The organism is Paenibacillus sp. R-74696 (genome assembly GCF_055814915.1).
Window position 1 is genome coordinate 1 of the sequence record NZ_JBPULM010000018.1, and the last position, 57,671, is coordinate 57,671.

Sequence of the window (57,671 nt, forward strand, 5' to 3'; positions counted from 1 at the left end):
CGCGTAATCAGGGGGATTTCTTCTATATAGGCCAATTCCAAACCATTCATCAGCAAAAAAACGTTAGTGTGGGAAAATATCCTATTCCACCCAAACGATTGGCTGCTTCTCATGAGATTGTACGCTGCTTGGAGGGCTGCTAAAATACGACCCGGAATGTCGTACCCTCCTCGCTTGATTCAATCTCGATTTCGGCGCCATGATGCTCCGCAATGCTGCGGCACACCGCAAGACCAAGCCCGGTTCCCGTTTCCTTCGTCGTATAAAAAGGGGTGAAAATCGCCTCTATATGCTCCTTCGGAATGCCATGTCCTTGATCGGCTACTTCCAGTATGACATCGCCCTGATTCATTCTCGTCCGAATGGTCAGCTCGCCGCCGCTCTCCATCGCTTCGATTGCATTGCGTGTCAAATTCAGCAGCAGCTGGCGGATCTCCTTCTCCTCCACGGTAACGGGCTCCGTGGCATGCAGTTCAAGCACAATTAAAATGTTGGAGTAGGCCGCATCCGCTTCCAGCAGCGGCAGTATATTCGAAACGAGAACATCCAGCTGCTTCTGTTCTTTTTGCACAAAACGGGTATTCGCCAGTGATAAATATTCTGAAATAATGCCGTTCGCGCGATCGAGCTCGCTAATCATTAAATTTAACGTATCGCGGTAAGAGGCGAGCGTCGTATTTTTCTGCATCAGCTGTAAAAAGCCTTTAATCGTCGTCATCGGATTGCGTACCTCATGGGCGATACTTGCCGCCATGGAGCTGAGCAAATTCAGCTTGTCCATAAGCAGGAGATGCTTTTTGGCTTTGCGCAGCTCCGTAATATCGATGGCAAAGGCGAGAAAATAACGCTTGTTCTTCAGCTCAAGCACTTCGCCCGATATGACGCCATAGCCCGTATCCCCAGACTGCCGCAGAAAGGGAAGCTCGATATTTTCTAATAACCCCTGATCTGGAATCGCTTGCATAATACTATTTACAAAATGGGAATAATGTCCCCGCCGAATCGTCTGCGAAAACTTCTGATTCATCTCTATAATCGTCGCTGTTTCCAAATCTATTAAAAAGTTCATCGTCGCATTCGTATGAAAGGCGCTCGTAAATTTCAGGTTCAAAAGCTCCAAATGCTCCTGAGCTCGGCGGTATTCCGTTACATTGCGCCAGCTGCAGGCGAAGCCATCACCCATTTTATAATAGAGCACATCGTAGCTTTCTTCATCGGTCAGCCACTTATTATACACTCGTTCCTGCCGCAAAACGGGTTTGCCACTGCTCGTCACCTGCTTCAGCACCGCCCTGATCTCTTCTGTAAAATCAGGAAAAAGCTGCGACCACAGCCGGCCCACAGCTTCATCTTTCGAATAATTCATCATGCGGCAAAAGGTATCATTCATGTACTCCGACCGATAATCAATAATGTCTCCACCTTCGTCCCTGACTGTCTTATAATAACTGAAGCCATCCAGCAAATTGTCGAGGCAGGAACGGTACCATAGCTCCTGTGCCGCCAGGTGCTGCTCGAAGCTTTTCTGATGATGCACATCACGCCCTATGACATAAAAGTACATGTTGATCTGATCCAGAGAGACATTCCATTGCAGCCATTTATAAGAGCCGTCTAAGCAGCGGAATCGATTTAAGTACCCGCTTAGCTCCCTGCCTTGTATCAATTGTGGGACTAAAGTATCCATGGATGCTATGTCATCGGGATGCATATACGTGTAAAAATCTTTCATACTATTCAATAAGACAGGATAGCCCAGCATCTTCTGCAAGCCACTGTTATAGTGCACAACGCGGCCGTTGCAGTCCATGACCACAAGCATGTCAAAAGATAGCTCAAATAAATTTTTGAAGTGATCCACCGCCGCAATCTCCTTTTCGCAACAAACTGTTTTCCTGCCTGGCAGGCAACTAGCGCACACGCTTCAACCCGATATTTATCGATTATTGTTATATTATAGCTTATTTTCACCCGCTATGAGTTCCTTTATTTAGGCGAACCAAACACCCCTGTTCTACTAATAGAACAGGGGTGTTTATGAACTGTATCGTTATTCTACTTTAAATTCGCCAGCTGCTTGTGCCAGCTCATTGCTCAAGCTTTCGATCGTTTCAACCATCTCCGCAAGGTTCTGTACCATTGCCGATTGCTCCTGTACCGTTGCTGTTACTTCCTCCACGGAAGCGGATACCTGCTCGCCGGAAGCCGACAAGCTTTGCGCTGCACCAAGCACGCCGTCTTTATCCTGCTCTATCGCTTTAAGCTGGACAGCAATCGTCTTGACCTGCTCAATAATTTCGCGAATATTATCGGTAATGTAGCCAAAGGTTTGCTGCGTCTGCTGCACACTGCTGTTATGCTGCTCCGAAATGGACTCTATCGCCTTCACACTATGGTCGCTTCGCTCTACATATTCAATCGTCTGAGCGACGATTTTATTAATATCTTGGGATTGCAGTGACGTCTGCTCCGCTAGCTTGCGAATTTCCGAAGCGACGACCGCAAAGCCGCGGCCCTGCTCTCCTGCTCTTGCCGCTTCAATGGAAGCATTCAGTGCAAGCAGCTGCGTCTGATTAGCAATGTCGGAAATGGCTCCTGTAATTTGGCGGATGCCCGATGAGCTTTCCGCCAGCTGCGCGGTTACCTCAGAGATGTTGCGCACCTCCAGCTCGCTGCGATGGTTGATTTCCACCAAAGCTTCAATGACCTCATAATTGGCTTTGAATACTTGAGCTACGGAATCTGCTTTCGTTCTAATTTCCTGCGACTTGCTGCTTACGTCAGCAATTTTGTCTCCAACCTCCATGAACTTATCGACGATTGATTCCGTATCGTTAGCCTGTGATTCCATCGCCTTGGCGATTTCCTGGGTCGTAGTCGACGTCTCGGCGATCGAAAGATTCGTTCTATTTGACGTCTCTTCAAGCTCTGACATGCTGTTTTGCAAGACGGCAATCGAGCCGTTCATGCTCGTAATAAGCTGCTTGTTGCGTGAGACCATGACATCAAAGCTATCAGCAAGAACCTTGAACTCCCCACTGTATTTGCCAGTAGCCACCACGGTCAAATCGCCTGAGGCCAGCTTTTTGAATAAGGTTGTCAAGCGGCTGACTGGCTTCGTAATCAGTAGGGATATCCCGATACCAACGGCAATGGAAATAACAATGGCAAAAAGCAATACGATGAACATCTGCTCCATCATATGATTCAATGGTTTATTTACGTCGCTGGACGCGTCCTCAATAATAATGGACCAGTCCGCAATCGGCGTTTTGGAGTAGAAGGCGACCTTATCCGGAAATAATAGCTCATTTTTCATTATTTCATTGCTTGGCGGCAGCTCCAGCACCGCTTTATAATCTTCGGTTTCAAGCACCGTACCAACGAGCGCCTCATCCCCCGAATGATAGATTACCATACCAACGCGATCTAAAATAATGACTTTGCCCTCGTCATTAATTTTTACATTTTGCAATTTATTGACGAAGAAATCAGTAACGAGCGTAACGGCAACAACGCCTTGAACGGCACCCTGCTTGTCCATAACAGGAGCGGCAAGCACGGTTACCAAGTTACCGGTGGATTTGGACACCAGCGCATCGCTCACCGCTGCCTTCCCTTTAATCGCCTGCTGAAAATAATCACGATCCGAGCGGCTGTTATTCAATACAGATTCGTTGCTGCTGGCGACAATCAAGCCATTTTTGTCCAAAACCAAAATGGTCTCCGTTCCCTGCATGCCTTGAATACTCGTTGTTAATCGTTCATTTACGCTCGTTAAAGCCGTATTGTCAGCTGTGAAAAACTGCTCCTCCGCTACCGAGCTGCTATTGTGCAAATTCACAATATCAAGGATAGGGGCCTGAACCGACAGCAGAAATACGGATTGCTGCGCCAGCTCAATCGACGAATACAGCCCTTCTCCGATGCGATCGGAGGTAGAACGAATTTCATCCTTGCTCTTATCAATTGTAATTTCCGCTGCGATGCGATAGCTTAAAATGCCCGTTGCCGCAAGCACGATACATACGAGCAAGCAGATCATCACGGGAAGCTTAACGCGAAATGACAGATTAGTTAAAAATTTTAATGGACTAGATGCTTTCATTTCGTCACTCTCCTCTAGCTTAAAGTAAACCCTTTTACCTAGTTATATCGGTTAACTCAAGAAGGATAGTAAGTGCCAAGCCCATTAATTAAAACATTTTTTGTAGAATAGCCTTTCCATTTCATGGCATTAATCAACACGTCATTTCATAACAAAAAACACAGGGAACGCTTTCGTCCCTGTGCTTAGCCGCTTGCTTACATCGAGGAGCCGAATTGAATCCACGCTTGCTGGATTTCGGTAATCGTCTGCTCCTTCGTTTTTCCGCCACTAACGTAGCTCTGCATCAGCTCGCCAAATTTTTGATGGAACGTGTCGAGGGAATAGTTGACCGACAGATCGCCAGATTTCTCCGTCTTCAAAATCTCTTCCATCTGCTTAGGCATATCCAGATCCGGCAGCGCTGCATCTTTAATTGGCGGAATAACCTTCGCGACTTCCGAAAACCATTTTTTACCGTAGTCGGAGGTATACAGCCAGTTGAAAAATGCAATTGTTTCCGCCGCAACAGCGGAATCCTTGTTGATGCGCAGCGCCTGATCTGCTCCCGTTACAAGCAGCGCTTGCTCTGGCTTGTCGCTGACCGGATAGCCTGCGATGCCAATCTCGATGTCAGGTGTAATTTTTTTGATCGCTTCCTCGTCCCATGCGCCCTTGCCCGTCATGAAGGCCGCTTTGCCTGAAGCAAAGTCACTTACTTCGGCGTTGCTATCACGCTCCAGCGGCTTGTCTGTCCCGTGCTTCACGGTCAGATCGATGAACTGAAAGAAATTATCGCTGAGCACAGGATGGTCCTTAAATGTCGTTTCGCCTGCGATGAACTGACCCACCAGCTCTTTCGGCGTGGTGCCTGCATCCTCCGCAGCTGCGTTGACGAAGTTTTGGAAAATATGCTTCCATACCCACCACTCTTTGTAGGCGTTGGCAAATGGCGTAATGCCCTTCGCTTCCAGCTTGGCAACCGCATCCTCAAGCTCTGCTGTCGTCTTCGGGGCGGCAGTAATGCCCGCGTCCGCGAGCAGCTTTTTATTATAAATCATCATCATTAAATTGCCCTTGACCGGAAGCCCAAGCACCTTGCCGTCGCTCGATGTCATATTAACACGTACCGCATCCATCATAGCTGCCGCAAGCGGCTCATTCGTCAAATCTGCGCTGTATTCGGCAAAGGTGTCAATGTCGCCGCCCGCTGTCGTTTGGAATACATCCGGCGTGCTTCCCGCTGCGATTTTCGACTTCAGCACCGTATTGTAATCGGCTTGCATAATTTCCAGGTTGATCGTGACGTTCGGCTTTACTTTTTTGTATTCGGCAATGTAAGCATTAAACGCATCGGTATATTCGGGAGAAGCGGTGAACATGTTGATCGTAACCGGCTTAGCCTCATTCGCAGCGCCGCCAGCCTCGGCTGAGCTGCTCGCTTCCGGCGTATTGCCGCTGTTGCTCGTGGTGCTGCCATTGCCGCTGCCGCAAGCAGCCAGCATGACCGAAGCCAGGACGATACTGGTGGACATGGACATGATTTTTTTGAACATGGTAGGGCCCCCATTTCTTTTCGCTTGGAATACAAGTCTTCGCTGCTTATTCTAAAGAAAAGGATAGGAGATAAACATGCAGATAAGTGGTGTATTAAGGGTAAAAAAGTGGTATATGGCTGTGGGCTCCCCTAACCATTCCCCTTGCTGCTCCGATATTCCGAAGGCGAAAGGCTGTAATAATTGCGGAATGCCTTGCTGAAATAATTGTTGTCCTTGTAGCCGAGCAGCTCGGAAATATCTTGAATTTTGAGCGCCGAATCGTCCAGCAGCTCCCGCGCTTTATCCATCCGCACCTTCTGTACATATTCATGAATGCCGCAGCCAAACTGCTGCTTGAACAGCTTCATCAAATACTCGCGGCTGAGAAAATATTTATCGGTATATAGCGAGATTTTAATATCCTCAAAATAATAACGGTCGATATGGGCTTTAATATCGGCAATATCGAACGGCTTCTGCACGGCCTGCGCTGCCCTCAGCTGCTCATGGTAGAAGCTTAGCAGCCGCTGAAGCAGCGCGGCGAACTGCTCGAAGGTGGCAAAATCGAGCGAAAGCCCCCAGCTGCGCAAGCTTTCCTCGCTGCCGGCCGGCAGCCGCTCCTGCGGAACGCCAAGCGCAAGCGACAGGTCGCCAAGCAGCACGATGCCCTCGCGAATGATGCGATCGGCCTCGCCCAAGCTCAGCTTGTCCGCCTCCTGCCAGCTGCGGGCCAGCTCGCTGATGATGCTGCTCGCCTGCTGAAGATTGTCGCCCGCCAGCGCTTGGCGGATGACCGCCATACGCCCTGGCAGCGACAGCCCCTCCTTCGGCTGCCGCTTCTCTGTACCCATGGCAGCTGCTCCCGGCGTGCGGCTACCGCTGCCATTGCCGCTGCCGCTGCCGCGATGCTCAGCCGCGGCAGCTCTAACAGCTGCTGCTCCATTCATGCGCAGCAGGTCCATCTCACCCAGCGCTGTGCGCGCTTCTTCGAAGGAGGCGGCCATGTCCAGCGCCTCCGTTACCGGGCCGCCGATGCCTGCGGCGACCCTAATGCCGAATAGCCGCTGGAGCGTAGCGGCTATTGCATTCACCTGATGCAGCGCCCGATAGGCTGCATCGGCTGCACCACCGCCATTCATGGTCAGAATGGCGAACAGCTCGCGCTCCTGCTTCGGATTCGCGAAGCTGAACGCTTGAAAGTGCGCGCCCGCCACCTCATTGACGACGTTGCTGACGGCGAAATGCAGCAGCTCCGTATCGCCGTGGAAGCGGCTGCGCCTGACCTGGTCTAGATTCAAAATGCGCAACAGCACAACGACGAAGCGATTGGCCTTGTCGTCCGCGCCAATGAGCGGCAGAAACGCTTCATTCGCCTGCTGCTTAAAACTGCGTTCGAGAATGGACAAATACATCTTCTCCTTGAGCCCTGGCAGCGACAGGTTGAGGGTAATATTTTGCGCAATAAAATCGCTCTCCTGCCTGCGCTTCGCCTCCAGCACATCCATTGCCTTGCGCAGCGCCTGATTCAGCTCTGTCCGGTTTACGGGCTTGAGCAAATAATCGACGACTTTGGAGCGAATCGCCTGCCGCGTATATTCAAAGTCGTTGTAGCCGCTGACGACAATGGTCAGCAGCCCCGGGTACTGCTGCTCCACGGTTTGCAGCAGCTCCGCCCCATTCAGGCCAGGCATCTTCATATCGACGATAGCCAGTTCCACCTTATGCTCCGCAAGCATGCGCAGTCCGCTTAACCCATCTGCAGCCTCCAGCACCTGCTCCACGCCAAGTCCCTCCCAGTCGCCAAGCAGCCGAATGGCCTCGCGCAGCGGCTCTTCATCATCAATGATCAGCACCGTATAATTCATGAACCGTTCCCTCCTCGCCGGGGCAGCCGCATCGCCAGCTCCGTCCCCGCTTGATCGCTCTTAATGAGCAGCTCAGCCTCTTCCCCATACAGCAGCTTCAGCCTCGTGTAAAGGTTGACGAGCCCAATGTTGTCGCTCTCCCGCTGGCCCCATTCGCGCCGCAGCGAAGCCTCCACCTGGCCCAGCCTGCCTTGCGTAAAGCCCGGCCCGTCATCCTGAACAGCGATCAGCGCTGTTCCGTCCTCTTGAATGGACGCCTTAATGCCAATGGTGACGGTGCTTGTTACCTTCTCCAGCCCATGCTTGATCGCGTTCTCGACCAGCGTCTGCACCGAAAGCTTCGGAATCTCAAGCTCCATCAGCGCTTCCTCCCACTCATAGACGACCTGCAATCTGGCGCCGAACCGCGCCGTTTGCAGTGCCATATAACGCTCAATATGCTTCAGCTCCTCGCGCGCAAACACAATATCCTTCCCGCTGATGCAATAGCGGAACGTCAGCGCCAGCGCATCGATCATATCCGCGACGTCATACGTTTGATGCTTGAGCGCTTTCGTGGAGATTGCTTGCAGCGCATTGTACAGAAAATGCGGATTGATCTCCGCCTCCAGCGCCTTTAAAATCGCATGGTTTTCCGCCAGCTTCATCTTGTAGCGCTCATTAATCAGCTCATTCGTCCGCCTGACCATCAAATTGAAATGGCGCGATAAATAAGCAATTTCATCGCGGCCCTTCACCTCGGCCTCCGCGTCAAAGCTGCCTGCGCTGAATCGGCTCATTTGGCGGGATAATTTCTTGAGAGGCTTTGTGATAGCGCTCGACATCAAGCTGACGAGCACGACTGCGAGCAGCAAAAACAGCACGCCAATGGCATAGTTCAGATTGCGCGTCTTCGTCGCGGCCTCGTAAATTTGCGAATAAGGAATCGGCTTAATCAGCTTCCAGCCGCTTTTCTCCGCCACATTGTAAATAATTAAATATTTCTGCTCCCCCTGCACCCAAGTAAACGGCCCCGTTCCGCCATCCAGCTTTTGCAGCACACCTGCGTCCCGCAGCTCCGTGTAGAACGCTTCATCATCCAGCTCAAAAGGCTCATTATCCGGGCTGACATACAGCAAATGCTGGCCTTCGCTAAACGGTATATCCTTCACAATCGCGTCCTTGACTGAAGCGTTGTAATAAAAAGAAAGCACCGCCTGCGGCTTGCGCGTCTTAATCGAACGCATGACCCGGTGGTACGCCATAAAGCTGGCCTGCTGAATTTCGGCGGAATAGCCGAAATCCGCCTCCGCACCTGGTCCCGACAGCGATTGATACGCTTGATTGCTCGGATCTGCCATCGCCTTGGCATACCATGGCTGCTCCGCAATGACGGTGTTCGTTCCCGTCCGCACCGTTATATTGTAATTTTCTCTCGTTATCGCATAATACTTCTGCTTCTCTACGACATACAAGTAGATAGCCTCCAAGTCGCTGCGGGAATAAAACAGATTGCGCAAATAATTTTCAACATACATCTTGGAGGAATAGTCCTCTGACTCGTGCATAATGGCATAGGTAATTTCATCGTAGCCGATTTGCGGCAAGGAAATTTGCTCGATGCCCTTCAGATAATCCTCTAAATTGCGGCCAACGAGCAGCAGGTTGTTCGTTGTACTATCGATGCTGTTGCCGACCGATTCCTTCTCAAGCATCTGGTAGGAGATGAAGTTCAGCGAAGCCACAACCAGCACAATGACACCCGTAAACAGTAAAATCAGCTTATTGACCAGCCTTCTGGCAACCAGCTCCCGCCAAAAAGAAAGCAGCTCCCACACCTTGCCCGCAATCGCTTTCATCATCGTTTCACGCTCCGCATACAGTTCACCTTTTTACCCCTAACTGTTTTCTATAATCCATTTAGACGGGCAACCGTCTGCTCTATAATACACATTAAAGCTAGATTGGAAAATGCTTTTTCCAGCGTAAGCAGCTGTCGCCATCCTCTGGCTGCGAGGCTTGCAAGCGTGGATGAAATAGACGAATTGGGGTGCATCATATGTTCAAAGCATTAGGTAAAAAATGGGGCGGAAAGCTGGAATTCACCTTGTTCAGCCTGCCTGTACTGATTTGTATTGCCATTGCCTTTTATATTCCTTTTGCCATGACCATCCGTTATTCCTTAACCAAATGGAACGGTATTTCCAAGCATCCGAAATTTATTGGGCTCGATAACTTCAAGCAAATTTTTCTGAATGATGCGAATTTCACCAGCTCGGCGTGGTTTACGATTAAATACGCCGTACTGTACATCGTGCTTGTCAATGTACTGGCGATTGGGCTTGCGGTTCTGCTCGACATGAAGCTGCGCACGACCAATTGGCTGCGGGCCGCTTTCTTTATTCCGTACATTTTGAGCCTCGTGATCGTCGGCTTCATCTGGAAGTTTATTTTCATGCAGGGCTTTGAATCACTGGGAGAAAGTACAGGCTGGGGGATTTTTGATTTAAGCTGGCTTGGCACGCCGGGGCTTGCCTTTGTTTCGATTTTGCTCGTATCGATCTGGCAATCGATTGGCTTCTACCTCGTTATCTATATCGCGGGGCTGCAATCGGTGCCGGGAGATTTAAAGGAGGCCGCAACGGTAGACGGCGCGGGCCCGTTCCGCACCTTTTTCAACATTACGCTGCCCCTGCTCGCCCCTTCGATTACGATTGCCGTCTTTATGGCGCTGACAAATTCGATCAAGGTGTTTGATGTCATTTTGTCGCTGACGGGTGGCGGGCCGGGCGGCTCGACCTACAGCATCGCCTATGACATTTACCGCGATACGTTCCAGAACAATTTGTATGGCTACGGTACGGCGAAAGCGCTCATTCTGTTCGTTGCCGTGCTGTTCATTACGATCATTCAATTAACGCTGTTCAAGCGCCGGGAGGTAGAGGCCTAATGAGAAAAAATCGCCCAGTCGGACGCTACGCACTGGAAGCCGTCATGCTTCTGCTCTCGCTGCTGTTTCTATACCCGCTGTTTCTGGCCATTAATAACTCGTTCAAAAGCTTTGGAGAAGTGATGAGCGATGTTATCGCGCTGCCTGAGAAGATTATTTTTGAAAACTATGCTTATGTGTGGCAGTTTATCAATTACCCGAAGCTGTTCATGAACAATCTGGTCATTACGATTGTTGGCCTTGCAGGTATTATTCTCGTCTCATCTATTGCTGCCTACAAGCTGGCGCGTACAAAAACGCGGATGAGCGGCCTGATCTATCTGCTCTGCATTATGCCGATGCTCATTCCGTTCCAGTCGATTATGCTGACGGTGCTCCAATTCGCCAAACAGCTGCATTTGTCAGAGAGCACCTGGGGACTTGGCGTGCTGTATTGGGGCTTTGGCGCTCCGCTTGCTGTCTTTATTTATCACGGCTTCGTGAAAGGCATCCCGCAGGAAATCGACGAAAGCGCGACGATGGACGGCGCATCTGGCTTTCGGCTGTTTTTCCTCGTTATTTTCCCGCTGCTACAATCGGTCACGACGACCATCATTATTATTGATGTAATGTGGATCTGGAATGACTTCCTGCTGCCGCTGCTTATGGTGAACGGATCGCCGGATACGAAGACGCTGACGCTTGCGGCGTACACGTTCGTCGGCCAATATACATCCGACTGGCAATATGCAATGACCGCCATGGTCATGGCCGTGCTGCCTTCGATTATCGTCTTTATTTTTCTGCAAAAATACATCGTCAAAGGCGTCGTTGCCGGAGCGGTGAAAGGCTAAAACTAGCGAAATTTGAGCAAGGAAAAGGCCCGTCCTTTACGAAGGATGGGTCTTTTCCTTATTTTTCTGTTTAGCGGTTTAGTTTTGTCTTCCAGACGCAATCATGATAAAATGCTTGAACACTGCACGGGATGAAAGCGCTATAATTCACATTTACTTTCTAGCATGCATGAAAGGGTGGGCAAATTGGGACGCTGGAGAAACGCACGTTATCAGACAAAGCTGCTCATTTTATTTTTTCTGCTCAGCAGTATCCCTGCTTTCATTATAGGAGCTGTCGGCTCAACGAAGTCATCGGGTACGTTGGAGGCACAGACGACGCAGGACCTGAAGGTCATATTGGCACAGCTCAACGCCTCCATTGAACGGCAAATTAGCGACTTTGACCGTTTCAGCATGCTGCCTTATTTTATGCCAGAGGTGTTTTCCTTTCTGAACAAGCCTGCGATCTCGCCTGAACAGTGGGGTACAGAGGAGATTAACGCCCAAAAAACGATGGCACGGCTCATGAGTGCCTATCCGTCCATTAATTCCTCCATTAACGGCTTGATGGTTTATGGCATGAACGGGTCGATTAATGGCTACCGCATAGATGGGGACAGCACCATTAATGGGGCCTATGACGCCAAGAATGAGGACTGGTATCAAGAGGTGATGGCGGGGAAGGGCCATTTCGCCGTGACCGGCATTCAGAACATTCAGCAGTTTAAAAGCAATTCTTTTGAAGCCATCATTGGAGCTCGGCTGTTGATGGACGAGGACTACAAGCCGCTGGCTGTCACAGTGATGTTCATCTCCCCGCGCTTTATTTCGAATCTTGTACGCTCGCTAGAGCTGCCAAATGCGCAAGTAACTGTCATAGATAGAGACGGTCATTTAATTTATGCCTCGAATGCCATGCTTGCAGCTGAGCTTCAGAAACACGCAAGCCAAAATAATCAGCATGACGAGTGGGAAGTTTCCATTGATGAACAAGCTGGAGGCAAAACCTTTAGCGGTGTTTCCTTGAAAAGCGATTATCTGGAATGGCAGATTTATATGGGTGTGGACAAGGATGCTATGCTGCAAAGCAGTCGTTCCATTCAGAGCTTTACGATCCTGATTATTATTTGCGTTGCTGTACTGGCGGCCGTTTCCTCCCTCCTAATCGCGCGAGGGTTTTCCCAGCCGATCTCCAGACTTATAAGCTCCATGCGCAAAGTAGAAAAAGGGCAGTTTTTTACGCCCGAGGCGCATGGCCGCTCCGATGAAATCGGCCAGCTGGAAAGCAGCTATGGCCGAATGGTCATTCGACTGGAGGAGCTCATTCAATCCATTGAAGAGAAGGAACGGCAAAAGCGGCATGCCGAGCTTTACGCGCTGCGGGCCCGTATTCAGCCCCATTTTTTATACAATACGCTCAATTCTATTCGCATGCTGGCTGTGCTCCAGCAATCTGGGCAAATCGCCAAGCTGATTCAATCGCTGAATAAGCTGCTCCATGCCAATATGAAGCTCGACAGTGAGCTCGTTACGTTTGAGGAAGAGATTCGGCTGCTGCGCGACTATGCGACGTTAATGGATTTGCGCTATACGAATGTATTTGATATGGAGTGGCATATTCCGCCAGAGCTGAATCAGGCAGCCATACCGCCCATGCTGCTGCAGCCGCTGCTGGAAAATGCTATTTTTCACGGGGCCAAGGGGCTGGAGAGGAAGCTGCATATTTCGCTGGAAGCCCGCCTCGATCAGAAGGATAACCGCCTGCTGGTCATTGAGCTGCGGGATGATGGGAGCGGTTTCGACAGTCCAGCCTTAGAGCTGCTGAGGCGGCCGCAAAGCGATACCGGCACACAAAATATTGGGCTGCGCAATGTGCAGGATCGCATCCGGCTGCGTTTTGGCGATGAGTATGGCTTATGTTTTGAGCGCACAGAGACACTTACGATCGTGACGGTCAGAATGCCCTATCGGATATTAGAGAAGGAGGAGAATACGGATGTGGAATCTGCTCGTCGTTGAAGATGAATCCATCGCAAGACTAGGCCTGCGCCATATGGTAGATTGGGAAAAATACGGCGTTCATTGGAAGGCCGAAGCCTCGAATGGGGAAGAAGCACTGCTGGCTATGGAGTCCGCGCAGCCTATCCATATTATCCTTACGGATATTCGAATGCCCGGCATGGACGGTCTCACTTTTGCCAAGAAGGCGCTGGAGCGCTATCCCGACGTGCAAATTATTTTTATCAGCAGCTACGATAATTTCACCTATGCCAAAGAGGCCCTTCGCCTCGGTGCCGTCAACTATTTGCACAAGCCAACGATGGATGAGGAGGAGATTGGCGCTTCCCTGCTTAAAGCTTCGGCGAAGCTTGCGCATACCACAGCTCCCCAGCCAGCTTATACGGAAGAGGAGAAAAATCAATATCTGCTGTCGCTGCTCGATGAGCATACGTTCCCTGAACAGCCGCTGCTGGCAGAGCTTGCGCAGCCTGCCTTTGAGACAGGCTTTCGGCTGACCGTCTTCCGCAAACGCGACGATGCCGCCCCTATGCAGGACGCCGGGCATTTGCGCTTCCGCTCCCTCCAGCATCTCATTGCCGAATTTGTTACGAAGGAATGGGGCGGAATTGTTTTTCATCGCAATTACCGCGAAGTAATCTGGCTTTGCCCGCAATATGCGGGCTCAACGGGTGCGGCCCGGGCTCAGAGGCATGGTGTACACGGCGATACCGACAAAGAGGAAAAAAAGTGTCCCGCCGAATTAAACAAGCTGCTCGATATGGTACGGCAGAAAACGCTGGAGCTGCTGAATGTAGCAATCATCTGCTCCGTCAGCTCGCGCTACAGCTCCCTCCAAGAGCTGCCGAAGGCCTATATGGAAACGCTGCTGCAGCTGCCTTTAAACGAGCAAAGCGATAATTTTATCGTTCGAAAATCGAAGGCTTTTATCGACCAGCATTTGCTGGAGGACTTGACGCTCGTAAAAGTAGCGGCTTCCATCCATGTCAGCCCAAGCTATTTAAGCCGCATTTTTCAAAAGGAGATCGGGGAAAGCTTCAGCGAATATGTCATTCGGCACAAAATCGAGCATGCACAGCAGCTTCTGCGCACGACAAGCCATAAAGTATATGAAATTTCCGCGGCTATCGGTTATATGAATCCGCATTATTTTAGCAAGCTGTTCAAAGAACGCACGGGCGTTTCTCCACTCGAATATCGCAATCAATAAGCTTTTTCTAAAGCCTTGCGCCTTGTGCCTCCTGCTTCTTCCCTCCAAGAGAAGAACTCAGGGGGCTCTTTCGCTTGTCCGCCTTTCCCTATTGAAGCATATGGGCATAAAAGCATAGGAAAACGCATCGTTCGTCTACTTACAGGGGCGCATTGTCAGGCTTAGCACAAGCAAACAGTCATATTAATGCACAAAAAGATGCTTTGGACAGCTACGCATGAGCAGCAGCATCCTATAAAATGAAGCCATTCACCAAATACCATGTATTTTTATGAACAGAGAAGGAGGAACAGCATGACTCGCACATGGTCAGAGCCTTTCGAGGCTGAGCAGTGGAATCGTTTTGAGCTTCGCATAGAAGGGCCGCAGGAAGGAAATCCCTATAAGGGCGTTGTGCTCAGCGCCGAATTTCAATTCGGGCATCGGTCTGTTAAGGTTGACGGCTTCTATGATGGCAATGGACAATACATCATTCGCTTCATGCCGGATTGCATAGGCTCATGGTCCTTCACTACGAGCAGCAGCACGGCGCAACTGGATGGCCTGCAAGGAACACTCCTCTGCACCGCCCCCACGTCAGCTAAAAATCATGGGCCTGTGAAGGTTGATCACATTTTTCATTTCAGCTATGCCGACGGAACACCCTTCTATCCGGTTGGAACAACTGCTTATGTATGGAACCATCAAGGGGAGCAGCTTGAACAGCAAACGCTGCGCTCGCTGAGCAAAGCACCTTTCAACAAAATTAGGATGTGCGTGTTTCCCAAGCATTATGATTATAATGCCACCGAGCCGGAGCATTTTGCTTTCGCAGGGTCCTTGCAGGAGGGCTTTGATTGGGAGGCGTTCAATCCTGAATTTTGGCGCCGCCTGGAATCACAGCTGGAGCAATTACAGCTTCTCGGCATTGAAGCAGATTTAATTTTATTCCATCCCTATGACCGCTGGGGCTTCTCGCGCATGGCTGCTGAATCGGACGATTATTATTTGCGGTACGCGCTGGCAAGGCTAGCCTCCTTCCGCAACATATGGTGGTCGCTTGCGAATGAATATGACCTGCTGTTCGAGAAGAAGATGACGGACTGGGACCGGTTTTTCCGCATCATTCAGGAGCATGATCCTTATCAGCATCTTCGCTCCATTCATAACTGGCATAATCCCGAAATCCATTATAGAAGCAACCTGCACTGGTATGATCACGGGAAGCCTTGGGTCACACATGCCAGCATCCAGCATGCCGACTTGAATTTTGTAACAGAATGGCGCGAGCTGTACCGTAAGCCGATTGTCATCGATGAATGCCGCTATGAAGGCAATCTGAATCACGGCTGGGGCAATCTTACCGCAGAGCGAATGGTCGAATGCTTCTGGGAAGGAATGGCTCAAGGCGGTTATGTCACTCATGGAGAAACGTACGTTCATCCAGAAGATATCATTTGGTGGTCGCATGGAGGCGAATTGCATGGAAGCAGCGCGGAGCGGATTGCATTTCTGCGCAGCATCATGGAAGAAGGGCCAAGACTCGATACGAGCCGCATTAATTTCAAATGGGATGCTTCTGCTGGCGGCGTGGAGGGCGAATATTATTTGATTTATTTTGGCGCCAGCCGCCCCGCGTTCCGCAGCTTAACGCTTCCGGAAGGCGCAGCATTCCGAATTGATTTAATTGATACCTGGGCGATGTCGATATCGCCGCTGGAAGGGGAATTTGCGGGGGAATGCAAGGTTCCGCTTCCCGGCATTCCTTATCAAGCGCTGCGCATCAGCAAGATTTAAGTGTAACGGTTTTTTTGATGGATCACCATTTGATGAACCACACATTGATTAACGACTATTTGATTGACCACTAGAGGGGGATTCTCATGACAAAAAGATGGCAAGCATTTGTAGGCTTATTAATAATCGCACTTATTGCAGCCGGCTGCTCTTCCAGCGGCGGCACAAATTCAGAGGCTGGCAGTACGAGCGGTACAAGCAGTTCAGGCAGTGCAAAGAAAACCGTCGTATCCGTGTGGGCTTTGCAGGAGCACACCTGGATTGACGGAGCTGCTGCTGACTTTAATGCGGCTCATTCTGATATTCAAATCGAGGTTAGCAAATATGCCGTTGACCCGCTGAAAGAGGCGCTAAAGGTAGCTGCTAACTCAGGAACGCTCCCTAATATGTGGTTTACATGGGGCGGTTCTCTAGGTTCCTTTTATGCCGAAAATGGACTTACAGCTGATTTGACTCAGATTGCCAAGGATCATAATTGGCCTTCGCTTTACAATCAAGCTGCTATTGATATGGGAACCTACAACGGTAAAGTGTCCGGCATACCCTATCACTTAAATGCCGTGGATATGTGGTACTCCAAAACAGCCTTTGACAAGGTTAAGCTTACCGCTCCTACCTCCTTTGAGGAGTTTGAAGGGCATCTGCAAGCGTTGAAGGATGGCGGTATTATTCCACTCTCGCTTGGCGGGAAAAACGGCTGGCACGTCATGCGTCTGACAGAGCAGCTGCTGGAGCATTTTGCAGGCCCTGAGCTGCATGACAAGCTGAACAGCCTGACTGCCTCGTGGAACGATCCGGCCGTTGTTCAAACGTTCGCAAAGCTCAAGGAATATAACGATAAGGGCTATTTCCCTAAAGGTTACGTTGCCCTTGATCCAACAGAGGCTGTAAATCTCTTCTATCCGGGTACTACAGGAATCGACATTGAAGGCACATGGCTCGACGGCAATATTGCAGCAGCCGGGTTTAATGTCAATGATTTTGATGTATTCAAGTTCCCTACCGGCCGTTCATCCGTATTTGCCGAAATGTTCCAAGTCAGCGCCGACCTTGATCAAGCGACGCTTGAGGCTACCATTAAAGTAGGCGAATATTTGACTGGTGCTGAGGTAGTCAATAAATATATTGATACTTACGGCACCCCCGCTGCTCTTAATGTCACCTATTCGGAAAACACGCCTCACCTGAAGCCTCTGCTCGATATGGCGACGAAAGGCAGCTTCCTCATTACCGACCAAGCACTTCCTCAGGAAGTCGTACAGAAGCTGTTTGAAGCGCAGGACAAGGTCGCTCTAAAAGAATGGACGCCTGAGCAGGCTGCGGAAGGAATGGAAAAGGCCGCTGCGGACTATAAGGCTAAAAATAAAATAAGCTAGGCCGCATTAATGAAGCGCTGTAAATGAGAAAAGAGATGGAGCGCGGCTGCTTTGCCGTCTCCATCTTGATTCGCAAGGAGGAATGAAGCTTGAAAATCGGCGTATTAAAGCCCTGGCTGTTTGTGTTTCCCGCCCTTTTCATCTATATTGCCGTTATCTTTATCCCAACGCTCTACACGCTTTATCTCAGCTTCTTTAACTGGAACGGCGTTGCGCCTACGAAAACCTTTGTCGGCTTAAGCAATTATACGGAGCTGCTGCTGCACGATTCCGTCTTTCCAAGAGCAGTCGCCAACAATCTGTTATGGACGCTCGGCTCTTTGACAATCATTATGGGAATCGGCCTGATGCTGGCGATATTATTGAATCAAAAGCTGAAGGGCCGCATCATGTTTCGCGGTATTTTTTATTTCCCTTACGTATTATCCGGTGTCATCGTCGCGACGATCTGGACATGGATGTACAATCCCATGCAAGGATTTTTCAATAAAGCGCTGGAGCTGATTGGACTTGGCAGCTGGGCGCAGGCTTGGCTGGCGGAACCTAAATTCGCCCTCTATGCCGTGTTCGTTGCAGCTGTCTGGAATGGCGTTGGGCAGCCGATGGTGCTGTTTCTCGCTGGACTACAGACGATTCCACAGGACCCTTATGAAGCCGCAACGATTGATGGTGCCAAGCCCCGGCAAATGTTCTGGTTTATTACCGTCCCTCTGCTGCGGGAAACGTTTGTTATTGTGGTGGCCATCACGATGGTATCTTCCATGAAGGTATACGATTTAATCTATGCAATGACGGGCGGAGGCCCGGCGGAAAGCACCCATGTGCTGGCTTCATGGATGTATATTCAGACGTTCAAATTTGCCAATATTGGCACAGGTTCAGCCATTTCCATGTTTTTAGTTCTCATTACGCTGGTCATTATTATCCCTTATGTTTATTACACCACTAAAAAATCGCATTTGTAATATGGAGGAAGGATGGTGTCCATCCGATGGAACAGCGCGTTCATCCCGTCAGTAAGGCACTTAAATATGTTTTAGTCGTTGTATTAGCAGCCATCTTTCTGCTGCCCGTTTTATTCATTGCCTTTACAGCGCTAAAGTCGAGCAGCGACTTGCTGACACGTCCTTTTTATATGTTCCCCGAAAAGCTGCAATGGCACAATTTTGTGCAGGCTTGGGAGCAAGGGCGCATGAGCATGTATATGAAAAATACAGCGTTTATCGCCTTAATCAAGGTTCCCCTTGGCATTTTGATTGAAGCGCTCGCCGCCTTTGCCCTGACGCGGCTGGCTTTCAAGGGAAGCGAGTGGCTGTTCGCCTTGTTTCTCATCGGCATGATGGTTCCCATGCAGGCTACGCTCGTTCCGCTCAATATGATTCTCAACAAGCTTGGGCTTGTCGACACGTATCCCGGCATTATTCTCATTTATTTGGGCTTCGGCATCCCGTTCGGCATTCTGATCCTCCGTGGATTTTTCCGCACCATACCTAAGGAAATTGATGAGGCTGCACTAATTGACGGCTGTGGGGTCATGGGGAAGTTTTTCAAGATCATTATTCCATTATCGATGCCCGCCATTGCAACGCTGTTTATTTTTGATTTTATGGCCACCTGGAATGAATTTCTGCTGGCCCAAATTTTTATTACCAAGGATTCGATGCGTACCATTACGACAGGGCTGCTGGCATTCCGTGGCCAATATTCGGCGAACTACCCTCTGATGAACGCAGGCGTGCTCATTTCGGTCGTACCGGTGCTAATCGTCTATGTCGCGTTTCAGAAATACTTCGTATCCGGCCTCGCTGGTTCCGTGAAGGGCTAGGCTGGAAAAGAAACCGTCCCCTCGGCATACGGCAGCTTCACGCTGCCATTTTGCCGAGAAACGGTTTCTTTGCGGTTGTTTCTACTACTATCGTATACTGGGGAAAAGGAATAGGCTGGAAAAGAAAAAGGAGTGGGGAAGTTCAATGAATGTACATGAAGAAATAGAACAATTGAAATATCAAATGAAGCTCATGAGGACGATTATGGCGAAAGATGAGTTTCCATTCTACCTATTTTTATTGGATCATGATTTCACGGAGCAGCAGACAAGAGCGTTGCACGATGTGCTGTATATGTTAAATCATCGCATGAAGGGGACTGCCGCCGCTAGCGATGAGCATAGCATCCGCTTTTATAACGCAAAGGTTGCCGACATTCAGCAGCGTCACACGCTATTCTCCAGTCCAAACCATCCTTTGTTTGCCGATGCTCCCCCATCCTATCATGAGTTTGCTGCCTACGTTTCGGCTGTTGTGCCGGAGGATGTAAACCCCGATTACTTACTTATGGCTCTGAACAATCAGGAGGTTTATTCCGACCTATGCCGCCTGCTATTAAATCAAAAATAAAGCCTTTCTTAACGACTCCAGCCTGCTGCATGAGTCCGCGACAGCAGACCGATCCTATTATTATAAGCTTGGCAATCTACCGTTAGCTGAAAAACCGCACCTTGCCTTTAAAGGCGATGGCGCAGGCGGCTCTGTTATCAGCAAGCACGCTGGCATTTTGCAATATGGCTGTGGAATTGAGCCATTGGCAAGGGTCGAGCCTTTTTAGCTGCTCCAGCGTACTCAGCCTGCGGATTTCCAAGAGCGGGCCGGTTAGCACCCATAGCTCATCGTTTTGTTCATGAATAGCAAGCTTAGAAGCGACGGACCGCTCAATGACGGCCGTATGCAGCTGCTGTGCCCGCTCCACATCCCAAACGCTGAGCAATCCATGTTTCCAACGGCTATGATCCTCCGCCGAAATGAGCGTTGCTCCATCTTCGCTGAACGTTATCGCGCTGACTGTAACACCTTCCTCCAGTACAATCGCCCGCCGCTGAATCGTATAGACGCCGCCCCACTCACTCATGCTGATTATTTTAATCGTATGATCGCTTGCCGGATAAGCAAGCATGGAGCTGCCATGTGCAAAAGCAATCGTATTCGCAAGCGCCATGCGACCATGATCTTGCACCGTCACAAAATCATGATCGAAATATACGATACTGCCGCTATTCAGCTCCCATACAGCAACCTCCTGGCCAATAACGCCGACCGCCAGCATCCGCTCATCCTCGCTGAAGGCAACCGCACCGATTCGTCCTTCGCGAAACGCATGCTGCAGCACACACTGTCCACTGCTTGTTTCTATAACAAACACGGTGTGGAAACACGACATATCCACCTCATCTACAAATGGAAGCACATCGCCCTCGGCCACCGGAATAACGACGACATAACGGCCATTGCCGCTAAAGCTGACATGCGTATAAAAGCTCTGATTAGGCGCATCACGAAGCGGCTCCTGTATGTCAGCACAGAACCCCCAATGCTGCACCGGCTTCCCGCTATGTACATGAAAGAGATCTACAACGCCAATTCCACTGCCAATCGCCAGCAGGCTGGAGTCGGGACTAAAGCACAACGCAGCCCTATCTGCTGCAGCTTTGCTTTCAGTACGATTATCCATAGCTTCCCCATCTCCTCTGTCGATTACAGCTTGAAGCTGGCCATCCGCTGTAAGCCACACGCGGACGATGCCGTCATTATAGAGGACGGCTGCCAAGCTGCCCTCGGCATTCAGCGCTAGCTCGCAGATGCCGCTTTCTTGCCCCGCTGCAAGCTCCCCGAATTGCTGGAAGGTTGAGCGGCTGCGATCAAGCTGCTCCCACTCCATCCGTGCTTCGCGAATGACAATCCACTGCTCCAATTCGTCTAGCCGCTCTGCTACGAACGGCGTGCAGCCTTTCTCTCGCTTAGCCAAATTCAGCTTCTCTCCCGCATCCACCACGTTGTAATCTTCATAGTCCATTAGCGAAAAATAATAATAAATCGCCGCCCGCAGCTGCGTATCAAGCTGTGCGCCATACTCCATCAGCCTGGCGAAGCCACGCCCTGCTGCAAGCTTGCTCCCTAGCGCGTAATCCAGCGCTGACCGAATGAAATTCAGCTGATAATTGGCCGTATAGCTGTGATTATAAATGCCATTCCACGTATACAGCAGCGATTGAAGCGCTGGGTAATGCGCCTCTGCTTCCTCCGCATGCCCGCTGTAAAGCTGCGCTTCTACATATAAGTACAGCGTATCAAAGCCTTCCTGGCAGCCCGCTTCACTTCTAATATCAGCGGGAATGGCTACCGCCTCCTGCAACGCTTGAATGGACCGATGAAATTCACCGGTCCTGTTCCATTTTTTTATTTGCTCCAGCTTGCTTCTGTTGATCATTCGCCTTCCCCTTCCAATCTAACCGTTATCCTCTCCTCTCGCACAAAAAAAGGAACGGCGATCCATCCAGTGACGGGGAATTCGGCATTTACATGACGCATTCTCGGCTAACGAACGCTTAACAGCATTCAGCCTTTAATGGCGATATAAATACGAACGGCTGCTTCCCCATCCTGATAATCATTTTTATCATATCGCTCAAAATCACCCGTATACGCCCGCTGCTCGGCAGCTGTCTCATAATAAGCCCAAATTTCCTGCCAAGCCTCGATGACGACCTGCGGCATAGGCCCTCTCCTCGTCTCGAAAACCCGGTACATAGAGCTCGGCACAACAATTTGCTGTAGGTTTGCTGCGGCAGATGCCCCTGTTGTTTCTGTTGTCATGGGCAGGTCTAAATCATAGGCATGTCCGATGAAAGCCGTGTAAGCGCCGCTTGCATCCGTTTCATAGTCCGTATATACCCCATAAATAAAATCGTCTTGAGCTTGAGCCTCATTGGAGTGCGTACCCGCCAGTTGAAAATACTGTGTCCAGAGCGCAGGAATTCGCCCATTCGGCCCCGCTTCCTCCTGATTTGTTGTCCGAACGCCGATGCCCGCCAGTTTCAAGGTCCCTTGCTGCTCCACTATTGATTTCATCATGTCATTTCCTCTTTTCCATAAGCACAGCGGCTAAGGTGCGAGCCATTCACCATGCTTACTTAGATTTACCCAAAGCTTATCGCATCTTATCAGACAGCTATATGTCCGGATTCAATATTGTAAATTAATAGCTTTCAAAAATAAGCCGTGCCCTGCGCTTCACTTCTTCAGCGGCATGAACGGGAGCCAGCACCTTAACATGCTCGCAGAAGCTCAGCAGCAAGCCATAAAACCACTCATCCAGCGAAAAAGAACCCGCCACCTGCAAGCTGCCATCCGCTAGCTCGGTAATAAACACGCTTGGAAAAGCATCATATACCCGATGCTTGACCTGCGGCTGAAAGTGCAGAAGCATCTGCGTCTCCTGATCTGCTCCCCAGTCGCTGCGCCAGATCAGCCCTTCCAATTGCGGCGACTGCCGCGGCTCGAAGCGCTCCAGCCTTAGCGACAGGCTGAGTATGCGCGTCAAACGAAACATGCGAAAGCCCTGCTTCCCCCGGCAATACGCCTGCACATACCACACGGAGCCTTTCATGATGAGCGCTGCCGGCTCAACCTCCCGCTCGCTTTCGGTCCCGGCCGAGCTGGCATAACGCAGGCAAGCCACCTTGCTTTCTGTAATCGCTTGTTGGAGCAAGGCCAGCTTGGGCTTCAAATCCAGTCCCGATCCCCATGATTGCAGATCAAACACCAGCTCCTCGCCCTGCCTGGCTTGCTCCTCATGTGCTGCTTGAGGCAGCAGCGCATTCACTTTGGCGAGCAGCTCATGATAGGCTTGATCATCTAGGGCTGAGGCAATTCCCTTCACCGCAGCAAGCAGCGCCTTCCATTCCTTCGCGCTTGCAAGCTGCCGATTTAACGTGTACTGCTCCATAATTTCGTAACCGCCGGCTGCACCATGATGCGAGACGACAGGAATGCCAGCTAGACTCAGCGTATCCATATCGCGGTAAATCGTTTTGATTGATACTTCAAAACGCTCAGCAAGCTCGGTCGCATTCCAACGCTTCCTGCCGAGCAGCAGGACAACGATGCTGAGCAATCGATCTATTTTCATACGGACCCACCTGACTTGTAGCATTTGCCCGCTTAGTGGGGCTTATTTGTATTCCGGTTATTGACAGCTTTATAATGGAGAGGAGAAACGAGAAGCGATTTCCCTAATGAATGGAGAGATTAATGATGACACTAAGCGGAAAAACAGCGATCATTACCGGCGCGGGCAAAGGCATCGGACTTGCTATTGCCCATGCACTCGCGAAGGAGGGCGTAAGCCTTGGACTTATTTCCCGCACGGCATCCGATTTGGAGACGCTCGCCGATACGTTGAAAGCCAGCTATTCGATACAGGTCAGCCTTGCGGCTACGGATGTATCGGTTAATCAAGAGGTTCAGGCAGCTGTTGCCTCGATTACCGAGCAGCTTGGCCATATTGACATTCTAATCAATAATGCAGGCATTGCCAAATTCGGCACTGTGCTGGATATGGACCCAGAAGAGTGGAAGAGCATGATGGATGTCAATTTATTCGGCACCTACAATGTGACTCGCGCTGTACTGCCAGATATGGTTGCCAGAAATAGCGGCGAAATTATTAATGTGGCCTCCACAGCGGGAGAGCGAGGCTTCGCAACGGGTTCGGCCTACTGCGCTTCCAAGTTCGCAGTGCTGGGCTTCACCGAATCGCTGCTGCAAGAGGTGCGCAAGCACAATATTCGCGTTACAGCCCTTACGCCAAGCACGGTCAATACCGAGCTGGCTACGAAAGCTGGCCTCAAAATCGGTGATGAGGACCGCATGATGCAGCCCGAGGATGTTGCAGCTTTGGCGCTTGCCGCTATATCGCTGCCGCCACGCGTCTTCATTAAGACAGCGGGTATCTGGACGACGAACCCGCAATAAAGCTATTGCAGCGAATGGGTTGGCTTTACCCAATGAAAATAAAGCTTTAGATTGAGACGCCTGATCTAGCGCGGTTTATAAGAATAATAATCGCCAGACCTCAAAAATGAAGGATTAGACAGACCATAAAAATGAATAGCGGCGGACTAAGACTGAAAAAAGCCTTAGACTGCCGCTGTTCTTATTGGACTAACGAATTCGTTAGCTTAATCCTAAGGAACTCTAGCTTGAGGCTCAACAACCATATTGATTCTTTACAATTCGCCGGCAGATTTGGCGCCTTGGCTATGCAGCCAATGAACCAGATCAGCAGCAGAACTGCGTTGCGCCGCATCCAGCGGGGTCAATCCATCCCAAACCGAAATCCAGTTCAGTTCAGCGCCTCGGCCGAGAAGATACTCTGCAGAGCTCCGTTGTCCACCGTGGCAAGCGCACCAGAAGGCGACGGTAATCTTGTCCGGAGGTGAAGAGCGACTTGCTCCCCAAGGGTATCGTTCTGAAAGTGTGGAACCGGCGAAGTAAGCCTCAATTGCAGCCATTTGTCCTAGCGCAGCCGCATGCCAGAGTGCGATTTGCGCTCCACGTTCAACCAACCTATGCGCTGCCCGCCACTGTGCGAACGCTACTGCATCATCCAGTGGTGTGCCGCCTGCGATCACTGCACCTGGCGCTTCGATATCGGCACCAGCATCAAGAAGCGCATCAAGCACTTTAATGTCATCGCAACTCGAAGCCCAATGAAGCGGTGTCTCGGTGTGCGCTCCAGTGAACCGAGCGTTAACCTCCGCACCAAACTCGACTAACGTACTAACAGCAGCCGCACCGTTAGGAAAGTGACCGGGCCAGTCGGTCACGACATGCAAAAGTGTTCGAGACATTCCACAACTATTGTTTTCGTTGTTATTGTCTCTACCGATCATTCTTGCCGTAGCCAAGCCCGGATTCTCTTCAAGAAGTCGTTTCAACGATGGGATATCGCCAGTGTGGAGCGCTTTAACAACAGTTACTGCCAGCGTTTCATCTTCGTAAATAAATTCCATATCCAGATCTCCTCACACACTTATATAATCAGTTCTATATCTGTCCTTCAAGGATTGTGTAACCGTTTGAATTGTATACTGTCTTAAATTTAAGCTTCGCAAATTCGCTGTACTTGAAGTATTCGTGGAAGGATAATAATGTCCTGCCCGTTAGCTTACGCCCCTATCCAATCTAAACCTTTATTTTCTTTTGATAGGCGTGTGTTCATGCGGATATTCGCATCCTCCGCATGACTCCATTCGCACAATTGTGGGCTAAGAATCATATAACGACGCAAAAAAAGACAAGGAGCGAGGGATTCACCCTCTTCCTTGTCTTTTTCATAGCTATTTTAAGCAGATGGTTCCTCTTACTCCAAACTTTATGCTTCCTTTAGGCTTTAATCGCTCTTAAGCTTAAATCTATGCCAGCCATTCGAACCCCGCTGCCAGCGTTTCTCTTGAGCTTCCTCCTACGTACACCTTAAACTGCCCTGCTTCCACCTCGTGAGTCATAGCTGCTGTCGTAAATTTCAAAGGCTCTTCTGAAATGGTGAAGACCGCCTTGCGGCTTTCTCCCGCCTCCAGCCACAGCTTCTGGAACCCTTTCAGCTCCTTCACCGGGCGAACGACACTACCGTGAACGTCCTGAATGTACAGCTGCACGATTTCTTCCCCAGCTCTGCTGCCTGTATTCGTCACCGTGATGGAAACCTCCAGCGTGTCGCCCGCCCGCAGCTTAGAGCGGCTAAGCGCAAGCTCTGAATAAGCAAATGCCGTATAGCTGAGGCCATAGCCAAATGGGTACAAGGGCTCATTCGGGCCATCCATATATTTGGAAATAAACTTCTGGCCGCTGTTGCTCTCCGTAAGCGGACGGCCGGTTCGGAAATGATTGTAATACACAGGCACTTGGCCCGTCTTGTATGGAAAGCTCATCGTCAGCTTGCCCGATGGATTGTAATCGCCCAGAAGAACATCTGCTAAAGCATGCCCCGCTTGCGAGCCAAGGAACCAGCTTTCCACTATCGCAGCCATGTGGTTATCAAACCATTCCAGCACCAATGGACGGCCATTGGTCAAAATAAGCACGACCGGCTTACCTGTCTGCGCAATTGCCTTAGCCAGCTCCAATTGGGCATCCGGCAGCGTCACATCCATACGAGATGCCGCCTCGCCAGACATATCGCTGCTCTCGCCCAACGCCAGCAGCACGATATCTGCTTTGCTCGCCTGCTCCACGGCGCGCTCGATGCCTCCGGCCAGCGGCTCATGCACGCCGCAGCCTTCTGCATACAGCAGCTGCTCCGGTGCGAAGCCCTTCGCTGCCAAGCCTTGCAGCAGCGTCGCCGTTTCACTCGCGTAATTGGAAAACTGCCACGGCCCGAGCAAATCCCGGCTGGCCGCGAACGGCCCGATAACCGCCAGCTTGGAGCCATACGCAAGCGGCAGCACGCCGTTATTTTTAAGCAGCACAATGGATTTGCGGGCTACGTCACGGCTTGCCTCCAAATGCTCAGGCGACAAATAATGCTTGTACGCTTCTTCTGGCCTCACATAACGATAAGGGGCATCCATAATGCCGATTTTAAATTTATAGGTCAAAATCCGGCGCACCGCCGCATTCAACTGCTCCTCCGTCACCCTTCCTTCTGCCAGAAGCGCCGGAAGATGCTCCTCGTACAGCCTGGTCACCATTTCAATATCCATCGTTGCATGCAGAGCTTGCGCGGCAGCCTCTTTGCCGTTCTCGGCAGCGCCATGGACGACCAGCTCATCAATGGCCGCATAATCGGAGATGAGCATGCCCTCGAACCCAAGCTCCTCCCGCAGCAGATCACGCAATATGCGGGCATTTCCAGCAATCGGAATGCCATCGTACAAATTAAAAGCATTCATGACCGATCCAGCGCCGGCCTCAATACCCGCACGGAAGGGCGGCAAAAACACGTCACGCAGCGTACGCTCGGAAATATCGACCGTATTGTAATCCCGGCCTGCCTCGGCCGCTCCATACGCGATAAAATGCTTCAAGCAGGCAATCATTGTATCCTGATCCAGCAGGCTTTCACCTTGAAATCCCTCTACCTGAGCTTTAGCAATGGCAGCGCCAAGATACGGGTCCTCGCCCGCTCCCTCAACTACCCTGCCCCATCTGGCATCGCGAGTAACATCGACCATTGGCGCATGATTATACGTAATGCCGGAAGCTGCGGCCTCCTTTGCCGCGATTGCGCAGGCTTTGCGAATCGCCTCCATATCCCAACTGCATGCCCAAGCTAGCGGCACCGGAAAAATCGTCTGATAACCGTGAATCACATCGGCATTAAACAACAGCGGAATACGGAGCGGAGACTGCTCGACCGCAATTCTTTGCAGCTCCAGTACCTGACTCATATCGAATGCGCCTAATATTGAGCCAATCTTCCCTTTTGCGATCAGCACCTCAACCGGCTCGCTCTCCACATCGCCGCCGAACGAGAAGTTCGACGCTCCAACCTGACTCATTTGTCCGATTTTCTCCTCCACACTCATTCGTTCCAGCAGCAGCTCCACTTGCTCGTCGATTTCCGCATCCGTTCGCTCTACGACTGTTCCACCCTGCACCTCAGCAGCTTTCGCTAAAAGGGAATCATTGCGAAAGGACGGATGCCCTTTCTCCCCTTCGAGCGGAAAGGGACCACCAAACGGTAAAGTCACCATGCCTGTGAGCGATGCTTCTCCAAATATAAGGTGAACCGTCATATTCGCTCCAAACATCGCCACATGACCGGTTGCCTTAAGCTCATTGCCTTTGCTTCCCTCCGCTTTCAGGCCGCCTGCCTCAAAGCTGTATATGCCTGGTACCGAATGTACAGCAAGCCGGTAATCGCCGTCCCATTCCTCTACCGTAAAAATAAACAGCGTGGAGCCTTCCCCCATTTTCACATGCCCATGCCATACGCCCTTCATCGCTATCGTCCTCTCTTCATTAAAAGTGCTGCATTAGATTAGTTTGACTATAACCTTTATACATCCACCCTCACTACCGATAAGACGACTATTTATTAGTACTTTTGCGACTAGATTAGGGGGATGCTTCGACACATCCACAATAATGGGATTCGTTTACTTTCGAATAAAAAAAGCTTCCGAATACGCCTAAATGGCGCTTCGAAAGCTTCTTTTAATTATACGGCTTAATCAACGTACCCAGCCACGCCTTGATCCATCAAATATTCCATTTCCAGATCAAGAATCGTCTCAACCATAAGCTCATCCAGCTTCACATCACGCTGCTTCAGGATGTAATCGACCAGCTCATCGCTGTCAACTTCAACCTCACCAGAAGCGTTCTCCTGCGCATTGTTAATGAAGGTCATTTCATGCTTAAGTACCAGCTTTACATCCGCTTCGGATGCCTTCGCCTTACTCGTTATGTACGCGATCAGCTGTTGCTCGTCGATTTGGTCATTTCCTTGCTCGCTCATCTGTCATCATCTCCTCATGGGCTGTCTATTGTCATTGTATCACAACGGCCCCTTCGTATCTAAGCATGCTCAGCAGCTAAACAAATTAAGCCTGCTCTTTCTCAAAAGTAAACCTCTGAATTTCGCCCCGCAGCACATTAGCCATCTGGCTCAGCGCTTCGGCCGAAGCTGAAATTTCCTCCATCGATGCCAGCTGCTCCTCGCAAACGGCAGCCACGCTTTGAGAATTGCCCGAAATATTATTCGCAAGCACGACCAACTGCTCCTCGGTTGCGAGCTGCTGCTCTGTCGAAGCGGCCAGTTCCTCCGCCGATGCCGATACTTCCTGAACTTGGCTGGTTACCGTACGAATAGCCGCATACACCTGCTCAAAAGCTTCGCCTGTCTGATTCATATAAGCGGTGCTGGACTCAACCTCACCGGAGCCCTTCTGCATGGACACAACTGCGCCGTTCACCTTGTCCACCATAGCCCGAATGGATAATGCAATTTTATCGGATGCTTCACCTGTCTGCTCAGCCAGCTTTTTCACCTCGCCAGCAACGACAGCAAAGCCTCTGCCGCCTTCGCCTGCACGTGCCGCCTCGATGGATGCGTTCAGCGACAGCAGGTTTGTCTGATTGGCAATCTCACGAATAAACTGTGTAATTCCCTCAATTGCCCGCGATTGCTCGCCAAGCTCGTAAATGACAGCAGCAGATTGATCAATCGTCAGGTGGAGCTGCTTCATGTGGCCAATCGTCTCGCCGAGCAGCGCACTGCCGCGTTCTGCTTGCTGTAAGGCAAGCTCAGACGATTCCGAAGTAACCGTAGCTGAATCGGCAATACGCTGAATGCTGATGGCGCTCTCTTCAATCGCCTGCTTATTCTCATTAATGCTGGCAGACTGCTGATCCGATGCTTCCGATACCTCCTGCACAGACTCCGCTATATGGTTGGAAGCCATTACTGCCTGCTCCGCCCCGCCAGAAAGCTCCTTCGACGCTGCTTCAACCTCTACCGCATTATGATTAATGGCCAGCATCAGCTGCCGCAAATTTTGCTTCATTCTATTGAAATCCAAAGCCATCGCTCCGATTTCATCCTTCTGTCGCAGCACAATATCTGCTCCCGTCAGATCGCCATCTGCGATTTGCCGCGCTGCCTGGGCTACCTTCTGTACAGGACGGGCAATTATTTGTCCAATGAGCAGCGCCAGGGCGATACCAAGGACCATAGCAACGATGATTGTCGTCAAAATGATCGTCTTCACTTCGCTCACTTGCTTCGTTAAAACGGTTCTGCCTTCATTCAACAGGTTCGTTTGGTATTCCTCCAGCTCATTAGCTGCACTCAAAAACTTCTCTGCAATTGGCACACCTTTTGTTTCAAGCAAATAGGATACTTGATCCATATCGTCTTGTTTTTTGGCTGCAATAAATTCCAGTGCCGCCGCATTATAATCTGCTTCCAGCTGCTTGAGCTCCGCCGTCAGATCTACCGCCGTCTGCGTTTTAATAGAGGTCCCCAATTGGTTTATTGTATCGGCAAAAGATAAGCGATTCGCTTCATATTTATCCAACTGGGATGAGCTTCCGGTAATTAAATGACCCCTTACATAGCTGAACTCACTCATCGTCAATTCCTTAAGCTTATTCACCCAAATAATTTTCTGAACACGGTCATTCAGCAAATCCTGATAAGCCTGATTAAGAGACGTAAGCTGAAACAAGCTAATCATTCCAACTACCAAAGTAAGCAATAATACTGCTGCAAAACCTGTAATTAGCTTTTTTCGAATGTTCACATGCAAGCGCTCCCTTTTATCTTATGTAATAGTTCTCTTTACCTATTAAACCATTTTAAACATGACGAAACACCTAAATTCAACAAAGTTCGACTTTTGGACACGAATTATACCCTTTATTCTTGTTTCGAATTCAGTTAGAATGTTTCAATGTGTGTTAGTAGTCGGCAAATACGCATGAAACAGAGGAAATCGCAGGATTATTGGAGGCTTATATGCAAAAGGAATCATCGAACGTCAAAATTATTAATGCTGATCCGAGCGCCCTAGGCTTATTCGGACTAGCAATCGTCACCTTGGTCGCATCATCCCAAAAGCTCGGAATTACAACGGGCTACAGCTTCGTTATCCCATGGGCCATCTTCCTGGGCGCATTCGCCCAGTTATTCGCTTGCATTCAAGATTCCAAGCGGAACAATACATTCGGTACGACAGCCTTCGGCGCGTATGCGTTTTTCTGGTTTGCAGTCGCAACAAGCTGGATGTTTAAAATGGGTGTCTTTGGCACCGCGCTCGCAGGCGATGTTGATGGCAAGCAGCTCGGCTTCGCTTTCGCCGGCTATCTCGTATTTACTTTGTTTATGACCATTGGCGCGGTTGAAACGAACCGCGTGCTGCTGATCATTTTCTGCTTGATTGATCTATTGTTCCTAGGACTTACGCTCGATGCTTTCGGCGTTGCACCTGAAATTTTCCATACGCTGGCTGCCTACTCCGAGCTCGCTATCGGCATCGTATCGCTTTACGGCTGCGGCGCTTCCGTGCTGAATGCTCATTTCGGCCGGAGCTTCCTGCCAATGGGCAAGCCGTTCGGCATTTTCAAGCCGCGCGCTTAGCTGCGCTCAAGGTGAAACGACTGTCGCCTTCCTTTGGCGGCTCGGCGCGTTTCAGTCAGAGAAATATAAGCTGAGTATAAGGGGGAATCTTATACTTTCTTATATTTTCATTAAACCGCCTCCCGCGCCGATTCGCGGGGGCGGTTTTTTGATTTATTTTCAAAACGAATCAAACTTGGGTATAACTACGTATAAGCATTACAACCTGCAATTGCGGGCTTAGAATCTGGATGGTTGAAGCTATGAAGCTGTTAAGCAATAGATGAATTTTATGAATGAAAGGGGCAAATGATAATGGATAACTTGATTACAGGCCAGCCTTACCGCTTTAAGGATGAACAGGAGCAGCAGACGGCACCCGAGGATACGCCGAATGTGAATGAGTGGACGTCCAAAATTGGCGATTCCGCCAAACAGGAAAAGTATGTGCAGCAAGGCTTTCTGCGTAAAATTAAAAAACACGCAAAAAAAATCCCTTTCGCGAAGCACGCCGTTGCTATGTACTACTGCGCTGTTGACGCCAATACGCCTACTTCGGCTAAAGTCATTGCCATTGGGGCACTCGCTTATATTTTGCTGCCGATTGATTTGATTCCGGATTTCGTGCTCGGCATTGGCTATACCGATGATGCAGCAGCCTTCTGGGCCGCATACCGCAGCATCAGCATCCATGTGACGGACGCACATACGGAGATGGCGGAGCAGTGGTTTGCGAATTAAACGCAAACTAGGCAATGGCGGCTTAGCCCGGACGCTTGCCCTCGCAGCCTCTGCTGGCGCAGGGGCTGGCTTGCTGATCGGATTGTATATGAAGGCCGTTCAGCAGTTGACCGGACAAACCGTCTACACACTGCTGCTCAATGTCGATTATATCCCGCTGCTGAACGAGCTGGCGCTATCCGAGCTATGGGAATTCGCCTTGCACTTGGTCGTATCTGCACTCGTCGGCATCGGACTAGCTCTCTTCTTCAGGATCGTTCGCTGGCCCAGCGTACGACAAACCTATGCTGCAATGGCAGTCAGCCTGCTGATCGGATTGGCGCTTTTTCCGACTACGCTTTTATCGGATCGTACGCCCTCCATCGGAAGCGGCGCCGCATGGACCTGGTGGCTCGTTGGCCATGCTGTTTATGGGTGGGTGCTGGGGGAGCTGCTGGGACTTCTGCCCCGCAAACGCAGGCACTAGTGCAAGATGTCGTTATGCTATTCCCCATACTCATCAAAAAATGCGGCCGCATGGGCCGCATTTCGATTTTTATAAGCATTCTTACTAGAAACTCGCTGCCATTCACAATAGCCTACTACCTTTCTTGCAGCGTCCGCTCCTCCTCCAAAAGACCCGAGCGATCAAAATCCACATCCTCAATAAACTCGATAACCTCGCCATTCGGGCTATAAACGAGCGCATTTCTGACGAGCAGCGGCGGCTCCCCAAGAGCCAACTCCCCAGGCTCTATATAAGACTTCGCTCCATGGGCAAGCGACTTCTGATAAATGACATCCACTTGGTCGACATAAAAAGCCAGATGCAGTAGCGCCCCATGGACTACCTCCTCATCAGAAACAGCTTTTCTCCCTTGTGCCGGAATGACGGCCTCATTATCGAAAATCTCTAGGCAGGTCCGTCCGTCAGGCGAAATCAGCATGGACGCTTCCTTAATCTGAAACGCCGGCAAGCTCCAATGATGCCCCACCTTAAAACCTAAGGCCAGCGTGTAAAACGCAATCGTTTCTTGATAATTTTTAGCTTGAATAGCTACGTGCGCAAGTCCTTTTATACTCATCTGCCATCGCTCCCGTTTCGAATATGCCGTTTATTTTACGGGGAATATAGTGATAAATACATAGAATAGATGAGGATATTCGGCTAAAATAGTTTATGTATCGCAGTTATTTAAGCGATATAGGCTTATTTTTTAAAGTATAGCCTGGGAGGTGCTTATGATGGATCATCTCATTGATGATATTGATAAAAAAATTATGCAGCTGCTTCAGCAAAATGCCCGAATGCCCATCTCACAGATCAGCAAACAAATCGCCATGTCTCCCCCTTCAGTTAAAGAAAGAATAATGAAGCTGGAAGAGAAAAATATTATAGCTTCATACACAACCGTATTCCGTTTGCAGGAGCTGAATCGCGGAATGACCACCTTTATTCTCGTGAAAACAGAGCAATGCCAAGAGCTGGTCGATTTTTGCCACAACGCTGGCGAAGTAACGGATTTATTTCGAATAAGCGGAGAATATAATTATTTAATCAAAATACAAACCGGCTCCGTCGGCGAGGTTGCCGCTTTTCAAGATACGCTGGTCACGCTTGGAGCCTCCAAATCGCATATTAGTATGAAAAATATAATCGAGAACAGGGTTTTGATCTAACGCTTGTTGTTGGCTAATTGCATTGGCTATTGGATAAGCATTTAATGCCCGCTTACGAAAAAAAAGCCATCCCGCGAAGGATGGCTTGATCTGTCATTAAACGATGTTCAATTCGACTTTAATGTTTCCTCTTGTTGCTCTTGAATACGGGCAAACCTGATGCGCCGCTTCAACAAGCTCCTTCGCCACTTCTGCATCTACGCCAACTACGGAAATGTCCAGCTTCGCTTCCAGACCGTAGCCGCCATCGTCTTCTTTGCCGAGCGTGACATGCGCTGTAACCTGCGTCTTCTCAACCTTGATCTTTTTCATTCTTGCGACAACGTTTAAGGCACTTTCAAAGCAAGCCGCATAGCCGCCAGCAAAAAGCTGCTCCGGATTCGTGGCGCCGCCCGGGCCGCCCAGCTCCTTAGGTGCGCGAATTGCTAATTCCAAAATGCCGTCCTCGGATTTAAGCTGACCGTCTCTTCCGCCTACTGCTGTTACTGTAGCTGTGTATAAATTTTGCAAATCAATCGCCTCCGTTATTGTTTTGGTGTAGAAAGTTTAAGTTCTGGCGGTGCCGCCAATACGCCGCGTGCAAAGCCAGCGAATGCTGTGTAATGCGCCGATCCATTATGCTCGTCAATCGCCTGCTGATCCTGCCATTCCTCCAGCATCACAAAATGGCTGGGCTGCTCCGCATCCTCATACAGCTTGTAGCTTATATTGCCCGGCTCCTGCTGCGTCGCGGCGATCAGAGTTTTCGCCTGCTCAATAAAAGCCTCACGCGCCTCTGCTTGCACCTTCAGAAAGGCTTGTACAATAATCATCTGCGCCTACCTCCATGCTGTGTGCTGCGACACCCTACTTTCTTATTACCCAAATTGCTAATTGCTATCCCAATAATTTGGAAATACAAGCCGGATATTAGAAGGGCTCGCCAATAAATTGTATAAAATTTAATTTGATAAAACCAATAATAACGCATCGCTTTACCGCTGTCAACTGCCTTTAACAAAAAATGCTTCAAAGAACACGGTTCCTAGACCCCCGCAGTTTGCCCACAGTTCGAACGCCCACTCCTTTTTTTCAAGGACTTAGGTTCCGCTATTTTGGCTTTTGAATCGATTTCAGGCCAAAAGCGGACAGGATATCCGTTATTGCCCACATTATCGCAGAAATATGGTCATTTGCAGCGCATTAGTGGCTCCTGTGTCCGCGACCTATGCCTTAATCCGTGATTCGGTTGAAATAGCGGCTGCTGTGTCCGCCAAGTCTAGCTTTATGCTAGGAGCAGACCAATGAAGCGAAGTGCAGGAGGCTGCTTTTCAGTAAGTACATTCACATTCTCGTATGTTCATAATCACAAATATTCACATCCATGAGAGGTGACATTCCCAGTAGTAGAGGAACTACATTTGACGTGGGCTTCGATCAGGATCTGGATCACTTACGCTTGGGCTTGGGCTTGGGCTTGGGCTTGGGCTTGGGCTTGGGCTTACGCTTACGTTTGCATCTACGTCCTAGCAACAAAATCCCAAAACAAACGTTATACATATATAGGAAAACGCATAAGGAGGGTTCAAACTGAAATTTCGGGAAAATACGCAGCTGCACAGCAAAGCTATTATTATTGCCGTCTTATTGGCGGCTACTATAGCAAGCCTCACTTTGGCAGATCACTTAAGAGCGGTAACGGGCCGCGAAATTTATTTATTTTTGGATTGGGATGTGTTTCTGGCGTGGGTTCCAATGGGTCTTTCAATAATCATTGAGCTGGCAGCTTTTTATTTGAAGCAGAAGCAGAAGCAGAAGCATACAGCGGTGAAGACGCTGATTTTGCTGCCTCTCGGACTGGTATGGCTGCTCTTCTATCCAAATGCCGCTTATTTGATAACGGACCTGCTGCATCCCTTTATGCGGGTTCAAGCCGATGGGGGCGGGCATTTTGTCCGGACAATGGAATTTTGGCAGCATCTTTTTATTTTTCTGACGGCAGCTTCAGTCGGCGTGCTGCTAAGCGTCGTCTCGCTGTACTCGCTGCATCAGCTCGTCCGTCAAGCCTTTGGCGCTGTTACCGGCTGGCTGTTCGCTGTTATTGTTTTGCTGCTCAGCAGCTTCGGCATCTATATTGGCAGGTTTGTACGCTGGAACACTTGGGATGTATGGGCACGACCGCATGTCGTATTCGGCCAGCTCTATGAAATTGTAACGAATGCAAAGGCAGAAGTACTGCTTATCCCCTTCACCTTGTCGATCTTTGCCTTCACTTTGTTTTTCTACGTAGTGCTTTACGCCTTTACTTGGATGAGGCGGTAGATACCTAGTGTCTTAGTGTTAGTGTGTCTGGGTTCCTAAATGGCTATAGCCCCCTATCCGATTTGGGCTAGGGGGCTTCTTGACCTTCCTTGAAAAAAGCAAGCAGCTCCGCAGTCATGCTCTGCACAGCGTCCTCTTGCGGCATGCGGATAAAGCGGCTGATTCGTATCATCTCCGGCTCAAAAAATCGGATCAGCGCAAGTGCCGCCTGCTCATCATTTTGCTGAACCAGCTCGAGCAGCCTCAGGAACTCAGCATCTGACATAGCTGCTTTAGCGTCTTTCGCTTCCATTTGTTCACCGCCTGCTGGCTCATGTTCAGTGTCTTGGCTACCTGCGCTTCCGTCTTGTCCTGCAAATACAGCTCACGAATGACTGTTCGGCCCATTTTTGAAGGGAGCTCAGCAAGCAGCTGCTTCACTAATATTTTCTGCTCCATCTGGTCGGAATCGCTATCCGGTTGGACGGGCTCATAAGTGAGCGAGCATTCATGCTTGCGCTGCTTTTTCGCTTGATACTGGATGCGCCAGCCGATGCGGTAGAGTTCTTTTTTATAAAAATCAATAGCCGTCCTCGCTTCATCCATCTGCTGAAACCTCCTCTATCGTTATAATCATCTCATTCGTTAGGATAATTATAACAATTATAGGGGTTTATTAGAGGACATCTAGCGGACACAAAGCGGACTGAAAGCGGACCCGCTTGCTACTGGTACTTCTGAGTCTCCTTGAAATATGCCAAATTGTTCGCAATAAACAAAACTAACAGGAGGAGGAACGGAAACAATTGAAAGCTGCTTAGCGCGGAATAGGCAAAGGTAACAAATACGAGCGCATACAGCGTATTATTAATCATGTTGAAGGCGCGATACGACGCTTTATACACAATGAATTTCTCCGCCTCATCCAGCTTGTCCATATAGGCCTGTTTTGCTCCAAAAGGGCGTCCGGTGTCAAAAACCCGCTTCGGAAAATTGCGGTTAAACACTTTAAACAGCAGCGATTGCAGCCGGATATGCGCCAGCACCAGTAATAGCGAAATAATTAAAAGGGCAAGTACAGGCTTGCCATGTATGTCCTCAATAATCATTTGTGAAAGCAGCGTCATGCTGCCAACGATCGCCGTATACGTGCCGAAGGTGTTCAGCATCATGCTGGAGCTGAGCAGCCTCTCCCCCTTCTCCTTATCCTCCTCCTGGTTAAACCTCAGACAATACCTTACGCTGGCTGCCCAAGTTCCAATAGAAGCGAGCAGAAACATCATATGGATGACATCAAGGCGAAAAAAGCCCACCGATATCCCCTCGAAATTCAGCTTCCCTGCATTCGACATTCCAAAATAACTTACTCCAAAACCTAATAATCCACCTATAACAATAACAAGCACCCACTGCAGCCTCTGCGATTTCCCCTTACTCATTGAAGTTCCCCCTCATCATCCAATATAAAAATAAATTCCACAGGCTCCTTAAACAGCTTCGCCATCTTTAACGCCAGAACCACTGATGGTGAATAGTCGCCCCGTTCAATTAAGCTGATCGTTTGCCGAGAGACATCAATGGCTTCAGCCAGCTCCGACTGGCTCATTCGAAAACGAGCCCTTAATTCGCGAACCCGATTATCGAGCTTCATACGTCCACCTCCATGTGACTAATATACAGGATGCATGACATAATGTAAACTAAAGTTGTCAAAATAATAAATAAAACTTACAAATCCAATGCCTTGCAAATATGCGAGCCTGCTTTTTCACAAAAAAAAGGATTGACGTATTCACAAAACCAGGTATACTCATATATATCAAATAGATATATCGAGTAGATACATTATAAATAAATTCAAATACCTGATTGGAAGTGAATCCCGATGCTCGAAAACATAATATTGGGACTGTTGATGGAGCAGCCGATGAGCGGCTATGACATGAAGAAGACGATTGACCATTCCGTCGGCATTTTCTATCGGGCAAGCTTCGGAAGCTTGTATCCCGCCTTAAAGCGTCTGGAGACCAAGCGCTGGGTAAGCGTTTCGGCAGAGCTGGATAATAGCAAAAATAAAAAACTATACACGCTGCTGCCAGAAGGCAAGGCTACCTTTCTCGCATGGCTGGCGGAACCGATTCAGCTGTCGCGAAGCGAGCTGCTGCTGAAGGTTTTCTTTTTCGACTATTTGGATGAGGATACCCGCCAGCAGCGCCTTAGTGAATACCAGATGCGTTTAGGTCAGGAGATTGGCAGGCTGAAGGCTGCCTCCGGCATTGTTGCCGGGGAGCTACAGGAAGTACCAAATCCGGAAAACTACTATTACCGCGTATCCGTATTGTCCTATGGGCTCGACTATTTTCTAATGGAACAGAAATGGATTCAAGCGATTAAAGAGAGGAAGAATTTAAACGATGACCGCAACGAACACTAACCCCCTAAATAAACCCGCTTTTTCTGAAAAGAGACCTGTGCTCGCTATCCTTATCATCCAGCTGCTGCTGCTATTCGCCGTATCCGCTGCCGGGGCCTACGCCACCATTAAAGAACTGGATTATACAGCACCTGTGCTGCTATCGTTCATCCCTATTGCGCTTGCCTTAATCATCTACTTAACTTTGCGCAAAAAATGGGGCTTTGCCGGCTTTCGCCCGCTCTCTGCCATTCCGCAAGGCGGCTGGAAGTATTACCTTCCGCTCGTTGCTGTACTGATCGTTATCGGCACGAATGGGTTCAAGGCGCTTACGCCGGGCGAAATTTATTTTTTCATCTTTTTCACCTTGCTTGTCGGCTTTGTAGAGGAGACGGTTTACCGGGGCCTTATTCTGAACATCCTGCTGCGCAAATCGGCTTCGACCGCGGTCATCCTCTCCAGCCTGCTGTTCGGTGTCACGCATATTTTGAACGCTTTATCAGGGCAAAATGCGGTAGATACGACGATCCAAATCGCCTATTCCTTGGCGGTCGGCCTTTCCCTTGCGTTATTAATGGTGAAAAATCGCAACCTTGTGCCGCTGATTTTGTTCCATTTTGTACATAACCTGATTCAGTTTATTGGCAATGAGCGTACCGCAATCGGCCCAGATCTGCTCATTATCGCAATCCTTGCGGCACATTGCGTCTGGGTAGGCATGAGCTTGAGACAAGGGAAAGCAACAACTTAACGCCGCACTTTTTGGTAAATCCAATTTTATCCATGAGTTCGAAAAGCAAAGAGACTTCCATAAGCCTCAGCAGCTTGAACAGAAGTCTCTTTATTGATTTGCATGCAAGCGGATCGACTACGTTTCCGAGTTAGTCCGCAAGCACGAGCGGCTCATACTCACCGTCCAGTATGCGGTCGATGAATGCGCCCGGCTTTTTCCTCAGCTTCGCCCATGTCGCGTCAGGCAGCATCATCAGCTCCTTATGCTCCACATCGTAGCTGGCGAATTTCTTATGTGCAGGCACCCAGACGAACATGCCCAGCGGCGAATAATTGTCCATATCCACAAGTAAATTAAGCAGCTTGAGCCCCTCATATTCCAGTTCAGTGACGTCCAAGACCGAACCAAATTCAATATAGGATACCTGCTCACAATCCGGTATTTCAACCCGACTGCTCGTCTCTCCCAGATCGCGGATAATGGCGGCAGGAAGGCCCGCTTTTTTCAGTTGAGCCGCTCGGTTATCGAAATCATGCAGCTCCTTCGGCTCGTAAGAATAGATGAGTTCCATCACTTCTTTATGCTTATAGCGCTTCGCGTCCGTGTAAGCCCGCTCTCCATAGCTGTCTTTAATCGCCGGATTAGCGCCCGCCTCCAGCAAATAACGAACGATCGGCAAATGCCCGATGCCAGCAGCCGCTTGCAGCGGCGTTCCGCCATATGGGCGTACCATATCCGGCTCATTAAAATTAACGGGAGCGCCTGCCTCCACCAGCATTTTAACCAAATCCAGACGTCCGCCCGCTGCTCCTCGCAAAGCAAGGCCGCCATGTAGAGCCACATCAATGCCGAGCGCCAGCAGCGCCTCTACCGCCTTAGCATTTCCCCAGCTGACAGCATGAGACAAGGCAGAGCTGCCCACATGAGACACCGCATTAATGTCCGCACCCTGCTCCAGCAAAAACTCGAATACTGGGCGCTTGCCCTGCTTTGAAGCCGTAACGATTGCTGGATTTTTTAAATCATTCAAATCCATGCCTTCGGAAATAAGCGTTTTGATTACTTCAATATTCCCGCTCTTGCAAGCTTGCACCATACGCTCTTCCCATTCCGTTTCCATCAAAACTCCCCCGCTTTCCCAAGCGTAAACGGCCGAAAGCCGTCCTCTGGCGACTAAGCTACCGTTTCGCAATGAAATATAGAGAATGGATGGAAAAATCATATCCTTTCCTATATTTCAAAAAAATTCATTGCTCCTCTCTCTATTTTACCCTTAATGGCTCCTGCAAGGATATATGGCTTTTCCATTATTTGGAGGCAATGCCCACGAACGTATTACGCAGCCAAAACAAAAAAATACCGCTCCTCCAGACGATCGCCCGGAGAAACGGTATTTTGCGCTGCTTATTGAATTTAGCATTTATTCCGCACCTGCCGTGCCGGATTTTTTCCGCTTGCCCGTCAGCTGGAACTGCTCGATTTCCTTGCATATTTCATGCTGCCAATTTATATCCTTGCTCATTGAAGCAAGCAGCGACATATTCGCCAAATAAGCGGCTTCGCTGACATAATTCACGTTGAGCTGCTGGCATTGCTCCAGCTCCGCGGCTTCGCTTGGCGAAAGCTGACGTTTTTTGCTATGCAGCCACAGCTCTGCCATTCGCTGATGAAACGGGATTACCACTTGCGACCACCACCCTATACGAGCCAGCGTACCCTTTTTAGCCGCAAAATATGCTTTACACCCTTCTATTTTACGTAGCAGCTGCGCAAAAAGCTCCTCCATTGCAAGCCTTTCTTTTCACGTACATACACGTCAAACCTTAACGTTCATAACACGTACACTATCACCAGCTTTAATGCTGCCCTCGCGTTCAACGGAACAGACAATACCTCTGCGCTTGCGGGCGGCAGGAACGAATTTGCTGCGCAGCCCCGCTTGTCCGCTTGCCTCCTCAATCACCTTGCCAGGGGCGATGCACGGCAGATTTTCCCCTTCACAAATTAAGCCGGTACCACCTGGAAACAGCAGCCTCGTCCCAACCGGAAGCTCCGTCAGCTTGTCGATGCCGCTGATGAGCAGGTTAGCGCCTAACCACTCTGGCTTAATAAGCGGCAAACCCATAGCTTCCGCAATGAGCTCACACTCCTCAACTGATACAATGCTGATCTGCCTGCGATTTGCAATCATCGTACCGCGAGAATAAATTTTTTGCCTGGAGTCTGCCGGGCGAAGCAGCCCATAATGGCGGTCGCCCGGAATGCCGCCCAGCTCCACCTCAATGAATGGCACTTCGCAGGTTACGAAAGTCGCCTTCTCCTCTGCTAATAAAACCTGTTTAACCACAACACCCACACCCATACGCGCTCCCCCTTTTTAACAAATAGTATTTATAAGTTTCGCTTGAATTAATCCCCGTATCGGATCATTAACAGTCTGGCATTATAAAGGAGTATATTCTATGGTTTTTTGATCAAATAAATCACTAAAACGTTTTTATAATTCATTTTTCCGTCTCTTTATTTCATTTTTTTGCGACATTGTACTGCGTGGGGATACTCTTTCTGCTAAACTAGTCTTAGGTATAACGCTTTCATTCTACTTGCTTTGCGAAATTTCCAGCTATTGACGTAACGTTCATTCGATCGTATTATCGTTGATAAACCGCAGCAGTGTTGACGGCATTATTATTTGCATAAGATGGGGAGGAAGCGTACTTGCGTCTAGATTTTCATTTTAGCTTGGAAAATAAACCTGATTCGATTACTCGGCTGCAGCCGCTGACGCCACTCTTCGGGAAAGGAGATTAACATGACGAATGCCGTTTCTTCCGTGTGGGAAATCAGCTATTATGAGCTGACCATTCGCCTGCTGCTCGCAGTCGTGCTTGGCGGACTCGTCGGTCTTGAGCGCGAATTCGGCGGCCACTCCGCAGGCTTCCGCACACATATTCTCGTATCTCTAGGCTCTTCTACCGTCGTTTTGCTATCCATGTACGGATTCGCGGCATTCGCGAATGAGCCCCGTGTTACTCTCGATCCGGCAAGGCTAGCCGCACAGGTTATTAGCGGCATCGGCTTTCTGGGAGCCGGTACGATTCTCCGCAAGGGCACTGGCATTTCGGGTCTGACAACGGCGGCTTCCTTGTGGGTTGTAGCAGCCATCGGTCTATCGGTTGGAGCTGGATTTTATGTGGCAGCAGCTATCTCTACTACATTGGCGGTGATATCTTTGTTTGTATTCAACAAACTGGAAAAAACATTTTCACGAACAAAACGCATTCATGAAATTAGATTCAAGCTGGCGAAGCACACTTCCGGCTTGCAGGACATAGTAGCTACTTTCCATGAACACGGCATGAAAATTCATAAGCTGACCATATTAGATGATGACGATGATTCATCTGAGCAAATGGGTGGCTCGAAGACGATGAATGTCATTATTCAGGTGAAATTCAAAGGAACAAGCCTTTTCAGCGACCTAACGCTGATGATGGCCTCCATGGATGGCGTTCGGGGCATGGAAATTAGCGGAGAACCGCTTTAATTATAGTGCACAGGCGTGTTAGGAACCGAACTTAAACTTAATACCATTACAAATATTAACAATTATTCAAAAATAAGCAATCCCGAGTAGTTAGCCTCTTGGGATTGCTTATTTTTTATTTTGCCCTCATCGTTCTAATTACAGTAATTATTGACAGCAGGAGCACAGGAATGAGTACAGATACAGCCTTATTAGCACCATCCAACAGTAGCCAAGTACTAATACCTAACAATAGGATCAAAACTGCTAAAATCCAATAACCCGTATGTGTAATTTTACTTTTTGATTTTTTTCTTATTATAACTGTGATCAAAAGAAATATAACAACATAAAATAAAAGGAACCCATAAATTAGAATATTGCCCAATATCATATAGCCCGCAACTTTCTAGTTAGACGTAGATTCAAAGTAAGGGAGCGGGAGCCAATGTAAGTTCAATGTCACTCCTCTTCCCTTATTATTATGTGACATCGAATTTGCAATCATAAATGATCCTACAGCCACAATTGTAGCTGCTGCAGAGGCAGAGAGACCTGCTGGCGGATTTACAACTGCAATAGCTCCACCAACAACTGCTACTAAGACCCACACCTGACCAGATTGATTTAGTTGATAAACTTGATCAATTGTTTCTTGATTATTAAAAGTTACAGCCACTCCCCACCAATAGAGATTAGCAAAAACATACTTTTGTGCGCCTTCGATACTTTTTTGAGGAAATGAAAGGCTTGTAGAGTTTGTATTAGTATTTTGAAGTAGCTTTTTGTTTGCAGCTTGCTTAAAACTATCAATGTTGCTAGAAGATTGAGCTACCTCAATATTGGCTACCGGTTCACCATTTTCGATTTTCAGTAACTTTTGATCAATAGCATCGTTAACACTATCAACAGCCCTAGAGTACGATTGATACACCTCACTACTATACAATGGTTCTGCTGCTGGATCAATGTAATATAGATTGTCTTCACCAAGTTTAATATATTTTGTAATTGTTTCACCAGCTTGTACAATTTCTTCTGTTAACTCGCTACTTTCCACCTTTAAAATGTGGGATTGATTAGAAGCAACCTTTACATCTAACTGTTTTACAGTTTTAGGGACGTCCGCAGCAAAAGCAGCGGATGGAACAATGCTCCCACATAGCATTGCAAAAGAAGAGAGTGTTACGATTGTTTTCTTTAATCTCATAGTACAACTCCTTTTACTTTTATAGTCATTAAATTTACCACATAAATTATTTAAAATGTATAATTTACCAAAATTAATATGTATTTTTTGTGAACGTCTGTAAGTAAACCCTCTTTCATAAAGAGCAATTATTTGCACTTTAAGCTAGAATCATTATTACAGTCACGCCTCAATATTCATATAAAAAGAAACACGCCCGCTTTTGCAATTGGCAAATAGCAGGCGCACAGGATTAACATATTTCAAAATCCTCAAATCATCTTCTATTATAGTTTGACTGACCTAACCTTAAAGCTCACCCCGATTAAATTGCGTGAACCATATTAATCTCCACCGGTAATATATAACTAAATAAAACATGTACTTGGTAGTTCTAGCGACGCCTTCCTCACCCTTATTGGTTTTTTGGTTACTAGCTCAATTCTTAGCCCCATTTTAACCCACCTAGCTTGGCAGCACCCTTAGCTCCCGAGATTCGCGGATATGGCCGACACCCTCCTGGCACATGCCGTAGGGCTGCCATGGGCAGTCCGAGCATAGGCGGTTAATGTCGCCAGGCACAATGCGGCTTGCGACGGAATCGCATACATCGGACCATTTCGCCACACTGCCTATCGTTAATCCGACTTCCTGCAAAATGGCCTGGTCCTTCTGATAGACGCTCTTATTCTGGCAATGGGACGGCTTATCCGCCGGGAACGCCTTGCAGATATCGTCAGGACCATCAATGATTTCAATGATGGTATCAGGCTGCTGCCGCAGTTGCTCATATACGGCTGTCATATTGACGCAGAAGCCCTCCGAGTAGCCCTTGCCCCGATAACCGAGCAGACAAAATAAATGATGGCCCCGCAAACGAATGTTCATGATGCTACTCCCACTCTCCGATTTAATGTTAACCAAATTATATCACGAAGGTTAACATACTTGCGAGCAATGAGAGGCGAGTTAATGAATGTACTAGGAGAAGCGATATTCAGAAATTTGCCCGCTAGGGATATAGCCGATATTGCGATACGCTTTGTTTGCGGCTGAGTTTTGAACATCCGCATACAGCATCGGCTCTAAACCACCTTCCACAATAATGGCGCTTACCTCTGCAACCACAGCGCTAGCAAATCCGCGATTTCTCGCATCCAGCGCCGTATAAACCGCATTAATTCTAGCATGCCTTGCTGTACGATGAGCTATCGCTGCCATGGATACAATTCTCTCCGCCTCAACCCACACATATAATTCGCCCGATTCCACCATTTCCGCGGCAGCCGGAATTTGGCTTGCTACCTCCACCTGCTGACCATATGCTTCTTGCGTAAAGGCAGCGATGTAGCCCGCCACCGTCTTAATATCTTCCTGTCCCGCTTTTCTTATGGCTCCCGCTATACCTGTAGGCTGCCGTACGACTGGACACCGATAGGCCTCAAGCTTTATATGCAGGCGATGGCTCTGCCCTGTTAACGGCGGATACACTCTGGCGAAAAGTCCGGCCAGCTCTGGGGTGCCCGATATCCCCGTTACCTCAACGCCTTCTCTATACAGCTGCCCCGCCAGATTTCGAGCTATTCCCTCACGAACCGCGTCGGACAACTCTGGCGCCATCCATAGCCAGCCGCTATTGCTGGGCGTTTTTGCAAAAATCATTGTATCATCCGCCGTCTTCCAGCAGAGCTTCGTTTCCGAATCACAAATGCGGTAAATGATATTATAGGCGACCTCATCGGCAAGGAAAGAACCCTTATGCAGCAACGAATCATCGCATTCAAACCTTTCCAGCATCAGCCTCTCTCCTCTTTATAAAATCGCTTTATTGCTTCGTTTTCGCCAGCTCACCGATCAATTCTGGCAGCCAATCTTTTATGTGTTTAAATGCAAATCCTTCCGTTTCCGCCTTACTTGTATCCATATACCAAGAAACAGGTACGCCAAACGGCGATTGATGCTCTTCGGATGCTTCTTCAACAATTTTTGCATTTTTACCCACAAATCCTTCAATAATCGACATCATTTGATTCAAGCTAATTCTCCCTTGAGAGCAAGCATTAATTGGCCCTATAAGATCAGATTTTCCAAGCCATTCGAGAAATTCAGCTGCTTCATCCGAGTGAATGAACGATAGCTCCGCCTCAGGAGCAGGCATGGAAATCGCCACTTCTTTTTGCACATGTTCAACATGAAAGTGCAGCCGGCGGGTGTAATCATCCGGGCCAAGCACAAACGGAATGCGCACAGCTGCTGTTGGAAACGACGCTTCCTGCATAAAAACCGCCTCAACAAGCCGTTTTCCGTCGGCGTAACTGAGGGAGGAGAAGGTATCCGGCTCGGGCAGCTCGCAAGTATAAGGATCAAAAACCTGCTCCATTAGCGGTTCCTCACCAAATGGATATACGCTCATAGAAGAAGTGACGATGTATTTGCCCGTACGCCCACTAAATAGGCAAGTGGCCTCCCGCGCCTCCTTAGGCGAGAAGCAAATGTTGTCGTAGATGACGTCGAAGCTTGCCCCGCCAAGCGCATTAGCTAGTGCGGCCGCGTCGGTTCGGTCGACACATATGCGTTTTACCGCGTCGCCAAAAGGGTCAAGCTTAATGCCGCGAGTAACGATCGTCACTTCCGCCTGCTGATTAATGAGACGCTGCACAAGCTTTTTTCCGAAAAACCGCGTTCCTCCCAGAATCAATACCTTCACCTATCAGCACCTCCAACACTTTGAATTTTCGTATAGTTCCTGTATTGTATCATTATCGCAAATACTACAGTTAGAAATATAAGGAAATTCTAATTCATTCACTCTATTTTAGGAGGCTGCTATGAAAACCCTGCTTGTAGTCGATGATGATCCCCATATCCGCACGCTGCTGAGGCACTTTATGACAAAAGAAGGCTATCGCGTCGTTGAGGCAAAAGAGGGAGAGGATGCCGTACATAAGCTGAAGGAGCATCCGATTGATCTTGCGATATTAGATGTCATGATGCCGCGGATGGATGGACTAGAGCTTTGCGGGTATATTCGGACGAATTACGATATCCCGATTATTTTGCTGACGGCGCGGGAGCAGCTGACGGATAAGGAGCAGGGCTATTTGCGCGGCACTGACGATTATGTCACCAAGCCATTTGAACCGGAGGAGCTGCTGTTTCGCATCAAGGCGCTATTTCGCCGTTATTCTATTTCCTCCAGCGACAAAATCCAGCTCGGCCGCCTTACCATCGACCGTAAAAACTACGAGATTGCCGATGGAGATGCGATGCTTCTGCTGCCGCTTAGGGAGTTTGAGCTGCTGGCGCAGCTTGCCGAATACCCGGGACGGCTGTTTTCACGCGAGGAGCTCATTCGGCTCGTATGGGCAGCGGATTATGAAGGAGATGAACGAACGGTGGATGTGCATATTAAACGGCTGCGGCAGCGTTTTGCTGCATATGATCAAGATTTCCGCATTACGACAGTACGGGGAATCGGCTACAAAATCGAGCTGGCAGCGCCATGAAGTCGCTCTACTCTAGAGTTTTTCTAGTAGCTATGGCAGCCATTATTGGCAGCAGCTTTCTCGGTTTTCTGGTGTCTAATCTTTATTATCATAATAAGCTCAAGCCTTATAACGATGCCAAGCTGACCCGCATTGCCCTGCAAATGCAGCAGTTCGCCGAAGCCCAGCCGGAGCTGGCCACTGCTTATCTCGCCAATGCGGCCGAGCTCGGCTATGAAATATTGCTGACGGATGATCAAGGCACCGAGCGTTACTTCGGACGAGCTTTTCGGGAAAAAGAGTTGGCGGATGACGTGCTGCGCACCGTACTCGCTGGTGGGCAATACCATGGCATCGCGGAGTTTCCCAATCAGCTGTTTATTACCGGCTTTTTCGACAACACGCTCAGCAATACGGTGGGCGTTCCGCTGCAATTGGAAGACAAACGGTATGCGCTGTTCATACGCCCGGATGTCATTTTGCAATTTGGCGAGCTGCGCAGCTTCTTTGCGATGATCGGGCTGCTTACCGTTGCCTTCAGCCTGCTCTGCTTCCTGCTCAGCACCCGCTATTTGGTGAAGCCCGTCACGAGGCTGACAGAAGCAACGCAGCGGATCGCTCAGGGAAACTACGCCCTGTCGCTGAATACGAAGCGGCGGGATGAAATCGGGCAGCTCGCTGCCCATTTTATGACAATGAGCCACGAGCTTGAGCGGGTAGAGCAAGCACGGCAGGAGTTTGTCGCCAACGTCTCGCATGAAATCCAGTCGCCGCTCACCTCCATTCAAGGCTTTGCGCACGCCTTGGCGGAGAAAGAATTGCCCACCGGTGAGCGTACCCATTATGCCGCTATTATTGGCGAGGAAAGCCGCCGCCTAGCGGCACTCACCAAGGAGCTGCTGCTGCTGTCATCGCTGGACCAAGCTGCGGAGGCGCTTCAGCGTAAGCCCTTCAATCTGCGCACTCAGCTGCGGCAGGTTGCACAAGTGATGGAATGGCAGCTGACAGAGAAGGAAATTGCACTCAAAATCGCTGTCCCCAGCTCTCTAATGCTTGATGGCGATGAAATGCTGCTGTATCAGGTATGGATGAATCTGTTGTCCAATGCCGCTAAATACATCCCATCAGGAAGGGCAATTGAGGTGGAAGCCAAGCTGGAGCGAGGCCGCTGTGTCATTCGGGTCACCGATACGGGAGACGGCATCAGCAAGGAGCAGCTGCCGTTTCTGTTTGATCGCTTCTACCGCGCCGATCGGGCCAGAGAACGAGGAACCGAGGGAAGCTTTCCCCCAAACAATCGTTCAGGCGACTCCGTCGGCTCAGGACTAGGGCTCGCCATTACCCAAAAAATCGTCCACCTGCATAACGGGACGATTGAGGCAGCCAGCGAGCCCGGTCAAGGGACGACCTTCACCGTGACGCTTCCACAGCCCTAACGGATCGCTTTTTTCAAAATATAAGAAAGTATAAGTTTCCCCTTATACTCCGCTTATATTTCTCCGACAGAGCTCTTCGCTCGTCCCAGAAGGACGACGAATTCGTTTTTGCTTGAAATATAAGAATTTATAAGTTTCACACTTATCATTAGGCTTATATTTCTCGGAATGAAACGAGCCTCGCCGCCGAAGGACGACGATAGCCGTTTCACCTTGAATTCTAAGAATGTATAAGTTTGATCCTTATATCCGCTTAGAATTCTCCGACAAAGCTCTTCGCTCGTCCCAGAAGGACGACGAATTCGTTTTTGCTTGTCCAAATTTGTAATTTGCCGTTCATACGCCGTTCATTTTCACTTTTTACACTTGTGGCATCACAAGTAGGAGGAATGAGAATGTATTTGGCCCTTAGAGAAATGCGTTTTGCCAAAACCCGTTATTTGCTCATTATGGCGATTATGCTGCTCGTTTCCTTTCTGGTCCTGTTCGTAACCGGACTTGCGGGTGGACTCGCTTATGCGAATGCCTCCGCTGTTGAAAATATGCCCGCCACCCATTTCCTTATGCAGCAGGATGCGAGTCAACGCTTCGCCCGCTCTATCGTCGGGGAGAAGGAGCTTAACAAAGCCCGTTCGGTCGTTGGCGACGCGAATGCCCAGCGGCTTGGCGTGCAGATGACGACGGTAACAGGCGGAACGGACGGAATGAAAACAGATATTACGTTATTCGGCGTGGACATGAGCAGCTGGCTCGCTCCGACTGTCGTCTCCGGCTCAGCCGTCTCCAATACGGGGGCTGGCGAGGTTATCGTAGACCGCAAGCTGGCGGAGGAAGGCATAGCCGTCGGCAGCTTGCTGCATGACCAAACAACAGGACTCACGTGGACCGTTAGCGGCTTTACGGAAAATCAGTCGTTCAGCCATACGCCTGCCGTATTTATGAACCTAAGCGACTGGCAGCAGTTGAAGCAGCAAATGGCCGGCCGCGCAGCAGCTGATCCCGCATTCGCCGCCCCATTCAATGCCATAGCCATACAAGCAACGGATACAGAAGCAGAGCTGCTTTCACAGCAGCTTGAAGATGCGGTGATTATTACGCAAAAGCAAGCGGTAGCCAGCATTCCCGGCTACAAAGAAGAGCAAGGCTCCCTGATGATGATGATCAGCTTCCTGTTCGTCATCTCCGCTTTTGTACTCGCCGTTTTCTTCTACGTCATCACCATTCAGAAGACGAGCCAATTCGGCATTCTCAAAGCGATTGGCACCCAGACATTCTATTTAGCGCGCAGCGTTGTGGCTCAAGCGCTCGTACTTGCTGCTGCCAGCTTAGCCGTAAGCTGCCTGCTGGTTGCGGTCATGGAGGCAGCTCTACCCGCTTCGATGCCGTTTCAGTTATCGCCGGTAACGACCTTGTATACTTGCCTGCTGTTTATCGCCATGTCGCTGCTTGGCTCGCTTATTTCCGTCATTCAAGTGGCGCGAACTGACGCGCTAGAAGCCATAGGGAGGACAGCAGGATGACAACGACAAAGCTTATGCTAAATGAAATTACGCGGGTTTATCATGATGGCGATACCCAGCTGACCGTGCTGGATAAGCTTTCGCTTGAAGTAAAAGCAGGGGAGCTCGTCGCGGTAATGGGGCCTTCCGGCTCTGGCAAAAGCACCTTTCTATCGATCGCAGGAGCGCTACTGACGCCGACGAGCGGCGAAGTGCTCATCGACGGCGAATCGCTTGCCGGCAAAAACGGGCAGCAGCTCAGCAAGCTGCGGCTGCATAACATCGGCTTTATTTTTCAAAGCGCTAATCTTCTTCCCTATTTGAAGGTAGAGGAGCAGCTGATGCTCGTCGCCAAGCTGGCTGATAGGGATAAGCGGGCCGCTCAGGCTCGCTCGGCCATGCTGCTGGAGCGCCTGGGCCTGCTGCATCGCCGTTCAGCCTATCCGAATCAGCTGTCTGGCGGGGAAAAACAGCGCGTTGCCATTGCCCGAGCCTGGATGAATGACCCGGCCATTTTGTTTGCCGATGAGCCGACGGCGAGTCTGGATGCAAACCGAGGTCAGGAGGTTGTGGCGATGCTCGCCCGCGAAGTGAAAACGGAGGGCAAAGCCGCTGTTATGGTTACGCATGATGAGCGTGTGCTGCATGTATGCGACCGCATTTTACATCTGAAAAATGGCGTATTAGTCAGCGCTTAAGCACCGACATAACGGCCATATGACGATAATATAACGGCTATTTGAGCGGGATTTAAGCCCGCAGCCCTAGCTGCCTCAAGCAAGAACAGCCCCTTCGGTGGACGGCTGCCCACATCCGTTTTGGTATAATTTTCTTATACCTGTGTTTCGTACCGAAAGGATGATAGTATGATCGCCAAAATTGGAGATGTTTTTGCTGTATATGAAGAGCGGCTTCAGCAATACGCCGCCTGCCAGGTTATTAGGATTAAAGAACAGGCTTCGAGCCGTCAAAAAGACTTAATCGCCGTGCTGGAGCTTGATTGGCACAGCGACCAGCTGCCGACCGAGGACGAGCTGGGGCATATAAAGCCGCTCATATGCAATTATTATTTTTGGAATGACCGCTGGGATTACTGCTTTGTGGACGCCAATGTGCCCCAGCATTATCGCCTAGTCGGCAACATTCCCCCGCTTATCGAAGCGGAATGCAACAGCTATGGCGGCTGGCGGACAGGCGGTAGCTTATATCGGCAGCTCCAGTGGGAGGCGATTCCCGCCGAGCTTCGCGCCCGTTTCAAAGCAGCAGCGGGCTCCAACGAACAGGTGGACATTGCCGGATTCCCGGCAAAGCTGTCGACAAGCACGATACGCCAGGGGGCGCTGGAGCAGCTGGAGGACTGGTCGGAGCTGCATAAGCTGCCCTGTTTGACTCAGATTCACACCACGCACCCCTACAGGCCTGAGCTTATCGCCTATTTGCAAAGCACACCGTTCGTGAATGAGCTGCATTTGGACGATCCCCGTGCCACAGAGCTGGATTTCACGGGAACGAGCTTAAGCCGCCTTATCTTGAAGGCTGAACAAGTGGAATCGCTAAAGCTTCCTAAAGGGCTGAGCCTGCTTTCCTTAGTCGGTCCCGTTTCCGAGAAGCTGCACATTTATGCGGAGCATGATGGCAAGGAGCTTCTGCTCATGGTGGAAAAGCAAGCGACAAGCCATTATGGACTGAGCCAGTTAGGGGCACTGAATATTCGCGGGGTAGCGGACATCGATTTGGCCGAGCTCGCCGGGCAGTTTCCTCATTTGCACGAGCTGCGCATTTGGGGGGCTCCAGGGTACGCTGCGAATATGGGCGAAATCGCCAAGCTCAAGGGACTGCACACCTTCACAACCTATGATTTGTTCGGCTTCACCGGCGAGGAGTTTCCGCTGCCAGACACGCTGCCGCAGCTCGGCATGCTTTGGCTGGACAGCCTTCCTGCTGATGCCGCCAAGACGATCAAAGCCCGCTACAAAAAGGCGGCAGCAGACGGCCTCGACCTCTCCGTCACCAAGCCTCGCAAGCCAGAATGGATGGCCGAAAATTTGACCAATCCATTCCGCGACTGGGACGGGCGCGAGCATATTACGAGCACCAACGCCAAAAAAGCGATGAAGCTCTATAAAAAAATGCTGGGCGAGCTTGGCATGCTGGAGAAACAAGCCGCTTCCGGCATGAATGCCGCAGAAGTACACGCCGCTCTGGCGGCGCTTGTGACGGATTTTACAGCAACACTCAATAAAATGGACAGCCGCAGCGGCTTCATCGAGACGATTGAACGCGAGGAGGTATACGAGGTGCTGCATGATCTGCTGAAAAATACGAAGCCAAACCTCGCCGAAGCTGGCATCCAGATTGATTTGGACCCGCTGTTCGACATTTTTGACGCTGAACGGGATTTTTGAATCACAGATCCTGCTCACACTAGACACGAAAAACCGCTTGTCTCCGGGCTTCCGGATACAAGCGGTTTTCGCATTTACCGAGCTTATCTTTAACCTAATTCCGAACTACTTCTTAACACTGTTGAGCTAGTTACTGCTAGTTACTCATCATCCCCCATATCGACCACATAGGCGGAAGCCGACCGTCTGCCTTCCCGCGATTTGGCGGACACGCGCTTATCGGCCTGTTTTTTTGTGCGCCTATTTACCGATTCCTCTTTACGCGCCATATGCGCCAGCTCCTTCTCCATCTTCTTGAAGTTGGCAAAGCGGCGCTGCTCCAGCGTTCCATCCGCAATCGCCTGTTTGACGGCACAGCCCTCCTCCTTAACATGTCGGCAATCGTGAAAACGGCAGCTCGCAGCCAGCTCCCCAATATCGGAAAAGGTCGTATCCATACCCTCATCGGACTCCCATAATTGCAGCTCCCGCATACCCGGCGTGTCTACGATAATCGCACCACTCGGCGTGACAAACATTTCGCGATGTGTCGTCGTATGCCGCCCTCTGGCGTCGCTTTCGCGAATTTGCTGGACGCGCTGCTTCTCTTCATCCGCCAGCCAGTTAAGCAGCGTCGACTTACCGACACCGGAGGAGCCGGTTATCGCGATCGTCTGCCCAGGGAGCAAGTACTCGGCTAACGCCTCCCGCCCCTGGTTTTCAAAAGCACTCACGGCATGGACGGGAACGCCGGGAGCTACCCCCTCCACCAGCGCGGTATAATGATCAGGGTCATCACAAAGATCGGCCTTGGTCAGCAGCACAACCGGCTGCGCCCCGCTCTCCCAAACGGCGAGCAAATACCGCTCTATTTTCCGCAGATTAAAATCCTGATTCAAGGCATTCGTAATAAAAACATAATCCAGGTTGGCGCTGATCACCTGCACATCGACCCGCTGCCCTGCCTCCTTGCGCACCATCGCCGAGCGGCGGGGCAGCAGCGCATGAATAACGGCCCTCGCCTCACCGGGGAGCGGCTGCGCCAACACCCAATCGCCTACCGCTGGAAAATCTCCGCGATTGACTGCTTCAAACTCGAACTTTCCGGTGACAACGGCCGCCTGCTCGCCTGCGTCCGTCACAATTCGGTACTGATGTGAAAACTGCGCTACGACGCGCGCTGGCACCAGCGGCACACCTCCTGCTGCTATGCGCTGCAGCTCCACTTCCCAATGCTCATTCCAGCCATAGGCTTGCAGCAGCGTTTTGTGTTCCTGTGCTTCCGGTTGTTGCTTGATTTCTTGATTTTCCTTATTCAATGTCAAATCGTATTCCTCCATTTGTTGGATGTTTATTTATTTAGGTACAACAAAAAAGACCACAGCATAATCCTGCGGTCTTTTTCTCGCACAGCGATGCCAAGGAGCCACATCTGTACGCACAAACGCAAAGGGCAGTCTCCACCTTTCGGCGGCCAAAGCCCATTTCGAGGGTGAAATATAAGCCAGTTATAAGCGTGAAGCTTATAAAGGCTTATATTTAAAAAAAGTCCGCAGGACACCAACTTGGTCTCCTGCGGACACAAAAAAGCTTCAAAAACGGCCCAGCCCTGCTGCACTTCCCCCAGCAGAACCCTTATGCTCTATCCGTCTTCTTAGCTTAAGTCCGTAGAGACCGACGCCATAACAATTAACTCTCTGCTCATTGTGCTCATATAACATCAGCCTCCTTCTTCAAATTAGTTCCAGTATAGACTTGGAAGACCAGCCAGTCAAGCCAGGCAGCCGCCTTTTTATTGCTTGTTTATTTAGAGACGTAGTAGAATTAAGCTTAAAACCGTGCCACAGGCACGAAGGAGAATGGAAATGGACGAGACGACAACTGGAAAACTAAAAGTATATATGGCAGGCTTCGAGGTGTTTCGCACTGATGCTGTGGAGCTGGGCAAGCAAATGAAGGAGCTGTGCGAGGCATACGGCTTTGAAGGTATTTTTCCGCTGGATAAAGATATTAAGCCTTCACCGACAAAATGGGAGACGGCACAGGCGATTTTCGCCGGCAACGTCAAGCTTGTGCAGAAGGCCGATATTATCATCGCCAACTTGAACCCTTTTCGTGGACATGAGCCGGATTCCGGCACGGTATTTGAGTGCGGGCTTGGCTACGCGATGAATAAAAAGCTGTACGGCTTCGTCAGCGATAAGCGCACACAGGCAGAGAAGCTGCTGCTCGGCATCGATTCGCAAACTGGATTGTATCAGGATGGCATGCAGGTAGAGAACTTCGAGCTGCCAACCAACCTTATGCTGTCTGTCCCGCTGACGATGGTTGAGGGCGGACTTGAGGATGCCTTGAAGCAGGCACGCCAGGACCTTTTATAAATTAGACGGCGCAGGCATGCTATCGCTAGAAGTCAATTAAAAAACAGCCGCTAGCCCCTTTTCTTAATAAGGGCGCAGCGGCTGTTTTAGCTTTATTTTATAAATATAGAAGTGCGTTTAGATGCTGTTCCCGCTTACTTTCCATAATAGCTTTTCAATGCGTCTATAATGCCGAGCGGGTTTTTGCGCAGGTCTTTGGCGCTGAAATAAATATCGCCCTTCACCTCAGGATGCTTCGTATTGTATTTCAATTGCTTGATGATTTCCTCCGAGGTTTGCCACCCTGTTTCTTTCGTTCCCAGCTTATAAGCGGCATGGCCGATATAAAGATCGACGCCTGTGTTCGCCACTTGGGCTGCCCACCAATCCACCACTTTATCATAACGCGCTACCGAGAGGGACATGCTCCAATACACTTGAGGAGCGACGTAATCAATCCAACCCTGCTTGACCCATTTGCGCACATCTGCTGACATACTGTCGTATGCCGTCACTCCAGCATTCGTATCGGAGCCGTTCGCATCCTGCGATTTGTTGCGCCATACACCGAATGGGCTGATGCCAAAATCGACCGTTGGTCTAGCGCTGTGAATCGACTCGTCAAGCTGCCTTACGAATTCATCAATGTTGCTGCGTCTCCATTCCGCTTTGGTCGCGAGCTTCTTGCTGTTATAGGTCTTGAACGTGGCATCATCGCTCAGCGTAATGTTGGAAGGATAAAAATAATCGTCCAAATGTACGCCATCGATATCGTAATGGTTGACCACTTCCATAATGACATCAATTACATGCTGGCGCGCTGCTGGAACGCCCGGATTAATAAGCAACTGCGAGCCGGAGGTCAGCACCCAGTCGGGATGCTCCACCGCCACATGATTGGAGGCGAGCTTGCTCGTATCTGTATCCGTATTCGCCCGGAAAGGATTGAACCAGGCATGGAACGTCATTCCGCGGCGATGCGTCTCATCAAGCATAAATTGCAGCGGATCGTAGGCAGGAGCCACTCCTTGCTTGCCCGTAAGCACCTTCGACCAAGGAACGAGAGCCGATGGGTAAAGCGCGTCGGCTGATGGCCGAACCTGTACGAATACGGCATTCATCCCCATCGCCTGTACATCATCGAGCAATGCCTTAAATTCCTTCTCTTGCATGGCTTGTTTTCCATAGGAAGCTGTTGAAGGAAAATCCAAATTGTAGATCGTCGATACCCAAACCCCTCTTAGCTCGGTGCCCGCGGCGGGAGTCGGTACGACTACCGGCGGCAGCGGCTCTATTGTAGCAGCAGGCGTTGGGGTCGGGATAGCAGTTGGTACCGGAGTCGCGGTTGGACTCGGCTTCGCTGTGGCCGATGGTGTAGGAGCAGGCGTTGCGGCCGGACTCGCTGGCGTGCTTGGCATCGGGTTAACCATATCTTTGTACAAATTAACAACCTTGGCTTCATTATCCCATCTCACGGCAACACCCAGCTGATTGCTGACAAAACGGAGCGGTACCATTACTCGCCCGCTCACGGTCTGTACCGTCGCATCAAGCGTAATGACGCTGCCGTTGACAAAAGCGCTATTTTGCCCCGAAACCATCGTAATAATTGTATCGTCCTGACTAATCGTTACCTGCTTGGCCGCCTGTGACCATCTCACCTGTGCGCCAAGACTTTCACTAATAACGCGCAGCGGCACCATCGTTACGTTCAAATCCTCACGAAGATAGGGAGGAACATCGCTGCTCACCACATCGCCGTCCAGCACAATTTGAATCACCTTCGCTGCCGCAGCTTGTACAGAAGCAGGCGCAATGCCTGCAGGGATCATTAGAATTAATAATAAGGAGAGCAGAAGCGCCCGTTTGAATCTCATTTCCTTAAAACCTCCAGATTTTTTAGTCATTTTTCCCTCTGAATACACCGAAAATATAGACGCTTCTGATCAAGACGAAGTTGCGTTTTTCCGTGAAAAAGTAAGCCTATGGATATAAACCATCTAATCTATAACGGCGATCTTGTAGCCGCCTTCTTTGCTTTTTTGGAAGGTGTAGGTCATCGCGCTGTTCTCTTCGAAGCCTGCCTCAGACAATAAATCGACCCTGACAACTACATTGATATTGCCCGACTCGAAGTAAGTGACATCTTCAATTCCCGTAAAATAATATTGATAATAGCTCAAATAAAACTGAAACGGATCCGAATGCGCTTGGTCAAGAAAGCTGCTGTTAAATGCCGTCTGATCCTGCTTCAACAGCGCCTTCAAATTCGTTTGCAGCATTTCCGCCATCCCTTGCTCCTTCAGCTCGGATTGAGAAGCCTCCCAATCAATATCCATCCCCGGTTCAAAATCGGCGGCCGTGTTGGCGGGCGCATTAGTCGTTTCACTCGGGCTTGAAGCCGCGGAAGACTCTAACTGCTGCGGCGCATTCTCGGCTGCGGAGCAGCCTGTGA

53 protein-coding genes (1 of these 53 running past the window's edge) are annotated in these 57,671 nt (G+C 49.8%); 24 read left to right on the forward strand and 29 right to left on the reverse strand.

Annotation, left to right across the window (positions count from 1 at the left end):
- Positions 1-139: 139 nt before the first annotated feature.
- The 5 genes from ACSR9A_RS04395 to ACSR9A_RS04415 form a co-directional block, all read right to left on the reverse strand.
- On the reverse strand, positions 140-1,861 hold the full coding sequence (locus tag ACSR9A_RS04395) for an ATP-binding protein (protein WP_473755878.1): 1,722 nt from the start codon (positions 1,859-1,861) through the stop codon (positions 140-142).
- Positions 1,862-2,050: 189 nt separating this feature from the next.
- A complete protein-coding gene (locus tag ACSR9A_RS04400) occupies positions 2,051-4,108 on the reverse strand; it encodes a methyl-accepting chemotaxis protein (protein WP_473755879.1) in 2,058 nt (685 codons plus the stop codon).
- Between the two features lie 197 nt (positions 4,109-4,305).
- Positions 4,306-5,643, reverse strand: coding sequence for an extracellular solute-binding protein (locus ACSR9A_RS04405; RefSeq protein ID WP_473755880.1), 1,338 nt, complete (start codon positions 5,641-5,643; stop codon positions 4,306-4,308).
- A gap of 131 nt (positions 5,644-5,774) precedes the next feature.
- Positions 5,775-7,490 carry a response regulator gene (locus tag ACSR9A_RS04410; protein ID WP_473755881.1) on the reverse strand — a complete coding sequence of 572 codons (1,716 nt, stop codon included), beginning with the start codon at positions 7,488-7,490 and terminating at the stop codon, positions 5,775-5,777.
- The gene (locus ACSR9A_RS04415) at positions 7,487-9,331 is read right to left on the reverse strand and encodes a sensor histidine kinase (RefSeq protein ID WP_473755883.1); all 1,845 of its coding nucleotides are present in this window, start codon (positions 9,329-9,331) and stop codon (positions 7,487-7,489) included. The genes ACSR9A_RS04410 and ACSR9A_RS04415 overlap by 4 nt, the downstream gene beginning before the upstream one ends.
- A gap of 197 nt (positions 9,332-9,528) precedes the next feature.
- Between ACSR9A_RS04415 and ACSR9A_RS04420 the strand changes: the two genes are divergently transcribed.
- The 9 genes from ACSR9A_RS04420 to ACSR9A_RS04460 all read left to right on the forward strand — a co-directional run bounded on the left by ACSR9A_RS04420 (position 9,529) and on the right by ACSR9A_RS04460 (position 20,011).
- Positions 9,529-10,419, forward strand: a complete 891-nt coding sequence (locus ACSR9A_RS04420; RefSeq protein WP_473755884.1) for a carbohydrate ABC transporter permease — start codon at positions 9,529-9,531, stop codon at positions 10,417-10,419.
- Entirely contained in the window at positions 10,419-11,252 is an 834-nt protein-coding gene (locus ACSR9A_RS04425; RefSeq protein WP_341280087.1) for a carbohydrate ABC transporter permease, read from the forward strand. The genes ACSR9A_RS04420 and ACSR9A_RS04425 overlap by 1 nt, the downstream gene beginning before the upstream one ends.
- A 177-nt stretch (positions 11,253-11,429) precedes the next feature.
- Complete coding sequence (locus tag ACSR9A_RS04430; protein ID WP_473755885.1) at positions 11,430-13,253, forward strand: cache domain-containing sensor histidine kinase; 1,824 nt, start codon at positions 11,430-11,432, stop codon at positions 13,251-13,253.
- Positions 13,231-14,463, forward strand: a complete 1,233-nt coding sequence (locus ACSR9A_RS04435; RefSeq protein WP_473755886.1) for a helix-turn-helix domain-containing protein — start codon at positions 13,231-13,233, stop codon at positions 14,461-14,463. The genes ACSR9A_RS04430 and ACSR9A_RS04435 overlap by 23 nt, the downstream gene beginning before the upstream one ends.
- A gap of 294 nt (positions 14,464-14,757) precedes the next feature.
- Positions 14,758-16,239 (forward strand): DUF5605 domain-containing protein, encoded by a 1,482-nt coding sequence (locus tag ACSR9A_RS04440; protein WP_473755887.1) that lies wholly within the window; start codon positions 14,758-14,760, stop codon positions 16,237-16,239.
- 86 nt (positions 16,240-16,325) lie between these two features.
- Positions 16,326-17,615: an ABC transporter substrate-binding protein gene (locus tag ACSR9A_RS04445; RefSeq protein WP_473755889.1), complete on the forward strand. Its 1,290-nt coding sequence runs from the start codon at positions 16,326-16,328 to the stop codon at positions 17,613-17,615.
- 89 nt (positions 17,616-17,704) lie between these two features.
- On the forward strand, positions 17,705-18,580 hold the full coding sequence (locus ACSR9A_RS04450; RefSeq protein WP_473755890.1) for a carbohydrate ABC transporter permease: 876 nt from the start codon (positions 17,705-17,707) through the stop codon (positions 18,578-18,580).
- Positions 18,581-18,606: 26 nt separating this feature from the next.
- A complete protein-coding gene (locus ACSR9A_RS04455) occupies positions 18,607-19,440 on the forward strand; it encodes a carbohydrate ABC transporter permease (RefSeq protein WP_473755891.1) in 834 nt (277 codons plus the stop codon).
- 145 nt (positions 19,441-19,585) lie between these two features.
- Positions 19,586-20,011, forward strand: coding sequence for a hypothetical protein (locus ACSR9A_RS04460; protein ID WP_473755893.1), 426 nt, complete (start codon positions 19,586-19,588; stop codon positions 20,009-20,011).
- A gap of 82 nt (positions 20,012-20,093) precedes the next feature.
- On the opposite strand, the gene ACSR9A_RS04465 is transcribed toward ACSR9A_RS04460, so the two are convergent.
- The 3 genes from ACSR9A_RS04465 to ACSR9A_RS04475 form a co-directional block, all read right to left on the reverse strand.
- Positions 20,094-21,875 (reverse strand): WD40 repeat domain-containing protein, encoded by a 1,782-nt coding sequence (locus ACSR9A_RS04465; RefSeq protein WP_473755895.1) that lies wholly within the window; start codon positions 21,873-21,875, stop codon positions 20,094-20,096.
- A gap of 128 nt (positions 21,876-22,003) precedes the next feature.
- Complete coding sequence (locus ACSR9A_RS04470) at positions 22,004-22,519, reverse strand: GyrI-like domain-containing protein (protein ID WP_473755896.1); 516 nt, start codon at positions 22,517-22,519, stop codon at positions 22,004-22,006.
- A 124-nt stretch (positions 22,520-22,643) separates the two neighbouring features.
- Positions 22,644-23,576 (reverse strand): helix-turn-helix transcriptional regulator, encoded by a 933-nt coding sequence (locus ACSR9A_RS04475; RefSeq protein ID WP_473755897.1) that lies wholly within the window; start codon positions 23,574-23,576, stop codon positions 22,644-22,646.
- 125 nt (positions 23,577-23,701) lie between these two features.
- On the opposite strand from ACSR9A_RS04475, the gene ACSR9A_RS04480 reads away from it, so the two are divergent.
- Positions 23,702-24,421: a 3-ketoacyl-ACP reductase gene (locus ACSR9A_RS04480; protein ID WP_473756105.1), complete on the forward strand. Its 720-nt coding sequence runs from the start codon at positions 23,702-23,704 to the stop codon at positions 24,419-24,421.
- Between the two features lie 254 nt (positions 24,422-24,675).
- Here ACSR9A_RS04480 and ACSR9A_RS04485 read toward each other — a convergent pair whose 3' ends face one another.
- The 4 genes from ACSR9A_RS04485 to ACSR9A_RS04500 all read right to left on the reverse strand — a co-directional run bounded on the left by ACSR9A_RS04485 (position 24,676) and on the right by ACSR9A_RS04500 (position 30,696).
- Positions 24,676-25,461: an ankyrin repeat domain-containing protein gene (locus ACSR9A_RS04485; protein ID WP_473755898.1), complete on the reverse strand. Its 786-nt coding sequence runs from the start codon at positions 25,459-25,461 to the stop codon at positions 24,676-24,678.
- Positions 25,462-25,863: 402 nt separating this feature from the next.
- Positions 25,864-28,392, reverse strand: coding sequence for a glycoside hydrolase family 3 N-terminal domain-containing protein (locus ACSR9A_RS04490; protein ID WP_473755899.1), 2,529 nt, complete (start codon positions 28,390-28,392; stop codon positions 25,864-25,866).
- Between the two features lie 227 nt (positions 28,393-28,619).
- Positions 28,620-28,910, reverse strand: coding sequence for a hypothetical protein (locus ACSR9A_RS04495; RefSeq protein WP_341280093.1), 291 nt, complete (start codon positions 28,908-28,910; stop codon positions 28,620-28,622).
- Positions 28,911-28,995: 85 nt separating this feature from the next.
- Positions 28,996-30,696 (reverse strand): methyl-accepting chemotaxis protein, encoded by a 1,701-nt coding sequence (locus ACSR9A_RS04500; RefSeq protein ID WP_473755900.1) that lies wholly within the window; start codon positions 30,694-30,696, stop codon positions 28,996-28,998.
- 215 nt (positions 30,697-30,911) lie between these two features.
- Between ACSR9A_RS04500 and ACSR9A_RS04505 the strand changes: the two genes are divergently transcribed.
- The 3 genes from ACSR9A_RS04505 (at position 30,912) to ACSR9A_RS04515 (ending at position 32,718) form a co-directional block, all read left to right on the forward strand.
- Complete coding sequence (locus ACSR9A_RS04505) at positions 30,912-31,532, forward strand: acetate uptake transporter (protein WP_473755901.1); 621 nt, start codon at positions 30,912-30,914, stop codon at positions 31,530-31,532.
- A 294-nt stretch (positions 31,533-31,826) separates the two neighbouring features.
- Complete coding sequence (locus ACSR9A_RS04510; protein WP_473755903.1) at positions 31,827-32,252, forward strand: YkvA family protein; 426 nt, start codon at positions 31,827-31,829, stop codon at positions 32,250-32,252.
- The gene (locus tag ACSR9A_RS04515) at positions 32,242-32,718 is read left to right on the forward strand and encodes a hypothetical protein (RefSeq protein ID WP_473755905.1); all 477 of its coding nucleotides are present in this window, start codon (positions 32,242-32,244) and stop codon (positions 32,716-32,718) included. Before ACSR9A_RS04510 ends, ACSR9A_RS04515 begins: the two co-directional genes overlap by 11 nt.
- A 115-nt stretch (positions 32,719-32,833) precedes the next feature.
- Here ACSR9A_RS04515 and ACSR9A_RS04520 read toward each other — a convergent pair whose 3' ends face one another.
- Positions 32,834-33,316, reverse strand: a complete 483-nt coding sequence (locus ACSR9A_RS04520; RefSeq protein WP_473755906.1) for a VOC family protein — start codon at positions 33,314-33,316, stop codon at positions 32,834-32,836.
- Positions 33,317-33,476: 160 nt separating this feature from the next.
- On the opposite strand from ACSR9A_RS04520, the gene ACSR9A_RS04525 reads away from it, so the two are divergent.
- Positions 33,477-33,911 (forward strand): Lrp/AsnC family transcriptional regulator, encoded by a 435-nt coding sequence (locus ACSR9A_RS04525; RefSeq protein ID WP_473756106.1) that lies wholly within the window; start codon positions 33,477-33,479, stop codon positions 33,909-33,911.
- Positions 33,912-34,007: 96 nt separating this feature from the next.
- Here the strand turns inward: ACSR9A_RS04525 and ACSR9A_RS04530 are convergent, their stop codons facing one another.
- Together ACSR9A_RS04530 and ACSR9A_RS04535 are read right to left on the reverse strand one after the other, a co-directional pair.
- Positions 34,008-34,421 carry an organic hydroperoxide resistance protein gene (locus ACSR9A_RS04530; protein WP_473755907.1) on the reverse strand — a complete coding sequence of 138 codons (414 nt, stop codon included), beginning with the start codon at positions 34,419-34,421 and terminating at the stop codon, positions 34,008-34,010.
- Positions 34,422-34,435: 14 nt separating this feature from the next.
- Entirely contained in the window at positions 34,436-34,723 is a 288-nt protein-coding gene (locus ACSR9A_RS04535) for a putative quinol monooxygenase (protein ID WP_473755908.1), read from the reverse strand.
- An 841-nt stretch (positions 34,724-35,564) separates the two neighbouring features.
- On the opposite strand from ACSR9A_RS04535, the gene ACSR9A_RS04540 reads away from it, so the two are divergent.
- Complete coding sequence (locus tag ACSR9A_RS04540) at positions 35,565-36,212, forward strand: DUF1361 domain-containing protein (protein ID WP_473755909.1); 648 nt, start codon at positions 35,565-35,567, stop codon at positions 36,210-36,212.
- Positions 36,213-36,279: 67 nt separating this feature from the next.
- On the opposite strand, the gene ACSR9A_RS04545 is transcribed toward ACSR9A_RS04540, so the two are convergent.
- From ACSR9A_RS04545 to ACSR9A_RS04560, 4 genes are all read right to left on the reverse strand, one after another.
- Positions 36,280-36,504 carry a hypothetical protein gene (locus tag ACSR9A_RS04545; RefSeq protein WP_473755910.1) on the reverse strand — a complete coding sequence of 75 codons (225 nt, stop codon included), beginning with the start codon at positions 36,502-36,504 and terminating at the stop codon, positions 36,280-36,282.
- A complete protein-coding gene (locus tag ACSR9A_RS04550) occupies positions 36,456-36,797 on the reverse strand; it encodes a sigma-70 RNA polymerase sigma factor region 4 domain-containing protein (protein ID WP_473755911.1) in 342 nt (113 codons plus the stop codon). Before ACSR9A_RS04550 ends, ACSR9A_RS04545 begins: the two co-directional genes overlap by 49 nt.
- A gap of 119 nt (positions 36,798-36,916) precedes the next feature.
- On the reverse strand, positions 36,917-37,630 hold the full coding sequence (locus ACSR9A_RS04555) for a DUF3169 family protein (protein WP_473755912.1): 714 nt from the start codon (positions 37,628-37,630) through the stop codon (positions 36,917-36,919).
- On the reverse strand, positions 37,627-37,842 hold the full coding sequence (locus ACSR9A_RS04560; protein ID WP_341280105.1) for a helix-turn-helix transcriptional regulator: 216 nt from the start codon (positions 37,840-37,842) through the stop codon (positions 37,627-37,629). Before ACSR9A_RS04560 ends, ACSR9A_RS04555 begins: the two co-directional genes overlap by 4 nt.
- A gap of 234 nt (positions 37,843-38,076) precedes the next feature.
- Between ACSR9A_RS04560 and ACSR9A_RS04565 the strand changes: the two genes are divergently transcribed.
- Both ACSR9A_RS04565 and ACSR9A_RS04570 read left to right on the forward strand, forming a co-directional pair.
- Entirely contained in the window at positions 38,077-38,625 is a 549-nt protein-coding gene (locus tag ACSR9A_RS04565; protein ID WP_473755913.1) for a PadR family transcriptional regulator, read from the forward strand.
- Entirely contained in the window at positions 38,606-39,355 is a 750-nt protein-coding gene (locus ACSR9A_RS04570) for a CPBP family intramembrane glutamic endopeptidase (protein ID WP_473755915.1), read from the forward strand. Before ACSR9A_RS04565 ends, ACSR9A_RS04570 begins: the two co-directional genes overlap by 20 nt.
- Positions 39,356-39,485: 130 nt before the next feature.
- Here ACSR9A_RS04570 and ACSR9A_RS04575 read toward each other — a convergent pair whose 3' ends face one another.
- From ACSR9A_RS04575 to ACSR9A_RS04585, 3 genes are all read right to left on the reverse strand, one after another.
- Entirely contained in the window at positions 39,486-40,457 is a 972-nt protein-coding gene (locus tag ACSR9A_RS04575; RefSeq protein WP_473755916.1) for an ankyrin repeat domain-containing protein, read from the reverse strand.
- Between the two features lie 300 nt (positions 40,458-40,757).
- A complete protein-coding gene (locus tag ACSR9A_RS04580; RefSeq protein ID WP_473755917.1) occupies positions 40,758-41,123 on the reverse strand; it encodes a DUF7667 family protein in 366 nt (121 codons plus the stop codon).
- Between the two features lie 30 nt (positions 41,124-41,153).
- The gene (locus ACSR9A_RS04585) at positions 41,154-41,699 is read right to left on the reverse strand and encodes an MOSC domain-containing protein (RefSeq protein ID WP_473755918.1); all 546 of its coding nucleotides are present in this window, start codon (positions 41,697-41,699) and stop codon (positions 41,154-41,156) included.
- A gap of 450 nt (positions 41,700-42,149) precedes the next feature.
- On the opposite strand from ACSR9A_RS04585, the gene ACSR9A_RS04590 reads away from it, so the two are divergent.
- Entirely contained in the window at positions 42,150-42,884 is a 735-nt protein-coding gene (locus tag ACSR9A_RS04590) for an MgtC/SapB family protein (protein WP_341280109.1), read from the forward strand.
- 388 nt (positions 42,885-43,272) lie between these two features.
- Here the strand turns inward: ACSR9A_RS04590 and ACSR9A_RS04595 are convergent, their stop codons facing one another.
- The 4 genes from ACSR9A_RS04595 to ACSR9A_RS04610 form a co-directional block, all read right to left on the reverse strand.
- A complete protein-coding gene (locus ACSR9A_RS04595) occupies positions 43,273-44,073 on the reverse strand; it encodes a hypothetical protein (protein ID WP_473755919.1) in 801 nt (266 codons plus the stop codon).
- Between the two features lie 444 nt (positions 44,074-44,517).
- Complete coding sequence (locus tag ACSR9A_RS04600) at positions 44,518-44,940, reverse strand: DUF1284 domain-containing protein (protein WP_473755920.1); 423 nt, start codon at positions 44,938-44,940, stop codon at positions 44,518-44,520.
- Between the two features lie 93 nt (positions 44,941-45,033).
- A complete protein-coding gene (locus ACSR9A_RS04605; RefSeq protein WP_473755921.1) occupies positions 45,034-45,849 on the reverse strand; it encodes a GNAT family N-acetyltransferase in 816 nt (271 codons plus the stop codon).
- A gap of 28 nt (positions 45,850-45,877) precedes the next feature.
- Complete coding sequence (locus tag ACSR9A_RS04610; protein WP_473755922.1) at positions 45,878-46,759, reverse strand: NAD-dependent epimerase/dehydratase family protein; 882 nt, start codon at positions 46,757-46,759, stop codon at positions 45,878-45,880.
- 121 nt (positions 46,760-46,880) lie between these two features.
- Here ACSR9A_RS04610 and ACSR9A_RS04615 point away from each other — a divergent pair, with 121 nt between their 5' ends.
- The 5 genes from ACSR9A_RS04615 (at position 46,881) to ACSR9A_RS04635 (ending at position 52,877) form a co-directional block, all read left to right on the forward strand.
- Positions 46,881-47,558 carry a response regulator transcription factor gene (locus ACSR9A_RS04615; RefSeq protein ID WP_473755923.1) on the forward strand — a complete coding sequence of 226 codons (678 nt, stop codon included), beginning with the start codon at positions 46,881-46,883 and terminating at the stop codon, positions 47,556-47,558.
- Complete coding sequence (locus tag ACSR9A_RS04620; RefSeq protein WP_473755924.1) at positions 47,555-48,973, forward strand: sensor histidine kinase; 1,419 nt, start codon at positions 47,555-47,557, stop codon at positions 48,971-48,973. Before ACSR9A_RS04615 ends, ACSR9A_RS04620 begins: the two co-directional genes overlap by 4 nt.
- 395 nt (positions 48,974-49,368) lie before the next feature.
- Positions 49,369-50,493, forward strand: a complete 1,125-nt coding sequence (locus ACSR9A_RS04625; protein ID WP_473755926.1) for an ABC transporter permease — start codon at positions 49,369-49,371, stop codon at positions 50,491-50,493.
- Positions 50,490-51,170, forward strand: coding sequence for an ABC transporter ATP-binding protein (locus tag ACSR9A_RS04630; RefSeq protein WP_473755927.1), 681 nt, complete (start codon positions 50,490-50,492; stop codon positions 51,168-51,170). Before ACSR9A_RS04625 ends, ACSR9A_RS04630 begins: the two co-directional genes overlap by 4 nt.
- A 168-nt stretch (positions 51,171-51,338) precedes the next feature.
- Positions 51,339-52,877, forward strand: coding sequence for a hypothetical protein (locus ACSR9A_RS04635; RefSeq protein ID WP_473755928.1), 1,539 nt, complete (start codon positions 51,339-51,341; stop codon positions 52,875-52,877).
- A gap of 140 nt (positions 52,878-53,017) precedes the next feature.
- Here the strand turns inward: ACSR9A_RS04635 and rsgA are convergent, their stop codons facing one another.
- Positions 53,018-54,175 (reverse strand): ribosome small subunit-dependent GTPase A, encoded by a 1,158-nt coding sequence (gene rsgA / locus ACSR9A_RS04640; protein WP_473756107.1) that lies wholly within the window; start codon positions 54,173-54,175, stop codon positions 53,018-53,020.
- A 546-nt stretch (positions 54,176-54,721) separates the two neighbouring features.
- Between rsgA and ACSR9A_RS04645 the strand changes: the two genes are divergently transcribed.
- Positions 54,722-55,237, forward strand: coding sequence for a nucleoside 2-deoxyribosyltransferase (locus ACSR9A_RS04645; protein ID WP_473755929.1), 516 nt, complete (start codon positions 54,722-54,724; stop codon positions 55,235-55,237).
- A gap of 134 nt (positions 55,238-55,371) precedes the next feature.
- On the opposite strand, the gene ACSR9A_RS04650 is transcribed toward ACSR9A_RS04645, so the two are convergent.
- Both ACSR9A_RS04650 and ACSR9A_RS04655 read right to left on the reverse strand, forming a co-directional pair.
- Entirely contained in the window at positions 55,372-57,093 is a 1,722-nt protein-coding gene (locus tag ACSR9A_RS04650; RefSeq protein WP_473755930.1) for a family 10 glycosylhydrolase, read from the reverse strand.
- A gap of 123 nt (positions 57,094-57,216) precedes the next feature.
- A protein-coding gene (locus tag ACSR9A_RS04655) for a P-loop NTPase family protein (RefSeq protein ID WP_473755931.1) crosses the window boundary here: on the reverse strand, positions 57,217-57,671 show its 3' portion. 46 nt of this gene lie beyond the right edge of the window; only the last 455 of its 501 coding nucleotides appear in the window; its start codon lies off the right edge, out of view; its stop codon occupies positions 57,217-57,219.

What these genes read in the sequence shown, in the direction of transcription:
- ACSR9A_RS04400 (WP_473755879.1), bottom strand. Translation starts at nt 4,108, where the DNA reads ATGAAAGCATCTAGTCCATTAAAATTTTTAACTAATCTGTCATTTCGC.
- ACSR9A_RS04405 (WP_473755880.1), bottom strand. Translation starts at nt 5,643, where the DNA reads ATGTTCAAAAAAATCATGTCCATGTCCACCAGTATCGTCCTGGCTTCG.
- ACSR9A_RS04410 (WP_473755881.1), bottom strand. Translation starts at nt 7,490, where the DNA reads ATGAATTATACGGTGCTGATCATTGATGATGAAGAGCCGCTGCGCGAG.
- ACSR9A_RS04415 (WP_473755883.1), bottom strand. Translation starts at nt 9,331, where the DNA reads ATGATGAAAGCGATTGCGGGCAAGGTGTGGGAGCTGCTTTCTTTTTGG.
- ACSR9A_RS04420 (WP_473755884.1), top strand. Translation starts at nt 9,529, where the DNA reads ATGTTCAAAGCATTAGGTAAAAAATGGGGCGGAAAGCTGGAATTCACC.
- ACSR9A_RS04425 (WP_341280087.1), top strand. Translation starts at nt 10,419, where the DNA reads ATGAGAAAAAATCGCCCAGTCGGACGCTACGCACTGGAAGCCGTCATG.
- ACSR9A_RS04435 (WP_473755886.1), top strand. Translation starts at nt 13,231, where the DNA reads ATGTGGAATCTGCTCGTCGTTGAAGATGAATCCATCGCAAGACTAGGC.
- ACSR9A_RS04440 (WP_473755887.1), top strand. Translation starts at nt 14,758, where the DNA reads ATGACTCGCACATGGTCAGAGCCTTTCGAGGCTGAGCAGTGGAATCGT.
- ACSR9A_RS04445 (WP_473755889.1), top strand. Translation starts at nt 16,326, where the DNA reads ATGACAAAAAGATGGCAAGCATTTGTAGGCTTATTAATAATCGCACTT.
- ACSR9A_RS04455 (WP_473755891.1), top strand. Translation starts at nt 18,607, where the DNA reads ATGGAACAGCGCGTTCATCCCGTCAGTAAGGCACTTAAATATGTTTTA.
- ACSR9A_RS04460 (WP_473755893.1), top strand. Translation starts at nt 19,586, where the DNA reads ATGAATGTACATGAAGAAATAGAACAATTGAAATATCAAATGAAGCTC.
- ACSR9A_RS04465 (WP_473755895.1), bottom strand. Translation starts at nt 21,875, where the DNA reads ATGATCAACAGAAGCAAGCTGGAGCAAATAAAAAAATGGAACAGGACC.
- ACSR9A_RS04470 (WP_473755896.1), bottom strand. Translation starts at nt 22,519, where the DNA reads ATGATGAAATCAATAGTGGAGCAGCAAGGGACCTTGAAACTGGCGGGC.
- ACSR9A_RS04475 (WP_473755897.1), bottom strand. Translation starts at nt 23,576, where the DNA reads ATGAAAATAGATCGATTGCTCAGCATCGTTGTCCTGCTGCTCGGCAGG.
- ACSR9A_RS04480 (WP_473756105.1), top strand. Translation starts at nt 23,702, where the DNA reads ATGACACTAAGCGGAAAAACAGCGATCATTACCGGCGCGGGCAAAGGC.
- ACSR9A_RS04485 (WP_473755898.1), bottom strand. Translation starts at nt 25,461, where the DNA reads ATGGAATTTATTTACGAAGATGAAACGCTGGCAGTAACTGTTGTTAAA.
- ACSR9A_RS04490 (WP_473755899.1), bottom strand. Translation starts at nt 28,392, where the DNA reads ATGAAGGGCGTATGGCATGGGCATGTGAAAATGGGGGAAGGCTCCACG.
- ACSR9A_RS04495 (WP_341280093.1), bottom strand. Translation starts at nt 28,910, where the DNA reads ATGAGCGAGCAAGGAAATGACCAAATCGACGAGCAACAGCTGATCGCG.
- ACSR9A_RS04505 (WP_473755901.1), top strand. Translation starts at nt 30,912, where the DNA reads ATGCAAAAGGAATCATCGAACGTCAAAATTATTAATGCTGATCCGAGC.
- ACSR9A_RS04510 (WP_473755903.1), top strand. Translation starts at nt 31,827, where the DNA reads ATGGATAACTTGATTACAGGCCAGCCTTACCGCTTTAAGGATGAACAG.
- ACSR9A_RS04520 (WP_473755906.1), bottom strand. Translation starts at nt 33,316, where the DNA reads ATGAGTATAAAAGGACTTGCGCACGTAGCTATTCAAGCTAAAAATTAT.
- ACSR9A_RS04525 (WP_473756106.1), top strand. Translation starts at nt 33,477, where the DNA reads ATGGATCATCTCATTGATGATATTGATAAAAAAATTATGCAGCTGCTT.
- ACSR9A_RS04535 (WP_473755908.1), bottom strand. Translation starts at nt 34,723, where the DNA reads ATGATTATTGTACAAGCCTTTCTGAAGGTGCAAGCAGAGGCGCGTGAG.
- ACSR9A_RS04545 (WP_473755910.1), bottom strand. Translation starts at nt 36,504, where the DNA reads ATGGAAGCGAAAGACGCTAAAGCAGCTATGTCAGATGCTGAGTTCCTG.
- ACSR9A_RS04550 (WP_473755911.1), bottom strand. Translation starts at nt 36,797, where the DNA reads ATGGATGAAGCGAGGACGGCTATTGATTTTTATAAAAAAGAACTCTAC.
- ACSR9A_RS04555 (WP_473755912.1), bottom strand. Translation starts at nt 37,630, where the DNA reads ATGAGTAAGGGGAAATCGCAGAGGCTGCAGTGGGTGCTTGTTATTGTT.
- ACSR9A_RS04560 (WP_341280105.1), bottom strand. Translation starts at nt 37,842, where the DNA reads ATGAAGCTCGATAATCGGGTTCGCGAATTAAGGGCTCGTTTTCGAATG.
- ACSR9A_RS04565 (WP_473755913.1), top strand. Translation starts at nt 38,077, where the DNA reads ATGCTCGAAAACATAATATTGGGACTGTTGATGGAGCAGCCGATGAGC.
- ACSR9A_RS04570 (WP_473755915.1), top strand. Translation starts at nt 38,606, where the DNA reads ATGACCGCAACGAACACTAACCCCCTAAATAAACCCGCTTTTTCTGAA.
- ACSR9A_RS04575 (WP_473755916.1), bottom strand. Translation starts at nt 40,457, where the DNA reads ATGGAAACGGAATGGGAAGAGCGTATGGTGCAAGCTTGCAAGAGCGGG.
- ACSR9A_RS04580 (WP_473755917.1), bottom strand. Translation starts at nt 41,123, where the DNA reads ATGGAGGAGCTTTTTGCGCAGCTGCTACGTAAAATAGAAGGGTGTAAA.
- ACSR9A_RS04585 (WP_473755918.1), bottom strand. Translation starts at nt 41,699, where the DNA reads ATGGGTGTGGGTGTTGTGGTTAAACAGGTTTTATTAGCAGAGGAGAAG.
- ACSR9A_RS04590 (WP_341280109.1), top strand. Translation starts at nt 42,150, where the DNA reads ATGACGAATGCCGTTTCTTCCGTGTGGGAAATCAGCTATTATGAGCTG.
- ACSR9A_RS04595 (WP_473755919.1), bottom strand. Translation starts at nt 44,073, where the DNA reads ATGAGATTAAAGAAAACAATCGTAACACTCTCTTCTTTTGCAATGCTA.
- ACSR9A_RS04600 (WP_473755920.1), bottom strand. Translation starts at nt 44,940, where the DNA reads ATGAACATTCGTTTGCGGGGCCATCATTTATTTTGTCTGCTCGGTTAT.
- ACSR9A_RS04605 (WP_473755921.1), bottom strand. Translation starts at nt 45,849, where the DNA reads ATGCTGGAAAGGTTTGAATGCGATGATTCGTTGCTGCATAAGGGTTCT.
- ACSR9A_RS04615 (WP_473755923.1), top strand. Translation starts at nt 46,881, where the DNA reads ATGAAAACCCTGCTTGTAGTCGATGATGATCCCCATATCCGCACGCTG.
- ACSR9A_RS04620 (WP_473755924.1), top strand. Translation starts at nt 47,555, where the DNA reads ATGAAGTCGCTCTACTCTAGAGTTTTTCTAGTAGCTATGGCAGCCATT.
- ACSR9A_RS04625 (WP_473755926.1), top strand. Translation starts at nt 49,369, where the DNA reads ATGTATTTGGCCCTTAGAGAAATGCGTTTTGCCAAAACCCGTTATTTG.
- ACSR9A_RS04630 (WP_473755927.1), top strand. Translation starts at nt 50,490, where the DNA reads ATGACAACGACAAAGCTTATGCTAAATGAAATTACGCGGGTTTATCAT.
- ACSR9A_RS04635 (WP_473755928.1), top strand. Translation starts at nt 51,339, where the DNA reads ATGATCGCCAAAATTGGAGATGTTTTTGCTGTATATGAAGAGCGGCTT.
- ACSR9A_RS04645 (WP_473755929.1), top strand. Translation starts at nt 54,722, where the DNA reads ATGGACGAGACGACAACTGGAAAACTAAAAGTATATATGGCAGGCTTC.
- ACSR9A_RS04650 (WP_473755930.1), bottom strand. Translation starts at nt 57,093, where the DNA reads ATGAGATTCAAACGGGCGCTTCTGCTCTCCTTATTATTAATTCTAATG.